The sequence below is a fragment of the Enterobacteriaceae bacterium Kacie_13 genome (genome assembly GCA_013457415.1).
Lineage (GTDB): Bacteria > Pseudomonadota > Gammaproteobacteria > Enterobacterales > Enterobacteriaceae > Rahnella.
This window is the reverse complement of record CP045665.1, coordinates 4,554,328-4,611,998: the sequence shown is the minus strand read 5'-3', so window position 1 is coordinate 4,611,998 and position 57,671 is coordinate 4,554,328. Positions and strand designations below refer to the sequence as shown.

Genomic DNA, 57,671 nt, shown 5'->3' with positions numbered 1-57,671 from the left:
TGGAAAGTCGCACAGTATAGGGTGATAGTCCCGTACACAAAAATGCACTTGTTGTGAGTTCGATGAGTAGGGCGGGACACGTGACATCCTGTCTGAATATGGGGGGACCATCCTCCAAGGCTAAATACTCCTGACTGACCGATAGTGAACCAGTACCGTGAGGGAAAGGCGAAAAGAACCCCGGCGAGGGGAGTGAAATAGAACCTGAAACCGTGTACGTACAAGCAGTGGGAGCCTACTTTGTTGGGTGACTGCGTACCTTTTGTATAATGGGTCAGCGACTTATATTTTGTAGCAAGGTTAACCGAATAGGGGAGCCGTAGGGAAACCGAGTCTTAACTGGGCGTCAAGTTGCAAGGTATAGACCCGAAACCCGGTGATCTAGCCATGGGCAGGTTGAAGGTTGGGTAACACTAACTGGAGGACCGAACCGACTAATGTTGAAAAATTAGCGGATGACTTGTGGCTGGGGGTGAAAGGCCAATCAAACCGGGAGATAGCTGGTTCTCCCCGAAAGCTATTTAGGTAGCGCCTCGTGAACTCATCTTCGGGGGTAGAGCACTGTTTCGACTAGGGGGCCATCCCGGCTTACCAACTCGATGCAAACTCCGAATACCGAAGAATGTTATCACGGGAGACACACGGCGGGTGCTAACGTCCGTCGTGAAGAGGGAAACAACCCAGACCGCCAGCTAAGGTCCCAAAGTCATGGTTAAGTGGGAAACGATGTGGGAAGGCATAGACAGCCAGGATGTTGGCTTAGAAGCAGCCATCATTTAAAGAAAGCGTAATAGCTCACTGGTCGAGTCGGCCTGCGCGGAAGATGTAACGGGGCTAAACCATGCACCGAAGCTGCGGCAGCGACGCTTAGGCGTTGTTGGGTAGGGGAGCGTTCTGTAAGCCGTCGAAGGTGACCTGTGAGGGTTGCTGGAGGTATCAGAAGTGCGAATGCTGACATAAGTAACGATAATGCGGGTGAAAAACCCGCACGCCGGAAGACCAAGGGTTCCTGTCCAACGTTAATCGGGGCAGGGTGAGTCGACCCCTAAGGCGAGGCTGAAAAGCGTAGTCGATGGGAAGCTGGTTAATATTCCAGCACTTGGTGTTACTGCGAAGGGGGGACGGAGAAGGCTAGGCTAGCCGGGCGACGGTTGTCCCGGTTCAAGCGTGTAGGGGGTGTGACTTGGTAAATCCGGTTGCATATTAACCCTGAGGCGTGATAACGAGCCACTACGGTGGTGAAGTAGTTGATGCCATGCTTCCAGGAAAAGCCTCTAAGCTCCAGGTAACACGAAATCGTACCCCAAACCGACACAGGTGGTCAGGTAGAGAATACTCAGGCGCTTGAGAGAACTCGGGTGAAGGAACTAGGCAAAATGGTGCCGTAACTTCGGGAGAAGGCACGCTGGCACGTAGGTGAAGAGACTTGCTCTCGGAGCCGAAGCCAGTCGCAGATACCAGCTGGCTGCAACTGTTTAATAAAAACACAGCACTGTGCAAACACGAAAGTGGACGTATACGGTGTGACGCCTGCCCGGTGCCGGAAGGTTAATTGATGGGGTTAGCAGCAATGCGAAGCTCTTGATCGAAGCCCCGGTAAACGGCGGCCGTAACTATAACGGTCCTAAGGTAGCGAAATTCCTTGTCGGGTAAGTTCCGACCTGCACGAATGGCGTAATGATGGCCAGGCTGTCTCCACCCGAGACTCAGTGAAATTGAACTCGCTGTGAAGATGCAGTGTACCCGCGGCAAGACGGAAAGACCCCGTGAACCTTTACTATAGCTTGACACTGAACATTGAGCCTTGATGTGTAGGATAGGTGGGAGGCTTTGAAGCGTGGACGCCAGTCTGCGTGGAGCCAACCTTGAAATACCACCCTTTAATGTTTGATGTTCTAACTCGGCCCCGTAATCCGGGGTGAGGACAGTGTCTGGTGGGTAGTTTGACTGGGGCGGTCTCCTCCTAAAGAGTAACGGAGGAGCACGAAGGTTAGCTAATCACGGTCGGACATCGTGAGGTTAGTGCAATGGCATAAGCTAGCTTGACTGCGAGAGTGACGGCTCGAGCAGGTACGAAAGTAGGTCATAGTGATCCGGTGGTTCTGAATGGAAGGGCCATCGCTCAACGGATAAAAGGTACTCCGGGGATAACAGGCTGATACCGCCCAAGAGTTCATATCGACGGCGGTGTTTGGCACCTCGATGTCGGCTCATCACATCCTGGGGCTGAAGTAGGTCCCAAGGGTACGGCTGTTCGCCGTTTAAAGTGGTACGCGAGCTGGGTTTAGAACGTCGTGAGACAGTTCGGTCCCTATCTGCCGTGGGCGTTGGAAGATTGAGAGGGGCTGCTCCTAGTACGAGAGGACCGGAGTGGACGCATCACTGGTGTTCGGGTTGTCATGCCAATGGCATTGCCCGGTAGCTAAATGCGGAAAAGATAAGCGCTGAAAGCATCTAAGCGCGAAACTTGCCTCGAGATGAGTCTTCCCTGTGGCTTTAAGCCACCTGAAGGGACGTTTAAGACTAAGACGTTGATAGGCTGGGTGTGTAAGTGCAGCGATGCATTGAGCTAACCAGTACTAATGACCCGAGAGGCTTAACCTTACAACACCAAAGGTGTTTTTAGAGAGACTCAGCTGCGCGCGAGCGTGGAGAAGTAGATTTTCAGCGAATGTTCCGAGATTGGTTCGTACGGCGGGGTGTGTATAGCACAATGCGGTATGGATGAAACAGAATTTGCCTGGCGGCAGTAGCGCGGTGGTCCCACCTGACCCCATGCCGAACTCAGAAGTGAAACGCCGTAGCGCCGATGGTAGTGTGGGGTCTCCCCATGCGAGAGTAGGGAACTGCCAGGCATCAAATAAAGACAAAAGCCCCGTACGAAAGTACGGGGCTTTTGTCTGTCTGGGATTCGTGGAGAGGTGAAGGGAAAAGTGCAGAAAACGCCTGCTATTTGCACTGGTTTTCGAGCCACGCGACAATAAATTCACCAACTTCATCGATCTTATTAAGATCAAGTATTGGAATTGATTTGCAATCGTGTGCCGATGAACGATTACTGGCCACGGCAATGACATGATAATCCATCAGCTGCTCTAGAGATCTGCCATTTTCCTCTCTGTGCAGCACAATTTTGTCTATTTTTTCGTGTTTAAACCCTTCAACCAAAATCATATCCAGATTATTACGATTAAAGCGTGATGCCAGGTACCCCAGATCGAGTGTTTCCTGGTGTGGTGTTTCTGTCATTAAAGCCCATCGATGACTGCTGGCGACCATCGTCTGGTCAGCTCCCGCCTTTCTCAGCTGATAACTGTCTTTACCGGGCGTATCAACGTCAACGTCATGATGAGTGTGCTTTATCAGTCCGGTGCGAATCCCGCGCCCACGTAAAAATGGTATCAGTTGTTTCAATAAAGTCGTTTTACCTGTTCCGCTGTAGGCGACTATTCCGAGCAGGGGTATATCTTGTTTCTTCATTGTGGAAGCCCTGTCCGACTGCTCTGCCATAGTAAAACATCCTCCGGCGTATTGAGGTTGGAGAAGTGCGAAGCATCCTGAAATAGAACGGTTTTAGCATCAATATCATGGAAGAAAATCATCAACCTCCGGTCACCATTCTCCAGATATGTGTTTAGTGCCGGGATAAGACTACGGTTTAGCAGACAAAGAGTAGGGTGCTCCCGCACAGGATCTCGCGCATAGACGGCTTGCCCGCCTGCAATTTCCGCCAAAAAAGAATCTGCTAAGTTATCTGGAAATCCAGGGACATCACAAGGCACGAACAACATCCATTCCGTTTTGCTCACTGTCAAAGCGGCCAACATGCCGGCGAGCGGGCCGGAGAAATTCTGGATAAGATCAGGGACAGTGCGGAAATCTTTGCCGTACCGATCAGTGTTCTGATTGCAGCTGATCAGGATCTCTCCTACTTGTGGACTAAGCCTTTCAGCGATGTGTTCAAAGAGAGGCTTATCGTTAACCTTAACCAGCCCCTTATCCTCTCCCATCCTGCTTGACCGGCCACCGGCTAAAATAACACCGGTAATACAGCTGCGCTCCATGATATGCCCCTGTTTAAGTCTCAGTATTCTGATCATTGTAACGTCTAACTTCCGGCATAAGCAGGTTTAACTTTGCCGCGATAAGCTTGTTCTTTCACTAAGTAAATAACCCTGTTATTTTTAAGGTCTGATTAATACGGAACGAGAACATCATGAAAGAACATCGCGTAAACGAGTTGATTGACTTACTGCACCCGGCATGGAAAGAAGACTGCGACCTTAACCTGATGGAGTTTATTCAGAAACTGGCGGGAGAGTGCGGATATCAGGGACCATTAACGGAATTGAGCGACGACACCTTAATTTATCACCTTAAAATGCGTGGCACTGACAGCTCAGCGGAAATCCCTGGTCTGAAGAAAGACTACGAGGATGATTTTAAAACGGCACTTCTGCGTGCCCGCGGTGTGATTAAAGATTGATGTAAACTTATGTGAACTTCATGCGAACCGCGAAAAATAGATGATACTATTTCCCATCGTCATTTTTCTGCGCGGCCAATCCGAATGAAGTTATGAATAATTCAGCTTTCAATTTTCAGGCATTGTCGCCGGATCTTATCCTTGATGCGCTAGAGAGTGTCGGTCTGCGTGCAGAGTCCGGCCTCACTGCATTAAACAGCTATGAGAATCGGGTATATCAGTTTCTCTGCGAAGACAGAAAACGCTATGTGGTGAAGTTCTATCGTCCAGAGCGCTGGACTGAAGAGCAGATTCATGAAGAGCACCGTTTTTCACACGATATGTCTGAGGCTGAAATACCTGCAGTAGCCCCGCTTACCATCAATGAAAATACATTACATCATCATCAGGGTTACATGTTTACCGTGTTTCCCAGCGTGGGTGGTCGCCAGTATGAAATCGATAACCTCGACCAGTTGGAGTGGGTTGGGCGTTTTTTGGGCCGTATTCATCAGGTAGGCAAAGAAAGTCTCTTTACTGCCCGCCCGACAATGGGTCTTGATGAATATTTTACGCAACCGCGTGAAGTACTCGCAAAATGTCCATTGATCCCCAAAAGCCTGCGTGAGCCTTTCTTACAGGCAACAGATAATCTGATCAACACGACAAAAGAGTATTGGCATTCTGACTGGCAGCCGCTGCGTCTGCATGGGGATTGTCATCCAGGGAATATTCTCTGGCGTGATGGCCCGCTTTTTGTCGATATGGATGATGCGCGCAATGGCCCGGCTATACAGGATCTCTGGATGTTGCTTCACGGTGATCAAAGCGAACAGCGCCTTCAGTTGGATGTTTTGCTGGAAGCATATGAAGAATTCGCTGATTTCGATGCCCGCGAACTGACATTAATTGAACCACTGCGTGCGATGCGCATGGTCTATTATCTGGCCTGGGTTGCTCGTCGCTGGGAAGATCCTGCATTTCCTAAAAGTTTTCCGTGGATGACGGATGAAGACTTTTGGCGAGGTCAGATCGCTGCTTTTAATGAGCAAATTAAGAAACTAAAGGCACCTCCTTTGCAGTTGATGCCAATGTATTGAGTATGATTAACGTCGAAGTTTAATTAATTGGAGATAGGCTTTATATGAAAAAGATATTCCTGGCACTGGTTGGTATGGTTATGGCCTTCAGTGTATCTGCGGCACAATTTTCAGATGGTGCACAGTACGTTACTTTAGATAAAACCGTTGCTAATGAGCCACAGGTACTCGAGTTCTTCTCATTTTATTGCCCACACTGTTATCAGTTTGAACAAGTCTGGCATGTATCTGACAACATCCGTAAGAACCTGCCTAAAGATGTTAAATACGCCAAATACCACGTTGAATTCCTGGGCCCGTTAGGTAAACAATTAACTCAGGCGTGGGCTGTGGCCATCGCGCTGGGTGTAGAAGATAAAGTCAGCCCGCTGATGTTTGATGCCGTGCAGAAGCAACAGTCTGTGCAGAATGCTGATGATATTCGTAAAGTCTTTATTCAGGCCGGAGTGAAAGGCGAAGATTACGATGCGGCACTAAACAGCTTCGTGGTGAAATCTCTTGTTGTACAACAAGAGAAAGCCGCCGCTGACCTGGGTCTGCAAGGCGTTCCCTCTGTATTTGTAAATGGCAAATATATGGTGAAAAACGACGGCCTTGATACTAGTTCTATGGATATGTATGTCAAACAATATTCAGATGTGATCAATTTCCTGGCGACCAAAAAATAAGAATTATCATCCCAATGCCAGCTAACAAGCTGGCATTATATCCTCTAAAAATGGATATTTTGTCTTAAGTAAAAACCTGAAATATAAATGATTTTAATTATGTTCCACTTCCGATGAATATTACTATCCACAATACCTATTAAGTTTCTATTACATCAATGTTTCACGTAAAAACTCGATAACCTGATGATAGCAGTACTTAAAATTAGAGATGATTTTTCCAATACCCTCAGCTAATCATTTCTAATAAAAACTATTCACAAACTTATCCACAGGATGATCCTTCGAGATCCCCCACAAGTTTGCAATGAATTTCCTTCGCAAGGTTCGTCTTTCCCACCGGCTATGGCATCCTTAGGGCATGTCTGATCACGAATAAAGAAGAGTTATGGCCCAGATAGCAGAAAACCCATTGATCCTGGTAGACGGTTCGTCCTACCTCTACCGCGCTTACCATGCGTTTCCCCCGTTGACGAACTCCTTGGGTGAACCGACGGGCGCGATGTATGGCGTGCTGAATATGTTGCGCAGTTTGTTGTTGCAATACACACCGAGCCATGTTGCTGTCGTGTTTGACGCGAAAGGCAAAACCTTCCGTGATGAACTGTTTGATCAGTACAAATCTCACCGCCCACCAATGCCTGATGATTTGCGTTCACAAATTGAACCTCTGCATCAGATGGTTAAAGCGATGGGATTACCGTTGCTGGTGGTGTCTGGTGTAGAAGCGGATGACGTGATTGGCACACTGGCACTCGAAGCGGAAAAGGCTGGTCATGCCGTACTGATCAGCACCGGCGACAAAGACATGGCGCAGCTGGTCACGCCGGGTGTAACGCTGATTAACACCATGAATAACGCCATCCTCGGGCCGGATGAAGTCGTTGAAAAATATGGCGTGCCTCCGGAACTGATTATCGATTTTCTGGCTCTGATGGGTGATTCCTCGGACAACATTCCAGGTGTACCGGGCGTTGGCGAGAAAACTGCACAGGCTTTATTGCAGGGGATCGGTGGGCTTGATGCGCTGTATGCCGATCTTGATAAGATTTCTACATTAAGCTTCCGTGGTTCTAAAACTATGGCAGCGAAACTGGCTGATAATAAAGACGTTGCTTACCTCTCTTACCAGCTGGCGACGATCAAAACTGACGTCAAACTGGATGTAACTTGCGACGAGCTGACAGTCTCCGAGCCGGACGCCGATAAACTTCATCAGCTGTTTGGCCGTTATGAGTTCAAGCGTTGGCTGGCCGATGTCGAATCCGGTGCCTGGCTGAGCGGTAAAAAATCGGCTGCAAAAGCGACATCTTCTGCTAAGAAAGGCGCACCCGCTGAAAATATACCTGCGGCTGAACCTGTCGAGCGTAATCAACTTACTCAGGACGGCTACGTTACGATTCTTGATCAGGACACGCTTGATCAGTGGATCGGCTACCTGAAAGCCTCAGAAGTTTTCGCATTCGATACTGAAACCGATGGTCTGGATACGCTGACGGCTAATCTGATTGGGTTATCCTTTGCGACCGAAGCGGGTAAAGCGGCTTATCTTCCCGTCGCGCATGATTATCTGGATGCGCCGTCGCAGCTGGATCGCACTGACGTACTGAAACAGCTCAAGCCTTTACTGGAAGATGAGAAGCAGTTGAAAGTCGGACAGAACCTGAAATTCGATCGCGGCATTTTGCTGCGTTATGACATCGAAATGAAAGGAATTGCGTTTGATACCATGCTCGAGTCTTACGTGCTCGACAGTGTCTCAGGTCGCCATGATATGGACAGCCTGGCGGATCGCTATCTGGGCCATAAAACGGTTGGTTTTGAAGAGATCGCTGGCAAAGGTAAAAACCAGCTGACCTTCAACCAGATTGCGCTTGAACAGGCTGCACCGTATGCGGCGGAAGATGCCGATGTCACGCTACAACTGCATCAGACTCTCTGGCCGCGTATTCAGGAAAGCGAATCGCTGAAGAAAGTATTCACCGATATCGAAATGCCTCTGGTACCGGTTCTGTCTCACATTGAGCGTACTGGTGTCCTGATAGACCAGCATATTTTAGCTGCCCATTCCAAAGAACTGGCCATCCGCCTGAATGAACTGGAAAATAAAGCGCACGAGCTGGCGGAAGAACCTTTTAACCTGTCGTCGACTAAGCAATTGCAGGCCATTTTGTATGAAAAGCAAAAGCTGCCAATATTGAAGAAAACGCCGGGTGGCGCACCTTCGACGAACGAAGAAGTGCTGGCTGAACTGGCTCTGGATTATCCACTGCCGAAAGTCATTCTGGAATATCGCGGACTGGCGAAGTTGAAATCGACTTACACCGACAAACTGCCATTAATGATCAACCCGCAATCTGGCCGTGTGCACACGTCTTATCATCAGGCTGTCACAGCGACCGGACGTCTGTCCTCCAGCGATCCGAACTTGCAAAACATTCCGGTACGTAATGATGAAGGCCGGCGTATTCGTCAGGCTTTTATTGCACCGAAAGATTACTGCATTCTGGCTGCTGACTACTCACAAATCGAATTGCGTATCATGGCGCACTTATCAAAAGATGAGGGCCTGCTAAAAGCTTTTGCGGAAGGTAAAGACATCCACCGGGCCACCGCAGCTGAAGTCTTTGGCACACCGCTGGAGAACGTCACCGGCGAGCAGCGCCGTAGTGCGAAGGCCATCAACTTCGGGCTGATTTACGGTATGAGTGCATTTGGTCTTTCGCGCCAGCTGAATATTCCGCGTAAAGAATCCCAGCGTTATATGGATCTCTATTTTGAACGTTATCCGGGCGTACTCGAATACATGGAGCGCACACGGACTCAGGCTTCGGAACAAGGCTACGTTGAAACGCTGGATGGCCGACGTCTGTATCTGCCGGATATTAAATCCAGCAATGCCATGCGTCGCAAGGGTGCTGAGCGCGCCGCAATCAATGCCCCGATGCAGGGAACGGCTGCTGACATCATCAAGCGTGCAATGATAAGCGTCGCGAACTGGCTGAAACAACCTGATGCGCCGCGTGCCAGGATTATTATGCAGGTACACGATGAACTTGTTTTTGAAGTTCACAATGACGACGTTGAGGCTGCAAGTGAGAAAATCCGCAATCTGATGGAAGCGAGTATGGAACTGGCCGTTCCGCTGAAAGTGGATGTCGGTACCGGCGAAAATTGGGATCAAGCTCACTAAGTGGATAGTTATTAAGCTTTTTTTGTAATTAAGCTACATAATTATAGGTTCAGATCATGAAGGTGATCGCATAATCCTCAATTATTGTGTAAGTAAACTACAAAAAGTTCTTTTTCCCCGTGATGAAATAGGGTAAAGTTTCTCTCGTAGGGTACAGAGGTAAGATGTTCTATCTTTCAGACCTTTTACTTCACGTAATCGGATTTGGCTGAATATTTTAGCCGCCCCAGGCATTTATGTCTGGGGCGTTTTTTATTGTGTTTTTCAGAGGAACACTGGCTAATTTTGACGTTGAACTCAGCCAGCAAGTGGAAAAGTGCAAAAAAAAACGGACGACCCAATGGCCGCCCGTGATGTTCTTAACTTACATTTTTTGCAGCGGTCTATTCACCTGAAATTTCGTCTTCCAACACTTCTGGTGGAATTTCATTGAACCAGGTGTTCAGTTTGTCATTGAGTTTATCCACACCCATCTTCTTCGGTGAAGAGAACGCTTCAACCTGGATGTCACCCATAAATTCTTTCACGGCTTCACGGACCATTTTGACCTGTGCCTGACGTGCGCCCGAGGCCAGCTTGTCGGCTTTGGTCAGCAGCAACATCACGGGTGTACCGACATCAACAGCCCACTGAATCATCTGCTGATCGAGATCTTTAAGTGGGTGACGGATGTCCATCAGCACCACCAGCCCTTTCAGCGAATTACGCATCTGCAGGTATTCGCCCAGCGAACGCTGCCATTTACGTTTCATCTCTTCCGGAACTTGCGCATAGCCATAACCTGGCAGATCGACCAGGCGGATACCCGGCTCTACTTCAAAGAGGTTGATTAATTGCGTACGGCCAGGTGTTTTACTGATACGCGCCAGGCTTTTCTGCTGGGTCAGCGTGTTTAGCGCACTGGATTTGCCGGCGTTTGAACGACCAGCAAATGCGACTTCAATGCCTGCGTCACTCGGCAGATGCCGGATATCCGGGGCGCTCAGGACGAAATGGGTCATATGATAGTTGTAAGTTTGGCTGGTCAAAACGTGCGTCTCCGTGAGGCTTGTGTATCTGGCTGACTGGCGATTATAACTGCAACTGCGCCCGGATACGTTCAGTGTTTTTACAATCCGAATGATGATGCGAAGGGACCACAGAGATGAAGGCGGGGGAAAATGGCCTTCATGATGTAAGACATTTGCTATTCATAATGCGGGTTATTTCGCTTATTGTGTCGCCGTATTTTCTAATTCACTTTAGATTCAATGCGATAAGAATAAAGCACAGTCTGTAAGCGTAAGACGGCAGCGCAGTATCTTGAGCCTTTGCGGCGATAGGGTAAAGTATTTCTTACGCAATGAAGGCAAGAATGGATACACGGACGATAAGAGCCTTCAAGGAATACAGGAAATGCAGGGCGCTTTAAGGATGAACGGGGCTGGAGGCCCTGAAAGGCAAAGGAAAAACCGGGAAGTTGACGCTATACAGGGAAAGTGTTTGATGGATATCCTTCGCATGAAGGAAAGAAAAAGGCAGCAAGGTCCACTTGCTGCCTTTTTTCTTTGGTCGCTTTCTGCTAGATTCCGCCGCAAATCTATACTAAATGTACACACCTAAGAGCAGAAGCCATGAAACAGCCAGCGAAAGCCCCGCGCGCCAATACCGCGACAGCTAAACCGAAGAGAAAAAAGAATCGCGTCGAGCTCGATATTGAAGCGCGCGAACGCAAGCGTGACAACCGCCGCCGCGGCCGTAAGGCGGGTTCCCGTGCGAACCCTGATGCAAACCAAAACCAGAGCGGCGCAGCAGCGAAAAAAACCGATCCGCGCATTGGCAGTAAAAAAGCCGTGCCATTGATCGTTGAAACCGTCATGAACAATGCACCTAAAGCGAAGAAAGCCGCGCAGCCAGTGCAAGATCCGAAACCAAAAATGACGCCGGAAGAAGAACTGACGTTGCTGGAAAATGATCAACGCCTGGATGGTTTGCTGGATCTTATCGATGACGGCAAAGCACTGAGCGCTGAAGATCAGGCGTATGTTGATCAGACTTTGGACCGTATCGACGTTCTGATGGAATTGCTGGGTATCGAACTTGGTGATGACGAAGATGATGAAGAAGAAAAGAACGAAGACATGATGCAGCTGCTCAAGCGCGGGAACCCGACAGACGGTTTCTAAGCCATGAGCTGGGTCATTCCGGCAATAGCCTTACTCTTTGCGTGTTATCTGCTTTGGTTATTCGGTAAACTATGGCGGTTATCGAAAACCAAAGCACGTTTGCGCAGAGCGACCTTTGCACGGCAGGCCAAAAGCCTGCCGGTAAGGCGAACCGGCAGCATCCGACGCCGGAAGGAGTGAGTTACCCATGTCAGAACAGACCACCGTCTGGGATTTAGCGCTGATCCAGAAGTACAACTACTCTGGCCCGCGATATACGTCCTACCCAACAGCACTTGAATTCAGCGAAAGCTACGATAATACAGCCTTTGAAAAAGCCGCTGCCCGTTTTCCCGATCGTTCACTCTCGCTGTATGTGCACATTCCTTTCTGCCATAAGCTCTGCTACTTCTGCGGTTGCAACAAGCTAGTCACCCGCCAGCAGCATAAAGCCGAAGAATACCTGAACGTACTTGAAAAAGAGATCCGCCACCGTGCGCCGCTCTTTAAGGACCGTCACGTCAGTCAACTCCATTGGGGTGGTGGTACTCCCACTTATCTGACTAAAGCCCAGATAAGCCGTCTGATGGCCCTTCTGCGGGAACATTTCACGCTCATGCCGGATGCGGAAATGTCGCTGGAGCTTGATCCGCGTGAAATCGAGCTGGATGTACTGGATCACCTGCGCAGTGAAGGGTTCAATCGTCTGAGCATGGGCGTGCAGGATTTCAATAAAGAAGTGCAGCTTCTGGTTAACCGTGAGCAGGACGAAGACTTCATTTTTGCTCTGATCAAACGCGCGCGCGCGCTGGGTTTTAACTCGACCAATATCGACCTCATTTACGGCCTGCCAAAACAAACCGCCGAAAGTTTTGCCTATACACTGCAACGCGTCGCCGCGCTGAGCCCCGATCGCCTTAGCGTATTCAACTATGCCCACATGCCAAAACTTTTCGCAGCCCAACGCAAAATCAAAGATGCCGATTTGCCTGGTGCGGAAGAGAAGCTGAAAATCCTGCAGGAAACCATCAGTTCACTGACAGAATCCGGCTACTGCTTTATCGGGATGGATCACTTTGCCCGCCCGGATGACGAACTGGCGATTGCGCAGCGCGAAGGCAAGTTACACCGCAATTTTCAGGGTTACACTACGCAGGGCGACAGCGATTTACTGGGTATGGGCGTTTCCGCCATTAGCATGCTGGGCGATACCTATGCGCAGAACGAGAAAGACCTGAAAACCTATTATGCACGTGTAGAAGAGCAGGGGGATGCGTTGTGGCGGGGGCTGGAAATGACTGATGATGACTGCCTGCGCCGTGATGTGATCAAAGCGTTGATCTGCCATTTCGAGCTGGATTTTGCAGGTATCGAGAAACGTTACAGCATTCAGTTCAATAAGTACTTTGCCGAAGACTTAGCCTTGCTGGCGCCGCTGGCGGCGGATGGGCTGATAGAAGTGGACGAGAAACATATTCAGGTCACGCCGCGCGGACGCTTACTGATCCGCAATATTTGTATGTGTTTTGATATCTATCTGCGCCGCCAGGTGCGCCAGCAGCAATTCTCCCGAGTTATCTGATCTTCAAACTCACCGTTCTCTGCAAATAAAAACAGCCGCTTTTGCGGCTGTTTTGCTTTAGGGCGCAAAAGTTATTCCATGCCCAGCTCTTTCAGTTTACGCGTCAGAGTATTGCGTCCCCAGCCCAGTAAACGGGCCGCTTCCTGCTTGTGCCCTTGCGTATGGCGTAGTGCAGTAGTCAGCAAAGTGCGTTCCATTTCAGGCTGTGCTTCTGACAACAGGTTTTGATGACCGGAACGTAAGGCGCGGTCCGCCCACTGAGCCAGCAGCGTTGCCCAGCTGTCTGGCAAACTCTGTCCGCCCGCTTCGGGCGCCGAGGTTTCAAACAGCTCGCTCGGCAAGTCCTGAATCAGCACTTCCTGACCGGCCGCCATTACGGTTAACCAGCGACAGGTATTCTCCAGCTGGCGCACGTTACCTTGCCATGGCAGACGCGTCAGCGCAGTTTCTGTTTCCGGATGCAGATTCTTCGCTTCTACGCCCAGCTCCTTCGCGGCAACTTGCAGGAAATAGCGTGCCAGACGCGGAATATCTTCACGACGTTCACGCAGCGGTGGCAAATGCACGCGGATCACATTCAGACGGTGGAACAAATCTTCACGGAATTTGCCTTCCTGAACCCGGAGTTCCAGATTCTGGTGTGTCGCTGCGATGATTCGCACATCGACTTTCACCGGTGCATAACCACCGACGCGGTAGAACTGACCGTCTGCCAGCACGCGCAGCAGGCGGGTTTGTACGTCGAGCGGCATATCGCCAATTTCATCGAGGAACAGCGTGCCGTTATCGGCCTGCTCAAAACGCCCCTGGCGAACAGTATTCGCGCCGGTAAATGCGCCTTTCTCGTGGCCGAACAGTTCTGACTCGATCAGGTCTTTCGGGATTGCGGCCATATTCAACGCGATAAAAGGGGCTTTAGCACGTGGGCTGTGGCGGTGAAGAGCATGGGCGACCAGTTCTTTACCTGTACCGGATTCGCCGTTGATCAGAACGCTTATCGACGAGCGGGACAAGCGGCCGATGATGCGGAAAACATCTTGCATGGCTGGCGCTTCGCCAATTATGTCAGCCGTCGGACCGCTGGCGGGCTGCGTACGGGCAGGTTGTTGTTGTTCCTGATAATGGCTGATGGCGCGTTCAACCAGCGCTACAGCTTCATCAATGTCGAACGGTTTTGGCAGATAATCAAACGCACCTTGCTGATAAGCGCTGACAGCGGCATCGAGATCGGAATGCGCTGTCATTATGATGACCGGAAGCATCGGGTGGCGCTGTTTAATCTGTTTCAGCAGCGCTAAACCGTCCATGCCAGGCATGCGGATATCTGATAACAAAACGTCAGGGGTTTGAGTCGCAATGGCTTCCAGCACTTCATTACCGCTGTCAAACGTCGTGCAGTGTAAACCTGCTCCAGTGAGCGCACGTTCAAGTACCCAGCGGATGGAGCTATCGTCATCGACGATCCAGACTATCCCTCGTTGCATAAGAACCTCACTGGCGAATAGGCAGGAAAACCGAGAATTCGGTGTGTCCTGGCCAACTGTTAAATTCAACTTTACCCGAATGCTGATCAATCAAACTGCGCGCGATGGACAGACCCAAACCGGTGCCTCCTTCGCGACCACTGACCATGGGGTAAAAAAGGGTGTCCTGCAAATGGGCCGGTACGCCGGGGCCGTCATCTTCAATATCGATACGGGCCGCCAGACGATAACGCACACCATGTAACGTGATCTGGAAAGCAGTGCGCGTACGCAATGTAATTGTCCCGCCTTCTTCCCCGAGTGCCTGCAGGGCATTGCGGGTGATGTTCAACAAAATCTGTTCAATCTGATCGGGGTCGTGTGCCAGTTCTGGCAGGCTTGGGTCGTAATCCCTGACCAGCTGAACATTGTCCGGCTTCTCCATCGACACCAGCTGGCAAACACGTTCTGCAACCTGATGAATACTTTGCGTCACGTGCTGGCTTGGCCGCTGTGGCCCCAGCAATCGGTCAACCAGATTACGCAGGCGGTCGGCCTGCTCAATAATGACTTTGGTGTATTCCAGTAGCGCCGGATCAGGGAGCGCTCTTGATAACAACTGAGCCGCGCCACGCAATCCACCGAGCGGATTTTTAATCTCATGCGCCAGACCGCGGATTAAATCACGCGCGGCAACTTGTTGAGCATGCTGCAATTGTTCCTGGCTCAGCCTGCGCTGATTATCCATTGGGGCCAGTTCCACCAATATGAAACCTTCCGGCAGCATCTGCGCGGTCAGTGACAGCACATGCGCGCGGCCATCCACCACCAGTGTCACTTCGCTGTCTGTAAAGCCCTGTCCGGCCATCAGACTTTCACGCATCAACTCGATATTCAGCGAAAAATATCCCACCAGCTCTGGCAAAGGTGTGCCAAAAAGTTTGCGGGAACTTTGCGCCAGCAGCTGCTGAGCCGCCGGGTTGGCGTAATGCACCGCCAAATCGTCGTCCAACAACAGAACGCTGTTGATTAAGGAATTGAGGATCTGCCCAGCATCGGGCAGTTTGCCAGTTGCCATACCGCAGTCTCCCGCACCTGAGGGTGCATTTTATCTCGTTACCCGGCGAATTCACGGGTCAGAGGGGTTAAGCAGGAAAGAGTGTGGAGAAAAAAGCCCATCCGGAGATGGGCTGAAAGTTTCCACGGCAACAAATTAAATCGTCTTACTTAATTTTGACGCTGAAGGTTTCTCACTACCTGACCTTCAGTCGGGTATTACGTTCAGCGCCAGCCAGAAGACGGACGCTGAGTTCAGCTCTAACCCAAAGGGTAGAGGCTGATTTATTAAACGCTGTAGTACAGTTCGAACTCAACCGGGTGCGGAGTCATACGAACGCGATCCATCTCTTCTTTACGCAAAGCAATGTAAGCATCGATTGCATCATCAGTGAACACGCCGCCACGGGTCAGGAACTCGCGGTCTTCGCTCAGGCAGTTCATTGCTTCTTCCAGTGAACCTGCAACTTTTGGAATTTCTGCTTCTTCTTCCGGTGGCAGGTCATACAGGTTTTTATCCATCGCATCACCAGGATGGATTTTGTTGATGATACCGTCGACGCCAGCCATCATCAGTGCAGCGAACGCCAGATATGGGTTAGCCGCTGGATCAGGGAAACGTGCTTCGATACGCATCGCTTTAGGGCTTGATACGTGAGGAATACGGATGGATGCAGAACGGTTACGCGCAGAATACGCCAGCATGACTGGTGCTTCGTAGCCCGGGACCAAACGCTTATAGGAGTTTGTGGTCGGGTTAGCGTAGGCGTTGATCGCTTTAGCATGCTTAATGATACCGCCGATGTAGAACAGTGCCATTTCAGACAGGCCACCGTATTTGTCGCCAGAGAACAGGTTGTTACCGTTCTTGAACAAAGACATATGGCAGTGCATACCGGAACCGTTATCGCCAAACATTGGTTTTGGCATAAAGGTCGCGGTTTTACCAAATGCGTGAGCCACGTTGTGAACCACGTATTTGTAGATTTGGATTTCGTCAGCTTTCTTGGTCATGGTGTTGAAGCGGGTTGCCACTTCGTTCTGACCAGCGGTTGCTACTTCGTGGTGGTGAGCTTCAACAACCAGGCCCATTTCTTCCATGGTCAGACACATGGTAGAACGCAGGTCCTGAGAGGAGTCGACCGGAGGAACCGGGAAGTAGCCGCCTTTTACTGCAGGACGGTGGCCTTTGTTGCCGCCTTCGTATTTGGTCGCAGAGTTCCATGCGCCTTCGATATCATCGATAGCCACGTGAGAACCGGAGATGCTGCTGCCGAAACGTACATCATCAAACAGGAAGAATTCTGGCTCTGGCCCGAACAGAACGGTGTCCGCGATGCCGGAAGCACGCAGGAAATCTTCAGCACGCTTGGACGTTGAACGTGGGTCACGGTCATAACCTTGCAGCGTTGTTGGCTCAAGGATATCGCAACGAATGATCAGTGTGGTTTCTTCAAAGAATGGGTCCAGAACAGCAGTGCTGGCATCTGGCATCAGAACCATGTCAGATTCGTTAATGCCTTTCCAGCCACCGATTGAAGAGCCATCGAACATTTTGCCTTCTTCGAAGAAGTCGGCGCTAACCTGGTGTGCAGGAATGGTGACGTGCTGTTCTTTGCCTTTGGTATCAGTGAAACGTAAATCTACGAATTTCACTTCATGCTCATTCAGCATCGTCAAAACGTGTTCAGCGGACATACTAGTTCTCCCGAATTTCTCATTATCGTCGTGGAACGAATAACCATTTTTGGTCTTTAGTTGGAAATAACAGCCTTACTGGAACTGGCGTGTGGCCTAAACAGCACTATTATTGTCTGATAAGACTCTTTTCACCCTGCAAAAGGTATAGCGAAAACTGTGCCAACTTTGAGAAAATGCAAACAACGCCATTTTACAGGGCTTTTGCTCTCAATAAGTATGCACCATAACGGAGTTTATGCACTACAATGGTGCTAATCGTGAGATGCAAAGCACCAAAGTGGTGCGTCATATTGGTTCAGTGTTCTTTTTGCACCGTGAAAGGGATCACAAAGTAACCATCCTTAAGTTGTTTCAACAAGATCCTTGTGATCTTGTTTAGAACCTCGCTTAATACGTGTACAATAGCGCGCTATTTCTAATGCCTGAGGCAAAGCTGTGATCGAAAATTTGCGTAACATCGCCATTATTGCCCACGTTGACCATGGTAAAACCACCCTGGTCGACAAACTGCTGCAACAATCCGGTACTTTCGGAGAACGTGTTGAAGCTACCGAGCGCGTAATGGACTCCAACGATTTGGAGAAAGAGCGTGGGATTACCATCCTCGCAAAAAACACCGCCATTAATTGGAAAGACTACCGCATCAACATCGTGGATACCCCAGGACACGCCGACTTCGGCGGTGAGGTTGAACGTGTGATGTCAATGGTCGACTCGGTGCTGCTGGTTGTGGATGCAATGGATGGCCCAATGCCGCAAACCCGCTTCGTGACTAAAAAAGCCTTCGCTAATGGTCTGAAGCCGATCGTGGTAATCAACAAGGTTGACCGCCCTGGCGCGCGTCCTGACTGGGTTGTTGATCAGGTCTTCGACCTGTTCGTAAACCTGGATGCAACCGACGAACAACTCGATTTCCCAATCATCTATGCATCTGCATTGTTGGGTATTGCGGGTACCGACCATAACGATATGGCCGAAGACATGACTCCGCTGTACCAGGCGATCGTTGACCACGTATCTCCGCCACAAGTTGAGATGGAAGCACCTTTCCAGATGCAAATCTCTCAGCTGGACTACAACAACTACGTTGGCGTTATCGGCATCGGCCGTATCAAGCGTGGTACGGTTAAGCCTAACCAACAGATCACTGTGATCGACAGCGAAGGCAAAACCCGTAACGGTAAAGTCGGTAAAGTTCTGACCCATATGGGCCTTGAGCGTATCGAAGCGACCGTTGCTGAAGCGGGCGATATCATCGCGATCACAGGCCTTGGCGAGCTGAACATTTCCGACACTATTTGTGACCCGGCAAATGTTGAAGCACTGCCAGCGCTGAGCGTTGATGAACCAACCGTAACCATGTACTTCTGCGTTAACACCTCTCCGTTCTGTGGTAAAGAAGGCAAGTATGTGACTTCCCGTCAGATCCTTGATCGTCTGAACAAAGAGCTGGTGCACAACGTGGCACTGCGTGTTGACGAAACTGAAGATGCTGATGCATTCCGCGTTTCAGGCCGTGGTGAACTTCACCTGTCGGTTCTGATCGAAAACATGCGTCGCGAAGGCTTCGAGCTGGCGGTTTCCCGTCCTAAAGTAATCAACCGTAAAATCGATGGCCGCATGCAAGAGCCATTCGAAAACGTGACACTGGATATCGAAGAGCAACATCAGGGTTCTGTTATGCAGGCCATGGGTGAGCGTAAAGGCGATGTCAAAGACATGATCCCAGACGGCAAAGGTCGTATCCGTCTTGATTACCTGATCCCGGCACGTGGTCTGATCGGCTTCCGTACTGAATTCATGACCATGACTTCAGGTACCGGTCTGCTGTACTCCACATTCAGCCACTACGATGATGTTCGTCAGGGCGAAATCGGTCAGCGTCAGAACGGCGTGCTGATTTCTAACGGTCAGGGTAAAGCAGTTGCGTTCGCACTGTACAGCCTGCAGGACCGCGGCAAATTGTTCCTGGGCCATGGCGCAGAAGTGTATGAAGGCCAGATCATCGGTATTCACTCACGTTCTAACGACCTGACAGTGAACTGTCTGACCGGTAAGAAACTGACCAACATGCGTGCGTCCGGTACTGACGAAGCAACGACTCTGGTTCCTGCTATCAAAATGTCTCTGGAGCAAGCTCTGGAATTCATCGATGATGACGAACTGGTCGAAGTGACTCCTCTGTCTGTACGTATTCGTAAACGTCACCTGACCGAGAATGATCGTAAACGTGCGATGCGTGGTCCTAAAGAAGCGTAATCTTCTTTCGCGTAAGCCGTTACACAGAAACAGGGTGCCTTTGGTATCCTGTTTTTTTTATGTTTTTTTTCAGCCCCTGCGCGGCCATCCCGCAATTCTGTTACTGTTCAGCTGTACGTTTTACCGCTAAAGTTAACAGTCATCTTTGAAATCAGGAGCGTGCAATGCTGTACATTTTTGATATGGGAAACGTCATTATTGATATTGATTTCAAACGTGTTCTTGGCGTGTGGAGCAATTTCAGCGGAACGCCGCTTGCGTCGCTAACTGAGCGGTTCTCAATGGGCGAAGTCTTCCAGAAGCACGAACGGGGTGAAATCAGCGACGAAGAGTTTGCCAATGAGCTTTGCCATGAGATGGGCATCGCGCTGAGCTTCGAACAGTTCAGCCTTGGCTGGCAATCGGTATTTGTTGGCTTACGCCCTGAGGTGATTGAGATCTTCAAAACCCTGCGTCAGCAAGGGCAACGCGTCGTGGTGCTATCAAACACAAATCGACTGCACCTGGATTTCTGGCCGCAAAACTACCCTGAAATTGAAGCCAATACCGACGCCATTTATCTCTCGCAGAACATCGGGATGCGAAAACCTGAGCCGGGTATTTTTCAGCATGTGCTGGCGCAAGAAGGTGTCACCGCGGGTGAAGCTGTGTTCTTTGATGATGTGATCGAAAATATCGAAGCGGCGCGTGCCGTGGGAATTGAATCCGTGTGGGTGGAAGATAATCAGACAGTACCGAAGTACTTTTCCTGAAGGATGTTGTGATGCAAAAACGGGCGCTGAGCCACTACCCGAAATCATGCTGGAAATTTACGCGCCTGCTTCTGCGGCGTTCAGATAAAGATGGCCTGACGCTTCTGGCGGGCCATTTAGCCTATGTATCCTTGCTTTCTCTTGTGCCGCTGATTGCGGTGGTCTTTTCGTTGTTCGCCTTATTCCCGGTCTTTTCGGATATCAGCGCGCAGCTCAAAACCTTTATTTTCTCTAACTTCATGCCTGCGACCGGCAATACCATCCAGCGTTATCTCGAACAGTTTGTGGCGAACTCCAGCAAAATGACCGCCGTGGGCACCTGCGGCTTAATTGTTACCGCGCTGCTTTTGATAGCCTCGGTAGACAGCGTACTGAACAAAATCTGGGACAGCAAAACCAAACGCCCAATCGTGTTCTCCTTCGCCGTGTATTGGATGGTTCTTACGCTCGGGCCTATCCTGCTGGTCGCCAGCGTGGCTATCAGCTCCTATTTGCTTTCGTTGAACTGGCTGAATATCAGCGGCGTACATTCGCTGATTGACCATGCTTTGCGCATTCTGCCACTGCTGATTTCGTGGATATCTTTCTGGCTGTTGTATCAGGTCGTACCGACGGTCAGAGTACCGGCGAAAGATGCGCTGATTGGTGCGCTCTTCTCTGGTGCATTATTTGAATTAAGTAAGAAAATCTTTGCTTTATATATCCAGCTCTTCCCGTCATATCAGCTGATTTATGGCGTTCTGGCGGTGATCCCAATATTATTTCTTTGGGTCTATGTCAGCTGGTGTATCGTGCTTTTGGGGGCAGAAATCACCGTGACGCTCGGCGAGTTTCGTTCCCTGAGAAAATTGCAGTCTGCTCAAGATGTGGTTGCAGAATAATCAGTCAGAAGGATTTTTATGATTGCGTTAATTCAGCGGGTGTTAAATGCCAGCGTCACCATTGATGGCGACGTCTGCGGTGAGATCGGGCCGGGATTATTGGTATTACTGGGTGTTGAGCAGGGCGATGATGAGCAAAAAGCCAAACGCCTGTGTGATCGGGTGATCGGGTACCGGATATTCGGTGACGAGAACGACAAAATGAACCTTAACGTCCAGCAGGCGGAAGGGAGCGTTCTGGTTGTGTCGCAGTTTACGCTGGCAGCAGATACGCAAAAAGGTATGCGTCCCGGTTTCTCACGCGGCGCGGAGCCGCAGGAAGCCGACCGTTTGTATCAGTATTTCTGCGGGCAGTGCCGTGAAAAAGGTATCGCTACCGAAACTGGCCGATTTGCTGCGGATATGAAAGTGGCGCTGGTGAACGACGGGCCGGTGACCTTCTGGCTACAAGTCTGATCGAAAAGGCATAAACGCCGGAGAGAATACAATTATGTATCACCTGAGAGTACCGACGACCGAAAAAGAACTGGCCGACTATTACCGATTTCGCTGGGAAATGCTGCGCAAGCCTTTGCGACAGCCCGAAGGTTCAGAGCGTGATGCGTACGATTCCATTGCGCATCATCAGATGGTGGTGGATGAGCAGGGTAATCCGGTCGCTGTAGGCCGGTTATACATTAATGCCGACAACGAGGCCTCAATCCGCTTCCTGGCTGTTGACCCCGACGTACAGGATAAAGGGCTGGGAACGCTGGTTGCGATGACCCTGGAGTCTGTGGCGCGTCAGGAAGGTGTTAAACGCGTGGTGTGTAGTGCCCGCGAAGACGCCGTAGAGTTTTTTGCCAAACTGGGCTTTATCAATCAGGGTGAAATCACCACGCCGCAAACCACCCCTGTGCGCCACTTCCTGATGATTAAACCTGTCGAAACTCTGGATGATATTCTCCACCGCCCCGACTGGTGCGGTCAGCTGCAACAAGCCTGGTATGATCATATCCCACTCAGCGAAAAAATGGGCGTGCGTATCAGCCAGTACACCGGCCAGCGGTTTGTTACCACGATGCCGGAGAACGGCAATCAGAATCCGCACCACACACTGTTTGCAGGCAGCTTATTCTCTCTTGCGACGCTGACCGGCTGGGGGCTGATTTGGTTGCTGCTTCGTGAACGTCATCTTGGCGGCACGATTGTGCTGGCAGATGCCCATATCCGCTACAGTTCGCCGGTGACCGGCAGACCTCGCGCGGTGGCCGACCTCGGTTCCGTCAGTGGCGATCTGGACAGGCTGGCGCGTGGTCGAAAAGCGCGCGTGCAGCTGGAAGTCAATTTGTACGGCGATGAAGCTGAGGGCGCAGTGTTTGAAGGCACCTATCTGGTCTTGCCTGCAGCGCCTGGCGCTCCGCTGGAACCCGAAATTAACTGAGTGATTTTGTGGCACTAAAAGCCCATAAAAAAGCACCGCGATGGCGGTGCTTTTTCGTTTCAGGCCGGATTATTGCGTTACATCGCCGGTAACCAACCCGTTCACCATTCTCTGATTGATGACCTGACCGTTACCGCCGTTAACCCCAAGGGTGCCGTTCAGCGTCGGTTTGAAATCCACATTGGCTGGCATCTGCCCTTGCAGATTGAGCTGCATGTTGGCGTTACCGTCCAGCGCCAGATGCGGCCATCCCCAGTTTTCCAGCTGATTAGCGGGTACGGCGCGTCCGGTCATTTTCACCGAGAACTGGCGCTGTGGTTGCTGATCCACCGTCCCCGTAGCTTCCACCAATCCTTCTTTAGTGAATGCGCTAAGCTCTGAAATATTCACCTGACGGTCATTGGCCTCCAGTGTAATGGAAGGGCGACGCACGTCGTTGCGGTTGAATGTCGCTTCGCTCGCGTTCAGATTCAGCTTACCATTCCAGATCCCCCACTGATGATTGCGCGCCAGCAGTAAATTGTTACCCAGCCCGTCCAGTGCCGTCAGCTGGAAGGGAAACTGTGGATCGATATCAATGATCAGGTTCCGGTTGGCAATAAACCGGCCAACCGAGATTTCAGCCAGTGAATCTGGCAGGGGTTGTAACCAGAGCTGTCTCCAGTTTTGTGGCAGCGTATATTCCAGACCTGCGACAGAAAGCTCATCAAGTTGCAGGCGTTTGTTGGCGCGGAGCCAGTTGCCGGTGGTACGCAACAGACTACGCTCCCAGCGAGCGGTGGCTTGTTTGATTGAAATACCCTGCGGCGTCAGGTCTAGATTGAGGATCGGATCCTGAATATGCAGATTGCCGTTGATCATGTCGGTGGCGCTAAGGGAGATTTCGCCGTCATCGCTCTGCCAGTTGCCTTTTTCCAGCGTCACATCCTTTACGGAAAGATCGACATCGCTGAAAGCCCAGTCAGTACCCTGCAAACGGGCGTCGATCAGATCAAACCGTTCGAGGGTGACTTTTGGCAACGTCTGGAAATCATCGAAAAACTCAGAAAGTGATTTGGACGTTTGCAGACGTACATTGCTAAGACGCAGATTTTCAATATTCCAGCTGCCATCATTCGCCTGAGTGGCTTTGCCGGTGAGCTGACCGCGCGCCAGATCGCCGCCGAAATTACTCAGTGTGAGGATTTTATTATTAAGGTTGCCCTGAATCAGGACGTTCTCTGCGGGAAGCCCGTTGACGGTTAAGTTCGCTGCGCTCAGCTGAAAATCAGCTTTATCGCCCAGCAACTGGTGGGGTTGTGGTTGCCACGGCGAAATTCCGGCATTGATTTGCTGACCCTGAATCTCCAGCCCTGCGGTGTTCCCAGTCAGTGCCATTTTGCTCAGTTGCAGCGTATTGGCCTGCAACGGCAGGTTCAAGGCGGAAGGGCTGATGTTCAGGCGTCCGTTGACCAGCACGACGCGGTCGAAGTAGTGCGGTTCAGTAATCTGACGCCAGCTTAAATCGAGATCGACTTCACCGGCGCTGAGAGTTTCAGGCTGATTTTTCTGTCCAAAAATGACGTTGGTCAGCGTAATTCGCCCCGGCGTTGACCAGTCATGGTCCACTTTTTCGACGGCGAGCCGGTAATCACTGTTATTCGTGACCCAGGCACTGAGCTTGCCTGCTGCCCAGCGGGTCTGTAATAGAACGTAAACCAGCACAATCGCCAGTACCAGAAGCAGGACGAACGTCAGCAAAACTTTACCGATAAATCTCATCGTCTGGGGCCTGTAGCGTTAATTAGGGATAAAGGTTCTCTGTTTATGCCGCAAACAGCGAATTTTCTCAACAGCTTAGCAGACTGGAGACAATAAAAAGCGGCAGGGGTTCCAGACCACCTGCCGCTGTTGCATGCCTATTACAGTCGGTTATGACTTTTCGTGAGGGAAAACCAGATTCAGAACAATCGCCGTAATCCCGCCTGCTGCAATCCCGGAGGACAACAGAGTTTTGATCCAATCTGGCGCGAATTGCAGGATCAATGGTTGCTGGGACACACCCATGCCGACTGCCAGGGATAACGCCATGATCATAATTGCGCGGCGGTTCAGACGTTCACGGGAAACTATACGTACACCAGAAGCGGCGATGGTACCGAACATCACGATGGTCGCACCGCCGAGAACAGGCTCAGGAATGTGCTGAACGAATCCGGCAACCGCAGGGAAAAGCCCCAGCACGATCAGCATCAGCGCCACCACAAACCCAACGTAACGGCTGGCGACGCCGGTCAGTTGGATCACACCGTTATTTTGGCCGAAGCATGAGTTCGGGAAGGTATTAAACACCGCAGAGAGCATTGAGTTCAGGCCGTTGGCGAGCACGCCGCCTTTGATACGCTTCATGTACAGCGGGCCGCTGACAGGTTGCTCGGAAACGTCGGAGGTCGCAGTGATATCACCGATAGTTTCCAGCGAAGTGACCATAAAGATCAGCATCAGCGGGATCAGAAGATTCCAGTCAATCCCCAGACCGTAGTAAAGAGGCGTCGGGAACGTGATCCAGCTGGTTTGCGTCGGGGCCGCCACGGTCGGCAACATCCCCATCATCCATGCGGCCAGATAGCCCACCGCCATCGCAATAACCAAAGAAGCCACGCGCAGGTAAGGGTTACGCTGACGGTTGAGCAGAATAATTACCACCAGAACGACGGCGGCCAGCATCAGGTTTTTCGGCGCGCCAAAGGTGTGGTCGCTCATCGCGGCATATCCGCCGCCAATAGATGTCAGACCTACCTGAATAAGCGACAGGCCAATAATCATCACTACAATCCCGGAGACCAGCGGGGTGATTACGCGGCGGGCAAGATGCAGGAAGCGGGAAAGAATGATTTCAGTACAGGACGCCAGCATCAATGTTCCGAATAGCGCGGCCATCATGGTCGGCACATCAGCGCCGCCATTTTTCAACGCCAGCCCGCCCATTATTAACGGCGATACAAAGTTAAAGCTGGTGCCTTGAATGGAAAGCAGCCCAGAGCCCACCGGACCCCAGGTTTTAATTTGCAAAATGGAAGCCAGACCAGAGGCAAACAGCGACATGCTGATGATGTGCTGGGTGTCCTGCGCGGGGAGTCCCAATGCCTGACAAATAAGTAATGCCGGGGTGATCACGGCAACGAACATCGCCAGCAAGTGCTGACAGGCGGCAAATAACGTCTGAGGAATTGGAGGACGGTCTTCTAGCCGGTAAATCAGTTCACTTTTAGTCTGGCGGGAAAGGTCGGATTGCTGTGTTTCTTGTTCTGCGGTTTGCGTACTCATGTTGTGGCATTCCAATAAGCGGCAAAGCGGGCATTTTTATTGAAATCGACAATAAAAGCAATCGTTTGCTAACACAGATTTGTCGCCATTAATTTGAGTTAATGGATTTGTTAAGGTCTGTTTTTCTTGCTTAATTCAGTGTTAATGACTTCTAATTCCCCCTCCTGGAAAAAATACTGAAGTGAAAAAGATATAACTCGATAATTTTATTGGATTTATTACAAAATGGAGTTCGTGAATGATTCAGCTCGATACCTACGGCACGCTGGTGGCTGCCACGCTGGTTCTCCTTTTAGGGCGTAAATGCGTCCAGTCGATTAATTTCTTAAAAAAATACACTATTCCAGAACCTGTCGCGGGCGGTTTGCTGGTTGCCGTTATGCTGCTGATCGCCAACCGGTTTTTGGGTTGGGAAATCGGCTTTGATATCTCGTTAAAAGAGCCGTTGATGCTGGCATTCTTCGCCACCATCGGTCTTAACGCGAATCTTGCCAGCCTGCGCTCTGGCGGAAAAAGCCTGATACTGATGGTGTTTGTCGTCGTCGGATTGTTGTTGCTGCAAAACGTTATTGGCATAGTCATGGCGAAAATGCTGGGGATGGATCCGCTGATGGGGCTGCTGGCTGGTTCCGTTACGCTGTCCGGCGGTCATGGTACTGGTGCGGCGTGGAGCAAGGTGTTCATCGAACGCTATGGCTTTGAGAATGCCACCGAAGTGGCGATGGCCTGTGCAACATTCGGGTTGGTGCTCGGCGGCATTATTGGCGGGCCGGTGGCGCGTTATCTGGTGAGCCACTCTTCTACGCCTAATGGCTCGCTTGATGATTCAGCTGATCCGAGCGCATTCGAAAAACCTGCGATTGGTCGCATGATCACGCCGCTGGTGCTGGTGGAGACGATTGCGCTGATCGCCATTTGTCTGAGTGCTGGCACTCGTATTTCCGAACTACTGCATGGCTCCGCTTTCGAAATTCCGACTTTTGTCTGCGTGCTGTTTGTCGGCGTGATCCTGAGTAATCTTCTGGCATGGCTGGGTTTTTACCGCGTATTTGATCGCGCGGTATCGGTGCTGGGTAACGTCAGCCTCTCACTGTTTCTGGCGATGGCATTGATGAGCCTGAAACTTTGGGAAATGGCGTCACTGGCATTGCCGATGATGGCCATCCTGCTCGTTCAGACCATCGCGATGGCGCTTTACGCGATTTTCGTCACCTATCGCGTGATGGGCAAAAACTACGATGCAGCAGTGCTGGCGGCTGGGCACTGCGGATTTGGTCTGGGCGCAACGCCAACGGCGATTGCCAATATGCAGGCGATCACTAACCAGTTCGGCCCTTCGCATCTGGCATTTTTAGTTGTTCCTATGGTCGGCGCATTCTTCCTTGATATCGCCAATGCGATCGTCATTAAACTGTTCCTGATGTTGCCGGTCTTCCCGGCGATTTCATAAACGTTTTTGCCAAAGCGGGCACAAAAACCAATGTTTTTGTGCCCGCTTGATCATTTCAAATCTGCTTAATTCACTGCGTCAGCTTGCTCGGTAAAGACTTTTTCAGCTTCCGCTGCTTTCTCCTGTGCCAGTAACTGCTTCTCGTAGACTTTGAAGAACGGGTAGTAAATCACCATAGACAGTGCCATCAGCATGATGACCAAAATCGACACTTTGAAATCCCAACCCATCGCCCAGGCTGCGCCAATTGGCGCCGGGGACGTCCACGGAACCAGTGAGATCATGTGCGGCAGAAGATCCGTTGAAACGGCAAGATAAGCAATCACTGCATTAACCATCGGAGCTAACAGGAACGGGATGAAAAATACCGGATTCATTACGATTGGAGTGCCGAAGATCACCGGCTCGTTAATGTTGAAGCAGCTCGGCACCAGACTGAGTTTCCCCATGGTACGCAGATGCGCCGACTTACTTCGGCAAAACAGCAGGACCAGCCCGATTGTCGCGCCAGAACCGCCAATGACGATCAGGAAATTCCAGAATGCCTCGGTCATGATGTGCGTCATTGGCAATCCGGCCGCTAGCGCGGTCTGATTCAGCCCGAGATTAGTCAGCCAGAATGCCTGCAACATTCCCGAGACAATCGCCGAACCGTGGATCCCGGCGAACCACAACAAATGACAAATCAGCACCGCCACCAGAACGGCCGGAAGCGAGTCAGCGGCGGAAATCAGCGGCTCAAACAGTGCCATAATGGCCTGCGGCAGCAGCATATCGAAGCCCGCCTGCACCAGCAAACTGATCGGGAACAGCGTTATTATCACGGCAATAATCGGGATCAGCAGATCAAACGAATGTTTTATGTTTGAAGGCACCTGCTCGGGAAGGCGTATGCCGATATTGTATTTCTTCAGCAACCGCGTCAGTTCGGTGACATATATTGCGACCAATATGGCAGTGAAAATTCCTACGCCGCCGAGCGCTTCCGTTGACATTTTTTTATCGACCTGTGGCGCCGCCACCAGCAGGAATGACATGAGCGACAACATGGCCGTCATAAACGGATCCAGTTTGTAGCTTCTCGCCAGATTGTAAGCAATGGAGGCGGCGATGTAGATCGACATGATGCCCATGGTCATATTGAACGGCGTGAGTATCTGGACTTCATATTTCGCTGACAACGCCAGCCAGCTGCGGGCGAACCCCCATGATGATTCCGGCGAAAAAGGAGGATGCACGAAAACGAGTAAAAACGATCCGACAATCATAAACGGCATTGCTGAAATAAAGCCGTCACGCACGGCCATAACGTGCCGCTGAGAAGATAACCGGGCCGCGAACGGGCTGATTTTTTGTTCTATAAACTGAAAGAGTGACTGACTGATGCTCATAATGATAATGGCCTTATGATGAAGAAATCACACAGGGTTGCCTTAATTATCATCAGTGTAGATGCGGGGTATGAAACCGGTTACCGACTTTGTGCCAGTCTGTGAAGGTCATCAAATAACCAGTGAAGAAAGAGAGTGCGGGCCGTTTTGAACAAAACCTGGAGGAATGTATTCTTCGAAAACATCATTTTTAATTATGTTTTCTGAGGGGAAAGTCAGGCGTTGGTGTAACGAACGCGCTCCGGCAGCCAGCGTTCAATCAGTGCTTTAGCATGGTCGGGGAATTGCTGCTGGAGATAGCGTGCGATGCGCTGCACATCCGGGATCATCGCCTGATCGCGCAGCAGATCGGCCACTTTGAACTCTGCGCTGCCCGTCTGGCGCGTGCCCAGTAATTCTCCCGGACCGCGGATTTCTAAATCCTGCTGGGCAATTACGAAGCCATCGTTGCTGTCGCGCAAAACCTGCAAACGTTTCTGCGCGGTCTTACTGAGCGGCGTTTTATATAACAGTACACAGTGGGAAGCCACCGCACCACGGCCGACGCGGCCACGCAACTGATGCAACTGGGCTAAACCCAGACGCTCGGGGTTTTCGATGATCATCAGGCTGGCATTCGGCACGTCGACGCCCACTTCAATCACGGTTGTCGCGACCAGCAGCTGCATTTCGCCTTGTTTGAATGCCTGCATCACGGCCAGCTTTTCCTGCGCTTTCAAGCGGCCATGAACCAGCCCGATATTCAGCGCTGGCAGCGCTTCTTTCAGGCCTTCCCACGTCGCTTCTGCCGCCTGAGCTTCCAGCATTTCTGATTCTTCAATCAGCGTACAAACCCAATAAGCCTGACGGTTTTCCTGTTCACAGGCACTTTTTACACGGCTGATAATGTCACTGCGGCGCGTGTCCGGAATGGCCACCGTTGTCACCGGCGTACGCCCCGGCGGAAGCTCGTCAATCACCGACGTATCCAGATCGGCATAAGCCGTCATCGCCAGTGTTCGCGGAATGGGTGTGGCGGTCATGATTAACTGATGCGGATGGAAGCCTTGCTGTAATCCTTTTTCCCACAGCGCCAGCCGCTGATGCACACCAAAACGGTGCTGTTCATCAATGATCACCAGAGATAGCGAAGAGAACAGTACCTGTTCCTGGAAGATGGCGTGAGTGCCGACCACCATGGATACCTGACCGCTGGCAATCGCATCCTGCTGCGCCAGCCGGGCTTTTCCTTTTTGCTTACCTGCCAGCCAGCCAACCTGAATCCCCAGCGGTTCGAACCACTGACGGAAGTTATTGGCGTGCTGTTCAGCGAGTAATTCTGTTGGTGCCATCAACCCGACCTGCTGACCCTGCGCAATGGCGCAAAGTGCTGCGAGGGCGGCGACCAGCGTTTTACCCGAGCCGACATCGCCCTGTACCAGACGCATCATTGGGTAACTTTTTGCCAGATCCTGCTCGATTTCGGCCACAACGCGGTCTTGCGCGCCGGTTGGGCTGAACGGCAGAGAGGCGAGAAACTGTTTTTTCAGGCGATCGTCATGATGCAGCGGCAGGGCTTTATAACTTTGCGTCCCGGCGCGTACGGCCAACATGCTGAGATTATGCGCCAGCAGTTCTTCCATAATCAGACGGCGCTGCGCCGGATGATGACCCTTCTCCAGATCGGCAAGCTGAATATCAGGCGGCGGACGATGCAAAAGATGCAACGCCTCGGGCAGTGATATCAGCGAACGACTTAGCTCTTCGGGCAACAATTCGGCAATAGGAACGGTATCCAGCAATTCCAGCGCCTGATCCGTCAGCTTGCGCAGCGTTGCCTGACGAATGCCTTCTGTCGTCGGATAAACCGGCGTCAGCGATTCCTGCAAAACGACTTCGCTGTTTTCGCCCTGAATTCGATATTCCGGATGAATAATTTCCGCGCCTATCGTGCCGCGTTTGATTTCGCCATATGCGGTTACACGGCGGCCGGCGGCCAGACTGTTTTTCATTGCGGCATTGAAGTTGAAGAAGCGCAGCGTGACCATCCCGGTGCCGTCACTGATCTGACAGGTCAGCATTCTGCGACGACCAAAGCTGATATCACTGCGCAGCACTTCGCCTTCAATGGTGGCAAACAGGCCGGGAAGTAAATCATTTATGGCATACAGGCGTGTGCGATCTTCGTAACGCAGGGGGAGGTGAAGCAGTAAATCCTGAATAGTTTCAAGGCCGAGCTTAGCGAGTTTATCTGCTTGACTGGCTCCGACGCCAGAAAGTGACGTGAGCGGGATGGCGTCGAGCAGGCGGCCTTTCATCTTTTTTTTACCGTCATTTGCATTGCTGACCACCATTCGTCATCAGCAATAATCTGACCGGTTTCATCGACAAACGGGCGCGGTAACTTCTTTCTTTTAGCCACGTTAGACAGAACCGGATAGCCACCTTCAAACAGCAGACGCTGTTGTTCTTTTTCGCTCAATACGGTGCTTTCGCGACGATACATGCCAGCATTTTCGCGCTGGCGTTGGGCTTCGTACAAAATCAGTGCCGAGGCCACGGAAACATTTAACGACTGCACCATGCCAATCATCGGAATGATGATATCGCTGTCTGCCAGTGCGAGTGCTTCAGGCGTAATGCCAGTTTTTTCCTGACCCAGTAAAATACAGGTCGGACGGGTGTAATCAATTGCGCGAAAGTCGACGGCTTTCTCAGAGAGGTTTGTGGCTAAGATTTGCATGCCCTGCGCCTTCATTTTGGCGACGGCATCCTGAATAGTTTTATGCGTTTTGACCTGAACCCAGCTGTTGCTGCCTGCGGCGGATGAGACCAAGGTTTTCATTCTGGTCGTCGGCCATACAGCATGGATTTCATGCACGCCAACGGCGTCAGCGGTGCGAATGACAGCAGAAACATTATGCGGTTTATGCACCTGTTCCATACAGACTGTGAGGTCTGGCTGGCGTGCTGTCAGCATTTCACGAATACGTGCATAACGTTCTGGAGTCATAACAATCAGTTTCGGTTACGGGTAACTTTGATAACGTCCGGCATGATACGAATTTTACGCATGATATTCGCCAGATGAACACGATCGCGGGTTGTCAGGCGGATAAAGGCGCTGTAGACGCGGCCGTCTTTTTCTTCCGTGCTCAGGCTCTGGATATTCGATTGCGCTGCGTTGATCGCTGCGGTCAGGTTGGCCAGAGCACCCTGATGATTGAACATATCGACTTTAATTTCAGCGATAAATTCCTGATCGGTTTCCTGATGGTTATCCCAGTCAACGGCCATGAATTTCTCAGGTTCTTTCTGATAGCCGCGGATATTACGGCAGGATTCATGGTGGATAACCAGACCTTTGCCGGGACTAATGTGGGCAATGATCGGATCACCTGGAATTGGACGACAACATTTGGCGAAGGTAATCAGTACACCGTCTGCGCCTTTAATCGGCAAATTGCGTGTGCCTGAGGTTGCCATGGAAGACTGGTCGCCCATCAGATTTTTAGCAACAACAACGCTCATCGCGTTACCGAGGCCGATTTCAGCCAGTAAATCATCCATCGCCGTGAGCTTCATACGATCCAGCTCATTTTTGATGTTTTCTGGCGGAATGTCTGACAGTTTTTTACCGGCACCCAGTGCATGATTCAGCAGACGACGGCCTAAAGAAACGGAGTCATCACGCTTAAGGTTCTTGAGCATCTGGCGAATTTTGGCGCGTGCGCGCGAGCTAACGACAAAGTTCAGCCATGCGGCGTTCGGGCGTGCGCCCGGTGCGGTAATGATTTCGATAGTCTGACCACTGGTCAGTGGCTGTGAGAGCGGATATGGCTGGCGGTCAACGCGCGCACCTACGCAGGCATGCCCGATATCGGTATGCACGGCATAAGCAAAGTCAACCGGCGTTGCGCCCGCAGGCAGTTCGACGATGCGGCCTTCCGGCGTAAACACGTAGATCTCGTCAGGGAACAGATCCGATTTCACGCTCTCGATAAATTCAAACGAGTTACCCGCACTCTGTTGCAGTTCCAGCAAACTCTGTAACCAGCGCTGGGCGCGTATTTGCGCCGTGGTGCTGGTTTCACTGTTCTCTTTATAAGCCCAGTGTGCCGCAACCCCCATCTCTGCCATCTGATCCATATCTTCAGTACGGATCTGCACTTCCACCGGCACGCCGTGCGGGCCGATCAGGGAAGTATGCAAAGATTGATAGCCGTTGGCTTTAGGGATAGCGATGTAATCTTTAACCCGACCTGGACGCGGTTTGTACAAGCTGTGCGCTTGTCCTAATACGCGATAACAAGTATCGAGTTCTTTTACGATCACCCGGAACGCGTAGATATCCATAATCGAATGGAAACGCTGTTCTTTCAGATGCATCTTGCAATAGATCGAGTACAGGTGCTTTTCGCGACCACTGACACGACATTGAATACCGGCTTCGGTTAAACGGCCTTCTATTTCGGAGAGGATTTTCTGAATCATCTCTTTACGGTTACCGCGCGCGGCTTTCACCACTTCTTTAATGACGCGATAACGGTTCGGATAAAGGGCTTCGAAGCCAAGCTCTTCGAGCTCGGTTTTCAGATGATGGATACCCAAACGGTGAGCCAGCGGGCTGTAAATTTCCAGCGTTTCGCGGGCAATGCGGCGACGTTTATCCGGACGCAAAGAGCCCAGTGTGCGCATGTTGTGGGTACGGTCAGCGAGTTTGATCAAAATGACGCGGATGTCTTGCACCATCGCCATGACCATTTTGCGAAAGTTTTCCGCCTGTGCTTCTTTCTTATCACGGAATTTCAGCTTGTCTAACTTTGAAACGCCTTCAACCAGTTCAGCAACGCTTTTGCCAAACAGTTGTTCCATATCCTGGTAGGTTGCAGGCGTGTCTTCGATAACGTCGTGTAATAACGCCGCCATCAGAGTCTCATGATCGAGCCTCATTTCAGCCAAAATACATGCCACGGCGACCGGGTGAGTAATATAAGGCTCACCGCTGGAACGTGTCTGCCCCTCATGCGCGTCCCGCGCAACAAGGTAAGCCTGCACGAGGCGCTTAATTTGCTCCTCAGGCAGGTATTTTTGAATCAGTTGATTCAGGCTTTCAAAGATATACAAGTGAGATCCGTTTCGTTAATTAACGACGACCTTCAGCGATGGCAGTGACTGCCTGAATCTCTGCGGCTTCCTGCTCTTGCTGTTCCTGACGATCGCGAACATCAAGGATTTTGTTCGTGATCAGGCCTTCTTCGATTTCGCGCAGAGCGATAACGGTGACCTTGTCATTTTCTTCAGCGACCAGTGGATCTTTACCACCAGATTGCAGCTGGCGTGCGCGACGAGCAGCCACCAACACCAGGTCAAAACGGTTACCAATTTTTTCTACAGCGTCTTGAACAGTTACGCGTGCCATATATGTGCTACTCCACAGGGTGACGAAAGACTGGGCATAATACTGAAAGTGACTTCAGTCTGCCAATAGTTTGGTGATTAATCCGTCATGACGGAGTTTTTGACGGCTCAGACGAAGACGTTCGGCGCGAATAATGGTTTTTAAATCCGACAGAGCCAGATCAAAATCATCATTCACGATTAAATAATCGTACTCGGCATAGTGCGTCATTTCTGCCACAGCTTGTGCCATACGTTTTGCGATCACTTCTTCGCTGTCCTGACCACGGCCACGGAGGCGGCGGTCAAGTTCATCTTTCGACGGCGGCAGCACGAAAATACTGCGCGCCTGCGGCATTTTTTTGCGGATTTGCTGAGCACCCTGCCAGTCAATATCCAGAAAAACATCCACGCCAGACGCTAAGATCTGCTCAATGGTGACACGTGAAGTTCCGTAATAATTACCGAAAACTTCGGCATGCTCTAAGAAATCATCTTTTTCGATCATCTCAAGAAATTCTTCTTTTGAGATAAAGAAATAGTGCTCGCCATGTTTCTCGCCCGGACGTTCTGAACGGGTAGTGTGTGAAATAGAAACCTGTGTGTCGTAGAGCGGTTGCGTTTTAAGTAAAGCCTGAATCAGACTTGATTTACCTGCTCCACTAGGAGCGGAGATGATATACAGCGTGCCTTGAACCATGATGATGACGTTTCAACTGAATGGGTTGATAGGAAGTATGCGAAGAGTGATCTCTCGCACAGTATACACGCTCGCCGCATCTGGTGCAGCGTCCAGTCGTATTTCATCGCAACTTCGCAACAGAAAATAGCCCTTCTTTATGGATTTCCGCGCTGTATTCCAAAATTTCTTGCCGTTGCTGTAACAAATGAAATAACCGGGAAGGCATCGCGCAATCATGAAAAGTGGTACTGGCAGGAAAAAAGTCACCGGCGTTTACTTGCATCCACAAGGAGGTGCCTATGCGCCGTTTCATTATCAGTCTGATGTTTTTATCATTTTATTCTGTCGCCGGTGATTTTTCGCCAAAGGCATGTCCCGCATGGTCATCAGCGCGCCTGACTCAGGAAACCCGCCAGCTCACAACACAGTTGGCGAAGTGGGATAAGGATTATCATCAGTCGGGTAGCAGCCCGATTGAGGATGCGGTTTACGATAATTTACGCCAGAAACAACTATTTTGGCTGCAATGTGCTGGTCAATCCGTCCCGCTCATGGCTGTTCCAGGCGGTGATGACGCGGTTTATGCTCATCCTGTTGCCCATACCGGACTGAGTAAGTTGCGTGACAAACAAGACGTTTCGAACTGGATGCGCGGGCGCAAAAATCTCTGGGTCCAACCCAAAATCGACGGCGTTGCCGTCTCGCTGGTATATCGGTATGGGCAACTTGCCGCTTTACTCAGCCGCGGCGATGGTCTGAAAGGTCAAAACTGGACGACCAAAGCGGCTTTTATATCTTCAATACCTCTTAAGATAGCAGACATCAGCCCTGAACTGGTGTTGCAGGGCGAGCTGTATCTGAAGATGACGGGTCATCATCAAAGTGCTGAGGGCGGCGTAAATGCGAGATCCAAAGTGGCTGGCGCAATGATGCGTAGTTCCGCCACGGAGTTGCTGAATCAAATGGGCGTGTTTATCTGGTCATGGCCAGACGGCCCCGCAGTGATGCCCGATCATCTTCAGCGACTGAGTCAGTTCGGGTTCCCTGTTGTTTCAGAATTTACTCTTCCGGTGAGTTCGGTGGATGACGTCGCGAAATGGCGCGATATCTGGTTTGCACAGTCATTGCCTTTTGCGACCGATGGAGTTGTTATCCGTCAGGAGGAGGAGCCCGCAGGAAAATACTGGCAGAACAAGCCTGCTACCTGGGCGGTGGCATGGAAATATCCACCAGCCCGACAACTCACGGAAGTTTCAGGAATTACCACGACGACCGGGCGCAGCGGAAAGGTAACGGTCATTCTGAATCTCAAAGCGCTAAAACTGGATGATAAGTGGGTAAGCAAAGTGAATGTGGGTTCCATCTCCCGTTTCAAACAATGGGATGTGCTTGTCGGGGATCAGGTAGCTATTACGCTGGCCGGTCAGGGGATTCCAAGGCTGGATGAAGTGGTATGGCGGGTAAGCGAGCGGCCCGACGTAGTTTTACCAGATCCTCAGTCGTTTAACTCGCTGACCTGTTTTATCCCCGAGCAAGGCTGTAAGGCGCAGTTTCTCTCACGATTAATCTGGCTGAGTGGCCCTGAAGGGCTTGATATGGCGGGCTTTGGGGGAGCGACATGGCAAAAGCTATTGGATGGCATTCCGCTTAACTCATTAACTGGCTGGCTCACATTGAATGAAAAAGAAATATCGGCAGTTCCGGGCATCGGTATCAAACAGGCGCAAAAACTGATGGCGCAGATTGAACTGGTGCGGGAGAAAAGCTTCCGGGGCTGGCTATCTGCGCTAGGTTTCCCGTCGTTTGCCCTGACATTTGCGCAGCAACAGCAAACGTGGAGTCAGCTTAAACATCTTACAGCTCAAGACTGGGAGATGACTGCGGGTATCGGGAAAAAACGCACCTCACAGGTATTGGCATTTATCCACCATCCGCAAATTTCCGCACTGGCAGACGGGTTGAAACGTGCACAACTCCCCGCCTTTCAGTGACGGACAACGTACGACAGCCATTACTAATGGTCGGAATGCGGATAGTTAAAGACGGGCAACCCAAGGCGGAATCGCAGGGCTATAAGGCGGGCAACGAAGCCAACCAGTAGCGTAATGATGATCACCAGGTTATGTGGCAGGGAGAAATATTGCAGGCCGATGTATACCCAGGCCGAAGCGAATGAAATACCCGCGTAAATTTCCTTCTGGAATACCAGCGGGATCTGGTTACACATCATATCCCGCAGTACGCCACCAAATACGCCGGTTATCACTGCACTGACGGAAGCGATAATGGCGCCATGGCCCATATCGAGCGCGACCTGTGTCCCGATAATTGAGAACACCACCAGACCTAGTGCATCAAGCACCAAAAAGAGTCGGCGTAAATGCTGCATCAGGGGCGCAAGCCAGGTGGTCATAATCGCGGCTACGGCAACAATGACAATGTATTCCGGGTGTTTGACCCATCCGAGCGGGTAGTGACCTAGCAACATATCGCGCACAGAGCCTCCGCCAATCGCCGTGGCAGAGGCGATAATGATGACGCCAAAGGAGTCCATTTTGCGCCGTCCGGCAGCCAGAGCACCGGTCATGGCCTCTGCTGTGATCCCAATAATATAAAGAACAGTGAGTAACATGTGTATGCGCCAGACGTGTCAGGAAAAAGGAGAAAACAGTAGCCGCGTAGAGTAATGAGATTTTCAATTCCTCTCGACTGATTTTTTCTTCTGCATTGGATTTGAAGTTAGTAAAACTAATGTGAAATGATGTCCAATCATGCATTGCAAAAGGAATTTGTACACCACTGACTTATTTTAGATTAGAAAAATCGTAAACACTTAGCTGTTTACTGTTCTTAATTGGTGTTTGAAGCAAATGTTCGATACCCCGCCTTGGTCAAAATCTACAGCTTATTGGTGACGAATATGTATAATCGTTACTAACTCACACACCGATGAATTGATTTACCTATCCGGAGGAGTTTATGAAATCCGATATTCCGGTTGCGTTAACTCAGCGTGGACCTCCCGAACATGAACGGCGTGAGCAAATCATTAATGCAGCATTCGAGCATTTTCGACTTTACGGTTATGCCAAAACTTCCGTGGCCGATCTGGCAAAGTCCATCGGCGTTTCGAGTGCCTATATTTATAAATTTTTTGAATCAAAACAGGCGATTGGTGAGGCGATTTGTTCTCAGCGCGTAGGTCAGATAGATCAGGCCTTATTGCTAATCGCGGAAAGCAATCAAAGTGCCACTCTGCGCCTGCGATCCATTTTTAAAACACTGCTTACGCGTAGTCTTGATCTCTTCTTTCAGGACAGAAAGTTGCACGATCTGGCTGCAACAGCCTCTGCACAGCAGTGGAAATCAACGCTAAATCATCGGGCTATGATGTATAACATCGTCGAGAAAGTCGTTACAGACGGTCGTGAGTCCGGGGAGTTTGAGCGTAAAACCCCGCTTGACGAGGTGTGTATGGCGATCACTACTGTGACGACGCCGTTCTCACATCCGCTGCTGCTGGAGCAAAAAACGCCTGAGCAACTGGAAGAGCGTGTAACCGCAATCACCAGTCTGGTCTTACGCAGTCTGGCAAAATAGTGGCAACAAATTTTTTGGTTACGGGTTTACAAAACCGTAATTCGTCACATACTGTCAGCCTTTATAGAAACCTGTTTCTGCCGGACTTCTGAAAGTCCCTGCAAAAACGTATGCATTAACGGACAGAGAGGAACATTTTATGACTCATCGTCGAGTGGTTATTACCGGGATGGGGGCTGTGAGTCCTCTGGGCTGTGATATCGAAACTATCTGGAAGCGCCTGCTGGCCGGTCAGTCTGGTATCCGTGTATTGCCGGAAGAGATTGTTGAAACACTGACCGTCAAAATTGGTGGTCAGGTGCAAACTAAAGAACAGGACCCCGAGTCTGGTTTCGATCCGGATCTGTTTGTCGTACCGAAAGACCAGAAAAAAATGGACCGTTTCATTCTGTTCGCGATGGCAGCAGCAGATATGGCCATTACTAATGCGGGTTGGAAAGCGGAAACTGCTGAACAGCAGGAACGTACGGCGACCGTAATCGGTTCTGGTATCGGTGGTTTCCCGGCCATTGCACACGCGGTGCGTACGAATGACAGCCGTGGTGCCAAACGCTTATCGCCCTTCACCATTCCTTCATTCCTGGTGAATCTGGCTGCGGGTCAGGTCTCTATTAAGCATCAGTTCAAAGGCCCGATCGGCGCACCGGTTACCGCTTGTGCTGCTGGTGTTCAGGCTATCGGCGATGCCGTGCGTTTGATTCGTAACGATGAAGCCGATGTTGCCCTCTGTGGCGGCGCTGAAGCGGCGATTGATACTGTCAGCCTTGGTGGTTTTGCTGCGGCTAAGGCGATGTCTGCCGGTCACACCGATCATCCTGAGAAAGCATCCCGTCCATTCGACAGCGGCCGTGATGGTTTCATCATGGGTGAAGGCGCCGGTATGCTGGTCATCGAAGAACTGGAACATGCGAAAGCGCGTGGTGCCACAATCCTGGCTGAGATCGTAGGTTACGGTACAAGCGGCGATGCTTATCACATGACGTCTGGGGCGGAAGACGGTAACGGCGCGGGCCGTGCGATGAAAATCGCTTTGCGTCAGGCCGGTATTCAGCCCTCAGACGTGCAGCATTTGAATGCACACGCGACCTCTACTCCGGTAGGTGATCTCGGTGAAATCAATGCGATCAAAACCCTGTTCGGTACTGATGGCAAACTGGCAGTGACTTCTACCAAATCCGCGACTGGCCATCTGCTGGGTGCGGCGGGGGGGCTGGAAACCATCTTCACCATTCTGGCTATCCGTGATCAAATTGTTCCGCCAACGCTGAATCTGGAAAACAAAGATGAAGCCGCTGCCGGCCTGAACATCATCGGTAATACTGCCCAAAAGCACGGCATTACCTATGCTTTGTCGAACGGTTTCGGTTTCGGCGGCGTGAATGCCTGCGTATTGCTCAAGCGCTGGGAAGCTTAATTCCTTCCTCTGGCAGAGTATAAAAAAACGCCTCTGGTCATGCCGACGGGAGGCGTTTTTTATTGCACCAGAAAAGCGATTTATTCGATGTTCTGAATCTGTTCGCGCATTTGTTCGATCAGGACTTTCAGCTCGATTGCAGATGTAGTGACATCGGCATTGATTGATTTAGATGCCAGCGTGTTCGACTCGCGGTTAAATTCCTGCATCATGAAATCAAGACGTCGGCCAACCGCTTCTTCTTTCTTCATTATTTTGTGCGTTTCTTTGACGTGCGCTTCCAGCCGGTCCAGCTCTTCGGCGACATCAACACGCTGAGCCATCAGCACTAATTCTTGTTCCAGACGGGTGTTTTCCAGTTGAACCTGTGCGTCTTCCAGTTTGCTGACCAGGCGTTCACGCTGCCATTGCAGAATATTTGGCATATGGGCGCGAACTTTCAGTACTTCGGCACTGACGCCGTCAAGACGTTGCTCGATCATGACTTTTAGTGCAGCACCTTCGCTTTCGCGGGCAGCGATGAAATCATCCAGTGCGGATTCCAGTGCCAACAGCAATTCGGTGCTGATAGCGTCCAGATCCTGTTCTTCGGCCAGCATCACGCCCGGCCAGCGCAGAACTTCCAGCGGATTGATTTCGCCTTCGTCGCTCTGCATTTTCACCCACTGCGCCGCTTCAACCAATTGCTTAGCCAGTTTTTCATTGAGCTGCAATGAGCTTTGTGCGCCAGGATCGAGATCAAAACGCAGGTTACATTCGACTTTACCACGGGTCAGACGGGCACGAATGCGCTCGCGCACGACCGGCTCCAGGCTGCGGAATTGTTCCGGAAGACGGATATAAGTTTCAAGATAACGTTGGTTTACAGAGCGGAGTTCCCACGCTGCGCTGCCCCAGTCACCCTTAATTTCGCGTCGGGCATAAGCGGTCATACTACGAATCATGTATGCGTACCTGTTAATGTAAAGATGGAGCGATTATAGCTTCGGTGGGCGGGGCATGATAGGCATTACCTCATGAAGTCCGTATATCCCCGTGATCTTTAAAGCTGCCTCTGCATTTGCCGCCTTGATGCAACTCGAATGATTTTGGGTATAATGCGCAGCCAAACACGATTTCGCGACCCGGAGTATTATCCATGCGTCCAGCAGGCCGAACTGCACAACAAGTGCGCCCCGTAACACTGACCCGCCATTACACTAAACACGCTGAAGGTTCCGTGCTGGTGGAGTTTGGTGAGACCAAAGTGCTGTGTACCGCGACGGTGGAAGAAGGTGTTCCGCGTTTTCTTAAAGGCCAGGGGCAGGGTTGGATCACTGCCGAGTACGGCATGTTGCCGCGTTCTACACACACCCGTAATCCGCGTGAAGCCGCCAAAGGTAAGCAGGGTGGCCGTACTCTGGAAATCCAGCGTTTGATTGCCCGTTCGCTTCGCGCGGCGGTAGATCTGAAAAAACTGGGTGAATTCACCATTACGCTTGACTGCGATGTGTTACAAGCTGACGGTGGTACGCGCACCGCGTCTATTTCCGGCGCCTGTGTCGCACTGGCGGATGCGCTGAATGCTTTGGTTGCTGCGGGCAAACTGAAAGCCAACCCGATGAAAGGTATGGTAGCTGCGGTATCTGTGGGTATCGTAAAAGGTGAAGCGTTATGCGATCTTGAGTATGTCGAAGACTCCGCCGCTGAAACCGACATGAATGTGGTGATGATGGAAGATGGCCGCATGATTGAAGTGCAGGGCACCGCCGAAGGCGAACCGTTCAGTCATGAAGAGTTGCTCAATTTACTGGCCCTCGCACGAGAGGGAATCAACACTATCTTCCAGGCGCAGAAAGCGGCGCTGGCGGAATAATTTTTTAAGGCGACTGAGAAGTCGCCTTTTTTATGGCCTGCGGGCTGACGATGTCAGAAACACGATCTTATCAAGGAGTCCATCAATGAAAGCCTATCAGCGCCAATTTATTGAGTTCGCACTGAACAAGCAGGTTTTGAAATTCGGCGAATTCACCCTGAAGTCCGGGCGCATCAGTCCTTACTTCTTCAATGCCGGTCTGTTTAATACCGGCCGCGATCTGGCGTTGCTGGGACGTTTTTATGCCGAAGCATTGATGGATTCTAAAATTGATTTCGATTTAGTGTTTGGCCCGGCCTACAAAGGTATTCCGATCGCGACGACCACGGTGGTTGCGCTGGCCGAGCATCATGAACGCGATGTGCCGTATTGTTTCAACCGTAAAGAAGCCAAAGATCATGGCGAAGGTGGCTTGCTGGTCGGCAGTCCGTTGCAGGGGCGCGTCATGCTGGTTGATGATGTCATCACCGCCGGGACAGCCATCCGTGAGTCCATGGAAATCATCAATGCGAATAACGCCACGCTGGCGGGCGTACTGATTTCTCTCGATCGTCAGGAACGCGGACGTGCGGATATCTCTGCTATTCAGGAAGTGGAACGTGATTATCACTGCAAAGTGATTTCCATTATTACGCTGGCAGATCTGATCGACTATCTGGAAGAAAAAACGGAAATGGCTGATCATCTGGCCGCTGTGCGCGCGTATCAGCAAACCTACGGCATATAAGATTTTGCAGAAAGGAAAAGGGCCTTCCGGCCCTTTTTCAATCTCTGATGACTAACCCTATTGCAGCTGCGATGAGATAAGCGGCCAGCGGGCATCAAAGTCCTGCGTGGGACGATACTTGAACTCTGAACGCACAAACCGCGACAACATACCTTCGCAGTAAGCCAGTAACTGGCTGGCAAGCAGCGTTTCATCGTTCGTAAATCCGCTGCCTTCGCGCATTTTCTTCTCCCGTAAAACCTGACGCAGCTGTGCTTCAATCCGCTCAAAAAGCTGATTAATACGGCCCTGCAGGCGGTCCTGTTCGAACATCAATGCGTGACCGGTCATAATACGTGTCAGGCCAGGATTGCGTTCTGCAAACCCCAATACCAACAGCAAAATCAGACGGATCCGGTTTAACGTATCCTTTTCATCTTGCAGGATGAGATTGATACGGCTGATCAGGCTGTCTTCGATAAACTCAATTAAGCTGTCGAACATCCGCGTTTTACTTGGAAAATGACGATAAAGAGCTGCTTCCGAAACACCCACGCTGGCGGCCAGTTTCGCGGTGGTGATCCGCTGGCTGCCATCGCTGGACTGAAGCATTTGCGCTAACGCCTGCAAAATCTCTTCGCGCCGGTTCCTTTTTGTCGTTTCTTTCTCTGCCATGTCTGAATAGACCCTTGCTAAAAAACGGCTAAAATCATGGAGAAACCGCACAACTGCCGCATGAATCGCTGTGATCCTGCGGCTTATTTCGTTCCCTTGGGTTGTTACGGTCTGATAGTGATAAGGATCTGTTCAATATCGCGTCAAAATCTGCGGTGCTGAACAGGTTCTTATTGACGGCCGGAGTGGCCAAAACCACCTTCACCGCGTTCACTGGCGTCAAAATCTTCCACCAGATTGAATTCAGCCTGAACGACAGGCACAAAGACCATTTGAGCAATACGCTCACCCGGCTCGATCACAAACATTGTCTGCCCGCGATTCCATACAGAAACCATCAGCTGGCCCTGATAATCGGAGTCGATAAGCCCCACCAGATTGCCAAGAACTACGCCGTGTTTATGACCCAGGCCCGAACGTGGCAGGATCACCGCCGCCAGATTTGCATCACCAATGTGGATAGCCAGACCGGTTGGCAAAAGCGTGGTTTCGCCGGGTTTCAGTTCAACAGAAGCATCCAGACAGGCGCGTAAATCCAGACCTGCGGAACCTGGCGTGGCGTAGGCAGGTAAAGGGAAAGTCGAACCGATGTGCGGGTCGAGAATTTTAATGTCGATTTTTTTCATCATAACGGCTGACAATCTCTTCTAATAAACGTTGACCAAGCAGGGACTTATCACTAAGCGGTAAGATTTTATCCCCGTCCTGCCAAAAAAGATGCAGGGCATTGGTATCAGTATTGAAACCTTGCCCGGCAAGTGAAACGTCGTTGGCGCAGATCAGATCCAGATTTTTGCGGATCCTTTTTTGCCGCGCGTATTCTTCCACATTCTGGGTTTCGGCGGCAAACCCAACGACGTAGGGCCGTTGCTTAGTCATCGCGGCAACGCCGGCCACGATGTCCGGGTTCTTGATCATTTTCACAGTGATTTCATCACCTTGTTTTTTGATCTTCTCATCCGCAATGAGTTCTGCGCGGTAGTCCGCAACCGCGGCGCAGGAGATGAAAATATGCTGCGAGCCCGCTGAATTCTGGACGGCTTTTTGCATTTCCAGCGCACTTTCCACATCAATACGGTGAACATTAGCAGGCGTGGGTTGCGTTACTGGTCCAGCGATGAGCGTGACTTGCGCACCGCGATCGGCAGCGGCTTTGGCAATGGCAAAACCCATCTTTCCTGAACTGTGATTACTGATGAAGCGTACCGGATCCAACGCTTCGCGCGTCGGGCCCGCGGTCACCATGATGTTCAGATGCGTTAAATCTTTACGGGAGGAGAAATGGCTGTTGGCCATATCGACAATTACCAGCGGATCAAGCATTCGTCCCGGACCAACATCGCCACAGGCCTGACTGCCGCTGTCCGGACCCCATAATAAGGTGCCTCTGGCAGCAAGTCTTTGCAGATTTTCCTGCGTGACAGCGGCGCGGTACATTTGCTGGTTCATTGCCGGTAGCGCTGCAATGGGTGCTGCGGTTGCCAGACACACTGTCGTCAGCAGGTCATTGGCCATACCGGCCGCCATGCGTGCCAGTAAATCTGCCGTGGCCGGGGCGATCAGCACTAAGTCCGCCCATTTGCCTAACTCAATATGCCCCATCGCCGCTTCGGCCGCGGGATCAAGCAGGTCATCAGACACCGGATAACCGGAAACGGCCTGCAGGCTCAGCGGCGTCACAAAAGATTTCGCCGCATCCGTCATGACTACGCGCACTTCTGCGCCCCGCTCACGTAAGCGACGTACCAGTTCTGGTGCTTTATAGGCAGCGATACCACCGCTGATACCGAGCACAATATGTTTGCCGGAAAGTCCCGTCATCATCATTGTCCGATTAATTGAAAGCCTGAAGAAGCGACATTTTAGCATAACGCGCAATGATGACAGCTATTGGCGATGCTCCGGATCCGGAGGAATAAAATTTCTGCGTGATGTCTCGCAGGCTGATGATGCCGAAAAGCAGGAGTGCTGGCGCTGTGGCACAATCGCCGCGAAAAAGGAGTCAGGATGACGAAATCACATACCGGTTGGCAAGATACGTTGAAACCCCGCGAAAAATTATTAGAGCAGGGGGCGAAGGGATTGACCGATCAGGAACTGCTGGCGATTTATTTGCGTATTGGTTCGCGTGGGCAACATGTGATGCAACTGGCGAAGAATCTTCTCGACGAGTTTGGCTCGCTGCATAAGTTGCTGATGGCAGATTTCGATGCCATGTCTCGCATCAAAGGTATGGGCGTGGCGAAATTTGCGCAGCTGGTTGCGGTCTCTGAGTTGTCGCGTCGCGCCTATCTGCGACACCTTAGCGCTGAAAATGCCATGCTTAGCCCAGAGATTATCAGGGAATATCTGCAGAATTTGCTGGTTTTTCGTGAAAGGGAGGTTTTTCTGGTACTTTTTCTCGACAACCAGCATCGGGTTATTCGCCATGAGGAGATGTTTGCTGGTACTATTGGGCACGTAGAAGTGTATCCCCGCGAAATTGTTCGTGGAGCGATGAAGGTTAATGCGGCAGCGTTAATTCTGGCGCATAATCATCCGTCCGGTCGGGCTGAACCCAGCCTGATGGACAGAAAAGTGACTGAACAAATTATTCGAGCGTGCCAACTGCTGGAAATTCGTGTTCTCGACCATTTGGTTGTAGGTCACGGAGAAACGGTGTCTTTTGCCGAACGTGGTTGGATTTAGCGTCGTTTTTTGAAGATCCTTTGGGATCTTTAGCTGTTCGGGACTTGAGCACTTACGCTACAGAGCGTATACTACGCCACCTTTGAGAATCTTGGGTTTGGCGTTAAGAGCCTATCTCAGCAGGTTTCATACCTGATGAAATGGTTTTTACCCGACGACAGTGAGTCGGTTCTCAGTGGAGTTTGCTGAGATGGGCTCTAAAAGCCTGACGAGGCGGCCATACCCTATACGAAGCTCGAGCTGATTTGATTTTTGGAGATATAGACATGTCCCGAGTCTGCCAAGTTACTGGCAAGCGCCCGGTGAGCGGTAACAACCGTTCCCACGCAATGAACGCGACCAAACGCCGTTTTCTGCCAAACCTGCACTCACACCGTTTTTGGGTTGAGGCTGAGAAGCGCTTTGTAACTCTGCGCGTATCTGCTAAAGGTATGCGTGTTATTGATAAGAAGGGTATTGAGACGGTCTTGGCCGATCTGCGTACCCGCGGTGAGAAGTATTAAGGAACTGAATCATGGCTAAAGGTGTTCGCGAGAAGATCAAGCTGGTTTCTTCTGCTGGTACTGGTCACTTCTATACCACTACGAAGAACAAGCGTACTAAGCCGGAAAAATTGGAACTGAAGAAATTCGATCCAGTTGTCCGTCAACACGTGATCTACAAAGAAGCTAAAATTAAGTAATTTTAGTGGATTAATAAAACCCGGCTCCGGCCGGGTTTTTTATTGCCTGAAATCCGGGATACCGCCCAGGGAAGACTTTTGTTTGCCTGATACGGACGTCTGCGACACACTCTGATTACGATTCTGTTATGGGAGAGGATATGCCTGAATTACCTGAAGTTGAAACCAGCCGCAGAGGGATTGAGCCCTATCTTAAAGGCCATACGATTATGCATGCCGTCGTGCGTAATGCGCGTTTACGCTGGCCGGTCTCTGCGGAAATTCTGGCGTTAAGCGATCAGCCCGTTCTCAGCGTTCAGCGACGCGCCAAATACCTGCTGGTCGAGCTCAATACTGGCTGGATTATCATTCATCTGGGGATGTCGGGCAGCTTGCGAGTGTTGCCGGAGGAGACCGAACCGGGTAAGCACGATCACGTCGATTTGGTGATGGATACCGGCCATGTGCTGCGCTATACCGATCCACGTCGTTTCGGCGCATGGCTTTGGTCAACCGATCTGGCAGGCAGTAATGTTCTGTCCCACCTCGGCCCTGAGCCTTTAAGTGAGGATTTCACTGCGGATTATCTGTTTGAGAAATCACGTAGCAAGAAATCGCCGATTAAGCCGTGGTTAATGGATAACAAACTGGTGGTCGGCGTCGGGAATATCTACGCCAGCGAATCCCTGTTTGTCGCCGGAATTTCCCCTGACAGGCCAGCGCATTCCCTAAAACGTGATGAAACCGCGTTACTGGTTAGCACCATCAAAGCCGTGTTGTTACGTTCGATTGAGCAGGGCGGAACTACGTTGAAAGACTTCTTACAGTCAGATGGGAAACCAGGATACTTCGCGCAGGAATTGCAGGTGTATGGCCGCGCAGGAGAACCCTGCAGGGTCTGTGGCACGCTGATAGAGAGCAAAAAACATGCTCAGCGTACCACGTTTTTCTGCCCTCGCTGCCAGCGCTAGGTTAGAGCTCAGGCGCTGATTTTTTCCATCAGTGCCTGCGTGACGACCTGCGGCAGGAACGGGGTGATATCTCCGCCGTGACGGGCGACTTCTTTCACCAGCGAAGAGGAGATAAATGACCATTCCTTTGAAGGCATCATGAACACGCTTTCCAGCGTCGGCAGCAAATGCCGGTTCATGTTCGCCAGCTGCATTTCATATTCAAAATCAGACACCGCACGTAAGCCACGCACCAGGACATTCGCCCCTTGTGCTTTAGCGAAGTTCGCCATCAAATCGCTGAAACCAATCACTTCGACATTCTTCAGATGCGCAGTGACCTTTGTCGCCAGCGCAACGCGTTCATCTAGCGTAAACATGGGTTTTTTGCTCGGGCTGGCGGCAATCGCCAGAATAACGTGATCGAACATCAATGCTGCACGGCTGACGATATCGAGATGCCCATTCGTCATCGGATCAAAAGTGCCGGGATAAATCGCTTTAGTGCTCATACTGGCTCACTTTTGCAGTTGGTGGCTGAGTGCCCACAGGGCAGCATATTTATTGAAAGTATACTGCGCATTGACGCATGCCAGGATCAGACCCTGTTTGCCGTCCAGAAAACCGGCGCGCAGGATCCAGGTTTTCACGAACGCGCCCAGAGTATGGGAAATCACCGAGAAGAAACTGCAACGACGCCCCTGTTGATGACGCTGTGTGGCCCAGGCTTCGGCATAGCTGAGCTGTTTACGCTGGAAGGCGAAGAAATCACGACACGTCAGGTGCAGCAAATCGCCCTGCAACGGAACGACTTTCGCGTCTTTCGTCTCAAGGGATTCATGAACAAGATCATCATTATAACGAAAATGGGCAGGATAAAGGCGGTTAACGCGATCCGGATACCAGCCGCTGTGACGCATAAACTTACCGAGGAATAAATTGCTGCGGCCAAGACTGTACACGGTATTTTGCGGCGGGTTATTCAGGATTTTTTCAATCGACTGGCGAAGTTCGGGTGATACACGTTCATCAGCATCGATCATCAAAATATAGTCGCCGGTAGCATGGCTTTGCGCCAGCTGGCGCTGTTTACCAAAGCCTGGCCAGTCCGTGTTCGTGAAGACTTTTACGCCAAACCCGCGCGCCACGTCCAGCGTCTCATCTTCACTGCCGGAATCAAGCAGGATGATTTCATCTGCCCAGGAGACTGATCCCAGACATTCGGCTAATAAACCGGCTTCGTTGCGTGCAATCAGTACGACCGATAAGCGTTTTTTTTCAGCCATCAATGACCCCGTACAGGCAGGTAAGGCTCCAGCAAATGCAGCAGTCGTTGCAGCGCTCCCTGATTCTGATGCAGCACCTCAACGGCGTGACGCCCGTAGTAGAGACGATAGTCTTCATCTGTCAGCAACGTGGAAATCTCTTTCACCAACGATGTGGTATCCGTGACGGTGATCAGGCCATCGTCCTGAGCCAGTTTGGCGCAAATATCTTTGAAGTTGATGGTGTGCGGCCCCATCAGAACCGGGATGGCATGTGCCGCTGCTTCCAGCGGGTTATGACCACCGCGTTCAACCAGGCTGCCACCGACGAAGGCTAAATCGGCGATTCCGTACAGCAACATTAATTCGCCCATGGTGTCGCCGATCACGACCTGTGTCCCTGAAGAGGGGACTTCACCGGTGCTGCGCTGTGTGAATGTCAGACCGGCTTTGCGGGTCAGCTCACAAGCAACCGGGAAACGCTCCGGGTGTCGCGGCACCAGTATAAGCAGCAACGCCGGATGGGTTTTTAGTAACTCTTTATGCGCTTCCAGCAACAGGGTTTCTTCACCCTCGTGCGTACTGGTCGCAATCCACACCTGACGGCGCGATGCCCACTGACTGCGCAGCGCAATGGCTTTAGCCGCCAGCTCCGGGGTCACGGAAATATCAAATTTCAGGCTGCCGGTAACGGCGAGCTGATTGCGCTTCAGGCCTAAAGAAAGGAAACGCTCGCCGTCTTCCTGATTTTGCGCGGCAATAAGAGTGATCCGTTGCAAAATAGTGCGAATGAATTTGCCGAGTTTTTGATAGCCCTTTGCTGAACGCGCGGAAAGACGTGCATTGGCAATGACCAGAGGGATTTTACGACGATGCAGGGCGCTGATGAGGTTTGGCCACAGCTCAGTTTCCATGATGATAACCAGCTTGGGGTTCACTTCATCAAGGAAGCGATTGACCGAGCCTGCCAGATCATAGGGTAGATAAACGTGATGTACGCCTTTGCCAAACGCAGACTGAACGCGTTCTGAGCCAGTCGGCGTCATGGTCGTGACGGTAATCGGCAACGACGGATAGCGATGGCGCAAGGCTCGCACCAAAGGAATTGCCGCCAGCGTTTCGCCAACGGAGACAGAATGCAGCATGATGCCGCCAGGAACGACTTTACCTTTGCAAAAGCCATAACGTTCAGCCCAACGTTTACGGTAGGCCGGTGATTTACGGCTGCGTAACAGTAAACGGATCCAAATTAATGGCTGAATTAAATATATGATTATATTGTAAAAAATATTCATTTTTTATGAGGCATTGCGTTAGGGAAAGTCAATTTCATAGAGTGAAAATAATCCCGGCGGTTAGATAGGCACATGGTATCAGATAAGTGCTATCGACTCATCATGCCTGCGTAAACGTCATCAGATAAGCAGCGAGTGATATAGCGCCACCAGCTGTTGTGAAAGGTTTTTAGGTGAATAAGGCAATATGCGTTCCCTGGCGGCGTGGCCCATTGCGGCATTTTCCACACGGGAAGGGATTTTCTTCACATATTCGGTGAGTCTGGCTATGTCCAGGGCATCACAAACATAGCCCTCACGCCCTTCAGTAATGAACTCTGCTCCGCCACAGGTCTGGCTGGTGATCACCGGCAAACCACAGGCCATCGCTTCGAGGATTACATTGGGGAACGGGTCATACAGCGTTGGCAGGATCATGCCGTCAGCGGCGTGATAATAAGGCAGCACGTTATTTTGCACGCCCATAAAGTGGATGCGATCAAAGCATCCAAGCTGGCGCGCCAGAGATTCATATTTCTTCTGTGATTTATCCTGGCCGACGACGATGAGATAGCGGTCACTGGACGCTATGGCCTGAATGGCAGGTTTTAGCCCTTTACGCTCAAAACCTGACCCGACATAAATCAGTGTGACAGCCTGTTCCGGGATCGACATTTCTGCCCGCGCTGAGCGGCGTTGCTCTTGCGTTGCAGGCGTAAATTTCTCAGCGTCGATGGCGTTATAGATAACCTCGAAGCGGGAAGCATCCACACCATAGCACCGCATGATGTCGCGCTTTACCATCTGCGAGTTACAGATGATCTTTTTCAATTGTGCCGAATGAAACATCTCTTCTTCGGCCCGTAACACGTAGCGATGATACGGGCTGAGCCGCGTGATCAAGCGCTGAGCTGGGGAGATAACGCGTGAGCGCTGTTCCAGCCAGACGCGGTGTGCGCCATCACCTGCACGAAAAATATCGCAACCCGGTATGCGCTCATGGCTTTGTACGATATCGAACTGTGCGGCTTGCCAGCAGTTTTGTGCCGCTACCGCGAAGCCTTTCTCCCGTGAGACCCGTCCGTGTTTTGCAGGATTACACAGGTGAATTTTCCACTTTGGATTAGGTTTGCCTTCCCACTGACGGGTAATGATATTCAACTCGATATTCTCATCGTCCAGCGCCTCAAGTGCGCGGGAGATGAAGCGCTCCGCTCCGCCATCCGGGCGATATTTTTGCCTGACGATCGCCAGCCGGATAGTCTTCATCGCATCAGCCATGCAAATAACTCCTGGCTGCATCCAGCACATCGCTGACCGGAATGGCATGCAGGTAACGTTGCTGTGTTTTCGTATCGATGGAATCAGGCGTTGGCAGTGGTGCGTAATCACCGGCCCAAATTGTGGTGTTGTTGTTGCCCCACGGACGCCAGTGCTGCATTTTCGTTGGTCCGAATAACGCAACGCAAGGTGTGTTCAACGCCGCAGCCATGTGCATCGGTGCGGAATCTACCCCGATAAACAGCTTTGCGCCATCAATCATGGCAGCCAGTTGCGTCAGCGATAACTGGCCAGCGACAGAAATTATCTGAGGGTTATGTGTGAGATCCTGAATCTTACGCACCATCTCCAGCTCTTTTTTATCAGGGCCAGCGGTCATGACGATAGTCATTCCAGTATCACCTAATCCGTCGATGACACTGGCAAATTTGTCGTCGTCCCAGCATTTAAAAATCCAGCGCGACGTAGGCTGAATCACAATATATCCGCCATCGACCTTATTTTTCTTCAGCAACTGCTGACAGAATGCCTTATCACTTTCTGAATAATGCATCGACGTTTGGGCATCTTCAACAGACAGGCCGAGTGCAGACAGAATTGACATGTTCTGCTCGACAGTATGCAATTTACCGTGGTTTTCGGTGGTCACCAGATGGGTATGGCCTGCGCGCCAGAGAAAAGAGCGACGTTTTTTGTAGTCAAAGCCCAGCCTGACCTTCGCGCCGGTAAGCATCGAAAGCAGAGAGCTACGCCACTGATCGGCGAGGTTGATGACCAGATCATAATGTCGCGCACGCACGGCTTTAAGTAACAGCAACTCCTGCTGCAGTTGATAGCGAATACCTTGTTTTTTCCATGTTCTGTCAATGACATGAATAATGGAGAGGGCAGGATGTTCGCTCAGAATTGGTCGTGTTTCTTTATATAAAAGCACGTCAATTTCAGCATCAGGATAATGTTGGTGGAGCCTGTTTATCACCGGCGTCGTCAGCACCATATCTCCGTGATGACGGAGTTTGACCAGCAGAATTCTTCTGGGGGTGAACGCTGCATATTTGGCTTCGGAGTTAGGCATTCTATTATCTGATTTAGAAGATAGTGAGTTGATTCTAGGTGAAGAATCGAATGCTGTGAAGCTATTTATCTGGCTGATATAGAAAGATAAATAACTTCGTTTATGAATGAGTTATAACGGAGTTACAGACGTAAAAGAATCATCCCTTTCTGAAACATTTCAGGCGAGACGTTTACGCAGCGTGTGGAGGCGTTTTAGCCACAACAACAATTGCCACCACTGCTTAAGGCCGCGTGCATTACGCATCATTATCTGGCGAGTGCCGCTGGAGTAGATATCGTCAATCATGGCCTTTTGCGCGGCAGGATCGGGCTCCCTGCGGACGGAGTGACACACGGTTAATGCTTCGCGCGTCACCTGTCTTGGAAACTCAGCATAGATTTTGATTTTGCTTTTATAACGCTGATTCAGTTCATCCAGCATTTTAGCTATCTTCAGATAGTGCCTCTGATACTCAACATTTTTCATCCCGGTACGTTTCTGATTACTGATTGACTGCCCATGGATGTAATATCGATAAAGTATTTTCTGGGTATATCTCACTCGCTGAGCGTTGAACATGACTTCGGTCGTCCAGGGAATATCCTGATGATGTAAACCGGGTTCAAAATAGAGTTGATGTTTCTTAATCAGTGCCAGGCGATAAACACCGAGCCAGACAACATGCAGATAGCGGTTGGTTGCCAGAGCCGTCTTAAGCCAGGTTGCGCCATCCATGACAGCCGTTGAAGTTAATCGATCGGCAGGAATAATCGGTTTTACTTTTTCTGACCCGACGAAGTAACGCTCACCGTTGCACTGTGCGACATCTAAGTCATCCTGTTCACACATATCAATTAACGTCTGGTACATCTGCGGATTGAGTATGTCATCGGCATCGGGGAAGGTAACATAACGGCCTTTGGCGATGTTCAAACCGGCATTGCGCGCGCGTGAAACGCCGCCGTTAGGCTGGCTGATCACCGTAATATGTGGATATTTTTCGGCATATTCTCGTGCAACCTGATCGGAACCATCGGTTGAACCATCATTCACAATGATGATTTCAAGGCTGCTCAGCGTCTGGGCGATCAGCGAATCCATGAAGTTTCTGAACATCTCCCCGGCGTTGTATAAGGGGATGATCGCGCTAAGCCTGATGTCTTCAGGCATCGTTGTCGGGGTCATATCCACAATTTCCACTGATAAGGATGACAAGCAAACGGGGAGTCAGCTTGGCGTACTCCCCGTCAAAATCACTTTTTCTCTAACGAAATGCGGTGACACATTCTCAGCATGAGCAAGTAACCAAACACCAGCACAACAAAATATGGTGATTCGCGATTATAGAACTGAGTATCACCCTGACTGAAATAAATTACCGGCACCGAGAGCAGTAAGAACTCGTATCCTTTGGGTACCAGTTTGAAGGGATACAGCAATAAAACCGCGAAGAACAACAACATAAGGATGCCACCAAAAATCCCCTGCAAGGAGAGCGTATCGATAATGTCATTGTGCAGATGGAATTGCAGGTTGCGGATTGCTTCCGGATTACCGCCTTCATGCTGATTGATGAAGGTGGTTGCCAGAGCGTTACGGCTATCCGCTGACTGACCCATCGGGTGTTGTTTAAATACGTCTATTCCCGCACGCCACATTGAAAAACGAGCTCCAACTGAGGTATTGCGGTCGCCCTGATTATAGGATGTCACTTCGGTTTGGAGATTATCAATACGGTCTAAAACTCTGTTGTAATAAGGATGTCCAGAGAGAGCCCCGGCCAAAATTAAACCGCCGATAGCGAAACCGTAAATTACTTTCGAGGTATGAGAGCTTTTGGCAAAGTCGATAATAATGCTGCCAACACTAAATAATACAAACAGCATAATAGCTGAGCGGGTTTCTGTTGCCGCCAGTACAGCAAAAGTCATTGTCATGATAATAAGACAGGGTAGCCTGTAATGCTTCAGGACATGGTACTTCAGACTATACATAAGCAGAAGTGAGAAAATAGTGAAGGTATACGCCCCGGATGTGGGAGCATCCGAGTTGATTTTTATTCTTTCGCCGGTTTTTAAATAAAAAATAATATGCGAAACGGAAATAACGATAAAAAGCAACGTCATGATGGTGACACCAATACGCAGCGTTGAAATGGACACTTTCCATTTGTGTAAGTTATGTTCTATCGCGTAAAGGACAAAGGCGGCCAATATCAGCCGTTTACCGCTGATCTGATAATGGTAAGCAATTAACGGGTATTGTTCATTTGTAGTTAACATTACCCAAAGTAATTTACTGAGGCCCAAAGTAAAAACAATCCATGAGAAAACATAAAAATGGATTTTCTTTTCTTTTTTTAAGGTAATGAAGATGAAATAGATAATGGCGATATAGGTGATGATATAGAAGAAGTTACGTGTAACCTCACCTGAGTACATAAAAAATGAAATGGATACCGATATAAATAGGAAGAAAATTGCAGCCAATTTATCGTCCATGGATATTTTATTAACTGCTGATAGCCAGTTCTTGATCATAAAGATTGATTCCTAAAAACCTTACTGTTCATATACTTAACCATCCAACGCAAGCTGTTCACATATTGACGTTCGTGCCAGAGCGCCTGCGCATAACGTTTCATCTCTTTGTAAGAAACCGGCATATCATGAGGAACATTACGCCATGGTGATTTCTCATAGTACTGATCATAAAGACTGGCTAATTCACCCATTCCCCAACGATGCCACGGCTTACATTTACCTGTGTAATGAATCAGGATTGTGTCCTCCGGAACGGGTGTTTTTTTACCCACTTTATTCAGGATGATGTCACACACAAGATTATATTTTTTAGGCAGTAATAAAATCTCATGCTCAAGCGCAATGTTAAGTGCGTCCTGATCCGGGAAATTTAATTCTGTTCCATGGATTGCCAGCGTTTTAATAATTCGCTCTGTTGTTTTTTTCTCAATCCAGAGCGGAATATTGATATACAAAAATCCAGAGTTAAAGTAATTACCGCTGGTAAGCCCCAGATGTGGGCACAGTTTGTTGCGAGCTCGCTCGGTATCATTTACGGCAGCCAGCGTGTAGCGACTGATATCTTTTTCATGTAATTCTTTATAATTACCTAAACACAAGGTGTCAGCGTCAAGATAAATGAGTTTCGATGTTACATCCGCAAGAATATAGGGAGTAAACAGGCGGTAATAAATTGCCTGCGGGTAGCGGCCTATTAGCGGCAAATCGGCAAAAGCAGTGTCTTTGAAAACATAACAGGTGATGGCTATAGAACGATTTACGGCCAGTTCGAGAAGCCGGGCTTTTGATTTCTCATCCAGCGGACTTCCAAACACGTGAATATGAAAAGCTAAGTCTGGATTATTTTCCAAAATCGAAAAAACAGTGATGCCCATACCGCGCGCATACGCGTTATTGATGCCGAAGGCGATATGGACAACCGGCAATTCTGAAACCCCTAAATTGTTAACGAGCTCTTCTTTATGCTCAAGATAACTCAGGTATTCCTGATTAGGCATGGTTCTGTTCCTGACCTGTTTTGCTGATGACAAAAGAACGTATCTGATTCAACTGTGCATCACTGAGCGAAAAGAGTTCTTCCGCACTGTGCCTGAACGTATAGGGCGCTGAGAAAACAAAAGATTCCGGCGCAAGCTTTGGATCTTCCGGCTTTAAAATTAATGGCGCAAAAGTCGGATGCTGTTCAGCCAAATCACAAGGGCCTGCAAGGCAAATCATCGGCGTTTCCACCGCATCGGCGATATAAACATTACCCGAGTCAGAAGCAATATACACATCCATCTGTGAGATGGCATGGGGGACTTCATGCAATTTTAACTTACCGATCAGGCTGATAATGTATTCATTGTCGGTTAATTTTGCCAGCAGCGGATCGAGATAAGATTGTTCATTTTCAGGACCAAATACATAGAACTGGCAAGGTAATCCATCCAGACAATTCAGTATCTTTATCCATACGTCAGTCGGAATCGTTTTTGCCTTGTTCCCTGCAGAAATACTGATACCAATTTTTATCTGGTCGTTTTTTGCCAACTCCGGAAGCGGATTTGCCGGGATCCACAATGGCCAGGTAGCATGCTTTTTGTAGCTAGCTGCGGTAAAAGTGGGATTGGCCAGTTTCAGGTAACTTTCCAGCGTGAAATCCGTTTTTCTGTGCATGCGAACAACATCGGCTGTCCAATAAAAAATATTGTGATACCACTTGCGCGCATACGCGATTAAAAAAGCTTTTTTTGGCGCATTACAGAATGCGGCATAGAAAGCATTCACGCTATTTGGCTGAAGCAGATATACGTTGTCGTAGCGATTGAGTAAATGGAACGCGAGACGAATCTTACTGAATAAGGATTTTTTATAATCTTCAATAAGATAAATGGAACCAATCGTTGCATCGTGTTCTGCCAGCGGCAAAACCGTTTTACTGATGAGTACATCAGAGATGTTTAAATACCTCAGGAGCGGGGTGATATTAACGAAATCCCCAATTTTAGCGGTTTGAATCACCAAATTGCGCCCGGTGCGTCGATGAAAAGGTTTCATCAGCATTTTGAACGGCCACAGCAAGATAAAAATTATCACGTAGCTCATGGCCGGTTCGTTTCCTTTTCGACGGACATCACGTCATTCAGCTGCTCAAATACGCGCTCTGCCGGCAGATTCTCCAGCGAATTTTTCTCAGCTTTCAGGATGAACTGATTTTGTCCGTAGCCACCAATTAATCCCGGATCCGTTGGCCCGTAGAGCGTGATGTTAGGGCGATCCAGTGCTGCAGTCAGATGGCTTAAGCCGGTATCGACGGAGATGACGGCTTTCGCGCCAGCCAGCACTTCGGCGACTTTTTCCAGACTTAATTTTGGCAGAACTTCCACGTGCGGAAAGCCTTCCGCCAGACGCAGTGCCCGCTGATATTCGTGCTCGGCGCCCCAGGGGAGTTTAATGCGAATTTGTTGCGCACTCAGCATGCCGATTAACTCCCGCCAGTGTGATTCCGGCCAGTGTTTGTCAGCGCGCGTGGTAGCATGAAGAAATACCAGATACTGGCCTGCATTGGCGGGAAGGCGCGAGAGGAAGCGGGCCGCAATGGCGTAATCACCCTGAGCTGAAGGTTTCTCATAGCCCAGACTTTTGGCAAACAGTACTCTGGTGCGTTCAACCGCATGCTGTTTTTTATCGATTTCATGGCGATGATTGTAAAACCAGCTGGCAAAGGGCTCACGAGCACTTTTGCAGTCCTGCCCGTGTTTTTCACCTTTAGCGACGCGGGTGATCAGTGCTGCACTTTTGATCAAACCTTGTGCATCAATCAC

Annotated in this window: 51 protein-coding genes, 2 rRNA genes and 1 pseudogene (2 of these 54 only partly in view); 24 read left to right on the top strand and 30 right to left on the bottom strand. The window is 50.5% G+C overall.

What is annotated here, in order from left to right:
* Both GE278_21150 and rrf read left to right on the top strand, forming a co-directional pair.
* Positions 1-2,622 (top strand): 23S ribosomal RNA (locus tag GE278_21150) (it extends 314 nt beyond the left edge of the window).
* Between the two features lie 117 nt (positions 2,623-2,739).
* Positions 2,740-2,855 (top strand): 5S ribosomal RNA (gene rrf, locus GE278_21145).
* Between the two features lie 94 nt (positions 2,856-2,949).
* Here rrf and mobB read toward each other — a convergent pair.
* The gene (gene mobB / locus GE278_21140) at positions 2,950-3,480 is read right to left on the bottom strand and encodes a molybdopterin-guanine dinucleotide biosynthesis protein B (GenBank protein QLK63104.1); all 531 of its coding nucleotides are present in this window, start codon (positions 3,478-3,480) and stop codon (positions 2,950-2,952) included.
* A complete protein-coding gene (gene mobA / locus GE278_21135; GenBank protein ID QLK63103.1) occupies positions 3,477-4,064 on the bottom strand; it encodes a molybdenum cofactor guanylyltransferase MobA in 588 nt (195 codons plus the stop codon). Before mobA ends, mobB begins: the two co-directional genes overlap by 4 nt.
* A gap of 152 nt (positions 4,065-4,216) precedes the next feature.
* Between mobA and GE278_21130 the strand changes: the two genes are divergently transcribed.
* The 4 genes from GE278_21130 to polA all read left to right on the top strand — a co-directional run bounded on the left by GE278_21130 (position 4,217) and on the right by polA (position 9,426).
* Positions 4,217-4,486: a DUF1040 family protein gene (locus GE278_21130; GenBank protein ID QLK63102.1), complete on the top strand. Its 270-nt coding sequence runs from the start codon at positions 4,217-4,219 to the stop codon at positions 4,484-4,486.
* A 92-nt stretch (positions 4,487-4,578) separates the two neighbouring features.
* A complete protein-coding gene (locus GE278_21125) occupies positions 4,579-5,565 on the top strand; it encodes a serine/threonine protein kinase (protein QLK63101.1) in 987 nt (328 codons plus the stop codon).
* Between the two features lie 44 nt (positions 5,566-5,609).
* Positions 5,610-6,233: a thiol:disulfide interchange protein DsbA gene (gene dsbA / locus GE278_21120; GenBank protein QLK63100.1), complete on the top strand. Its 624-nt coding sequence runs from the start codon at positions 5,610-5,612 to the stop codon at positions 6,231-6,233.
* Positions 6,234-6,621: 388 nt separating this feature from the next.
* Positions 6,622-9,426 carry a DNA polymerase I gene (gene polA / locus GE278_21115; protein QLK63099.1) on the top strand — a complete coding sequence of 935 codons (2,805 nt, stop codon included), beginning with the start codon at positions 6,622-6,624 and terminating at the stop codon, positions 9,424-9,426.
* An 81-nt stretch (positions 9,427-9,507) separates the two neighbouring features.
* Here the strand turns inward: polA and GE278_21110 are convergent.
* Both GE278_21110 and GE278_21105 read right to left on the bottom strand, forming a co-directional pair.
* Positions 9,508-9,710 (bottom strand): annotated as a pseudogene (locus GE278_21110) (hypothetical protein).
* Positions 9,711-9,809: 99 nt separating this feature from the next.
* On the bottom strand, positions 9,810-10,454 hold the full coding sequence (locus GE278_21105) for a YihA family ribosome biogenesis GTP-binding protein (GenBank protein ID QLK63098.1): 645 nt from the start codon (positions 10,452-10,454) through the stop codon (positions 9,810-9,812).
* A gap of 585 nt (positions 10,455-11,039) precedes the next feature.
* Between GE278_21105 and yihI the strand changes: the two genes are divergently transcribed.
* From yihI to hemN, 3 genes are read left to right on the top strand one after another with little or no spacing between them, the layout of a single operon-like run.
* Complete coding sequence (gene yihI / locus GE278_21100) at positions 11,040-11,591, top strand: Der GTPase-activating protein YihI (GenBank protein QLK63097.1); 552 nt, start codon at positions 11,040-11,042, stop codon at positions 11,589-11,591.
* Positions 11,592-11,594: 3 nt separating this feature from the next.
* Positions 11,595-11,771, top strand: a complete 177-nt coding sequence (locus GE278_21095) for a high mobility group protein Z (GenBank protein ID QLK63096.1) — start codon at positions 11,595-11,597, stop codon at positions 11,769-11,771.
* Between the two features lie 7 nt (positions 11,772-11,778).
* Positions 11,779-13,152: an oxygen-independent coproporphyrinogen III oxidase gene (gene hemN / locus GE278_21090; protein QLK63095.1), complete on the top strand. Its 1,374-nt coding sequence runs from the start codon at positions 11,779-11,781 to the stop codon at positions 13,150-13,152.
* Positions 13,153-13,223: 71 nt separating this feature from the next.
* Here hemN and GE278_21085 read toward each other — a convergent pair whose 3' ends face one another.
* From GE278_21085 to GE278_21075, 3 genes are all read right to left on the bottom strand, one after another.
* Positions 13,224-14,636, bottom strand: a complete 1,413-nt coding sequence (locus tag GE278_21085; protein ID QLK63094.1) for a nitrogen regulation protein NR(I) — start codon at positions 14,634-14,636, stop codon at positions 13,224-13,226.
* 7 nt (positions 14,637-14,643) lie between these two features.
* Positions 14,644-15,693 carry a nitrogen regulation protein NR(II) gene (locus GE278_21080; GenBank protein QLK63093.1) on the bottom strand — a complete coding sequence of 350 codons (1,050 nt, stop codon included), beginning with the start codon at positions 15,691-15,693 and terminating at the stop codon, positions 14,644-14,646.
* A gap of 266 nt (positions 15,694-15,959) precedes the next feature.
* Entirely contained in the window at positions 15,960-17,369 is a 1,410-nt protein-coding gene (locus tag GE278_21075; protein QLK63092.1) for a glutamate--ammonia ligase, read from the bottom strand.
* Positions 17,370-17,807: 438 nt separating this feature from the next.
* Between GE278_21075 and typA the strand changes: the two genes are divergently transcribed.
* The 5 genes from typA to fabY all read left to right on the top strand — a co-directional run bounded on the left by typA (position 17,808) and on the right by fabY (position 22,687).
* Positions 17,808-19,631 (top strand): ribosome-dependent GTPase TypA, encoded by a 1,824-nt coding sequence (gene typA / locus GE278_21070; GenBank protein ID QLK63091.1) that lies wholly within the window; start codon positions 17,808-17,810, stop codon positions 19,629-19,631.
* A gap of 164 nt (positions 19,632-19,795) precedes the next feature.
* Positions 19,796-20,383: a glucose-1-phosphatase gene (yihX, locus tag GE278_21065; GenBank protein ID QLK63090.1), complete on the top strand. Its 588-nt coding sequence runs from the start codon at positions 19,796-19,798 to the stop codon at positions 20,381-20,383.
* An 11-nt stretch (positions 20,384-20,394) separates the two neighbouring features.
* On the top strand, positions 20,395-21,264 hold the full coding sequence (locus tag GE278_21060) for a virulence factor BrkB family protein (protein ID QLK63089.1): 870 nt from the start codon (positions 20,395-20,397) through the stop codon (positions 21,262-21,264).
* Positions 21,265-21,282: 18 nt separating this feature from the next.
* Positions 21,283-21,720 carry a D-tyrosyl-tRNA(Tyr) deacylase gene (gene dtd / locus GE278_21055; protein ID QLK63088.1) on the top strand — a complete coding sequence of 146 codons (438 nt, stop codon included), beginning with the start codon at positions 21,283-21,285 and terminating at the stop codon, positions 21,718-21,720.
* A 34-nt stretch (positions 21,721-21,754) separates the two neighbouring features.
* Positions 21,755-22,687, top strand: coding sequence for a fatty acid biosynthesis protein FabY (gene fabY, locus GE278_21050; GenBank protein QLK63087.1), 933 nt, complete (start codon positions 21,755-21,757; stop codon positions 22,685-22,687).
* 69 nt (positions 22,688-22,756) lie between these two features.
* On the opposite strand, the gene GE278_21045 is transcribed toward fabY, so the two are convergent.
* Positions 22,757-24,448 (bottom strand): AsmA family protein, encoded by a 1,692-nt coding sequence (locus GE278_21045; protein QLK63086.1) that lies wholly within the window; start codon positions 24,446-24,448, stop codon positions 22,757-22,759.
* A 150-nt stretch (positions 24,449-24,598) separates the two neighbouring features.
* Positions 24,599-25,993 (bottom strand): xanthine permease XanP, encoded by a 1,395-nt coding sequence (locus GE278_21040; GenBank protein ID QLK63085.1) that lies wholly within the window; start codon positions 25,991-25,993, stop codon positions 24,599-24,601.
* Positions 25,994-26,231: 238 nt separating this feature from the next.
* Between GE278_21040 and gltS the strand changes: the two genes are divergently transcribed.
* Positions 26,232-27,443, top strand: a complete 1,212-nt coding sequence (gene gltS / locus GE278_21035) for a sodium/glutamate symporter (GenBank protein ID QLK63084.1) — start codon at positions 26,232-26,234, stop codon at positions 27,441-27,443.
* 65 nt (positions 27,444-27,508) lie between these two features.
* On the opposite strand, the gene GE278_21030 is transcribed toward gltS, so the two are convergent.
* The 6 genes from GE278_21030 to GE278_21005 all read right to left on the bottom strand — a co-directional run bounded on the left by GE278_21030 (position 27,509) and on the right by GE278_21005 (position 34,913).
* Entirely contained in the window at positions 27,509-28,834 is a 1,326-nt protein-coding gene (locus tag GE278_21030; GenBank protein ID QLK63083.1) for a PTS sugar transporter subunit IIC, read from the bottom strand.
* 215 nt (positions 28,835-29,049) lie between these two features.
* Positions 29,050-31,131 carry an ATP-dependent DNA helicase RecG gene (recG, locus tag GE278_21025; GenBank protein QLK63082.1) on the bottom strand — a complete coding sequence of 694 codons (2,082 nt, stop codon included), beginning with the start codon at positions 31,129-31,131 and terminating at the stop codon, positions 29,050-29,052.
* On the bottom strand, positions 31,128-31,826 hold the full coding sequence (gene trmH, locus GE278_21020; protein QLK63081.1) for a tRNA (guanosine(18)-2'-O)-methyltransferase TrmH: 699 nt from the start codon (positions 31,824-31,826) through the stop codon (positions 31,128-31,130). The genes recG and trmH overlap by 4 nt, the downstream gene beginning before the upstream one ends.
* A gap of 5 nt (positions 31,827-31,831) precedes the next feature.
* A complete protein-coding gene (gene spoT / locus GE278_21015) occupies positions 31,832-33,940 on the bottom strand; it encodes a bifunctional GTP diphosphokinase/guanosine-3',5'-bis pyrophosphate 3'-pyrophosphohydrolase (protein ID QLK63080.1) in 2,109 nt (702 codons plus the stop codon).
* Positions 33,941-33,959: 19 nt separating this feature from the next.
* Positions 33,960-34,235 carry a DNA-directed RNA polymerase subunit omega gene (gene rpoZ / locus GE278_21010; protein ID QLK63079.1) on the bottom strand — a complete coding sequence of 92 codons (276 nt, stop codon included), beginning with the start codon at positions 34,233-34,235 and terminating at the stop codon, positions 33,960-33,962.
* Positions 34,236-34,289: 54 nt separating this feature from the next.
* Entirely contained in the window at positions 34,290-34,913 is a 624-nt protein-coding gene (locus GE278_21005; protein ID QLK63078.1) for a guanylate kinase, read from the bottom strand.
* A gap of 281 nt (positions 34,914-35,194) precedes the next feature.
* Between GE278_21005 and ligB the strand changes: the two genes are divergently transcribed.
* Complete coding sequence (ligB, locus tag GE278_21000; GenBank protein ID QLK63077.1) at positions 35,195-36,886, top strand: NAD-dependent DNA ligase LigB; 1,692 nt, start codon at positions 35,195-35,197, stop codon at positions 36,884-36,886.
* A gap of 23 nt (positions 36,887-36,909) precedes the next feature.
* Here the strand turns inward: ligB and GE278_20995 are convergent, their stop codons facing one another.
* Complete coding sequence (locus GE278_20995) at positions 36,910-37,527, bottom strand: trimeric intracellular cation channel family protein (protein QLK63076.1); 618 nt, start codon at positions 37,525-37,527, stop codon at positions 36,910-36,912.
* A gap of 347 nt (positions 37,528-37,874) precedes the next feature.
* On the opposite strand from GE278_20995, the gene GE278_20990 reads away from it, so the two are divergent.
* Together GE278_20990 and fabF are read left to right on the top strand one after the other, a co-directional pair.
* A complete protein-coding gene (locus GE278_20990) occupies positions 37,875-38,495 on the top strand; it encodes a TetR family transcriptional regulator (protein ID QLK63075.1) in 621 nt (206 codons plus the stop codon).
* A 139-nt stretch (positions 38,496-38,634) separates the two neighbouring features.
* Positions 38,635-39,909 (top strand): beta-ketoacyl-ACP synthase II, encoded by a 1,275-nt coding sequence (gene fabF, locus GE278_20985; GenBank protein ID QLK63074.1) that lies wholly within the window; start codon positions 38,635-38,637, stop codon positions 39,907-39,909.
* 80 nt (positions 39,910-39,989) lie between these two features.
* On the opposite strand, the gene GE278_20980 is transcribed toward fabF, so the two are convergent.
* The gene (locus GE278_20980) at positions 39,990-40,853 is read right to left on the bottom strand and encodes a YicC family protein (GenBank protein QLK63073.1); all 864 of its coding nucleotides are present in this window, start codon (positions 40,851-40,853) and stop codon (positions 39,990-39,992) included.
* A 194-nt stretch (positions 40,854-41,047) separates the two neighbouring features.
* Between GE278_20980 and GE278_20975 the strand changes: the two genes are divergently transcribed.
* Positions 41,048-41,764 carry a ribonuclease PH gene (locus GE278_20975; protein QLK63072.1) on the top strand — a complete coding sequence of 239 codons (717 nt, stop codon included), beginning with the start codon at positions 41,048-41,050 and terminating at the stop codon, positions 41,762-41,764.
* Between the two features lie 85 nt (positions 41,765-41,849).
* Entirely contained in the window at positions 41,850-42,491 is a 642-nt protein-coding gene (pyrE, locus tag GE278_20970) for an orotate phosphoribosyltransferase (GenBank protein ID QLK63071.1), read from the top strand.
* A 57-nt stretch (positions 42,492-42,548) separates the two neighbouring features.
* Here pyrE and slmA read toward each other — a convergent pair whose 3' ends face one another.
* The 3 genes from slmA to coaBC all read right to left on the bottom strand — a co-directional run bounded on the left by slmA (position 42,549) and on the right by coaBC (position 44,966).
* Complete coding sequence (slmA, locus tag GE278_20965; protein ID QLK63070.1) at positions 42,549-43,145, bottom strand: nucleoid occlusion factor SlmA; 597 nt, start codon at positions 43,143-43,145, stop codon at positions 42,549-42,551.
* 170 nt (positions 43,146-43,315) lie between these two features.
* The gene (locus tag GE278_20960) at positions 43,316-43,771 is read right to left on the bottom strand and encodes a dUTP diphosphatase (GenBank protein QLK63368.1); all 456 of its coding nucleotides are present in this window, start codon (positions 43,769-43,771) and stop codon (positions 43,316-43,318) included.
* Positions 43,752-44,966 carry a bifunctional phosphopantothenoylcysteine decarboxylase/phosphopantothenate--cysteine ligase CoaBC gene (coaBC, locus tag GE278_20955; GenBank protein ID QLK63369.1) on the bottom strand — a complete coding sequence of 405 codons (1,215 nt, stop codon included), beginning with the start codon at positions 44,964-44,966 and terminating at the stop codon, positions 43,752-43,754. Before coaBC ends, GE278_20960 begins: the two co-directional genes overlap by 20 nt.
* Positions 44,967-45,152: 186 nt before the next feature.
* On the opposite strand from coaBC, the gene radC reads away from it, so the two are divergent.
* The 4 genes from radC to mutM all read left to right on the top strand — a co-directional run bounded on the left by radC (position 45,153) and on the right by mutM (position 47,465).
* A complete protein-coding gene (gene radC / locus GE278_20950; GenBank protein ID QLK63069.1) occupies positions 45,153-45,833 on the top strand; it encodes a DNA repair protein RadC in 681 nt (226 codons plus the stop codon).
* 266 nt (positions 45,834-46,099) lie between these two features.
* Entirely contained in the window at positions 46,100-46,336 is a 237-nt protein-coding gene (rpmB, locus tag GE278_20945) for a 50S ribosomal protein L28 (protein ID QLK63068.1), read from the top strand.
* 11 nt (positions 46,337-46,347) lie between these two features.
* On the top strand, positions 46,348-46,515 hold the full coding sequence (gene rpmG, locus GE278_20940; GenBank protein ID QLK63067.1) for a 50S ribosomal protein L33: 168 nt from the start codon (positions 46,348-46,350) through the stop codon (positions 46,513-46,515).
* A gap of 140 nt (positions 46,516-46,655) precedes the next feature.
* Positions 46,656-47,465, top strand: a complete 810-nt coding sequence (gene mutM, locus GE278_20935; GenBank protein ID QLK63066.1) for a bifunctional DNA-formamidopyrimidine glycosylase/DNA-(apurinic or apyrimidinic site) lyase — start codon at positions 46,656-46,658, stop codon at positions 47,463-47,465.
* A gap of 8 nt (positions 47,466-47,473) precedes the next feature.
* Here mutM and coaD read toward each other — a convergent pair whose 3' ends face one another.
* The 10 genes from coaD to rfaC form a co-directional block, all read right to left on the bottom strand.
* Complete coding sequence (gene coaD, locus GE278_20930; GenBank protein ID QLK63065.1) at positions 47,474-47,956, bottom strand: pantetheine-phosphate adenylyltransferase; 483 nt, start codon at positions 47,954-47,956, stop codon at positions 47,474-47,476.
* Between the two features lie 6 nt (positions 47,957-47,962).
* Complete coding sequence (locus GE278_20925) at positions 47,963-48,730, bottom strand: glycosyltransferase (GenBank protein ID QLK63064.1); 768 nt, start codon at positions 48,728-48,730, stop codon at positions 47,963-47,965.
* Entirely contained in the window at positions 48,730-50,004 is a 1,275-nt protein-coding gene (locus GE278_20920) for a 3-deoxy-D-manno-octulosonic acid transferase (GenBank protein ID QLK63063.1), read from the bottom strand. The genes GE278_20925 and GE278_20920 overlap by 1 nt, the downstream gene beginning before the upstream one ends.
* A 120-nt stretch (positions 50,005-50,124) precedes the next feature.
* The gene (locus GE278_20915) at positions 50,125-51,252 is read right to left on the bottom strand and encodes a glycosyltransferase (GenBank protein ID QLK63367.1); all 1,128 of its coding nucleotides are present in this window, start codon (positions 51,250-51,252) and stop codon (positions 50,125-50,127) included.
* Positions 51,253-51,256: 4 nt separating this feature from the next.
* Entirely contained in the window at positions 51,257-52,339 is a 1,083-nt protein-coding gene (gene rfaQ / locus GE278_20910) for a putative lipopolysaccharide heptosyltransferase III (GenBank protein ID QLK63062.1), read from the bottom strand.
* Positions 52,340-52,498: 159 nt separating this feature from the next.
* A complete protein-coding gene (locus GE278_20905; GenBank protein QLK63061.1) occupies positions 52,499-53,506 on the bottom strand; it encodes a glycosyltransferase in 1,008 nt (335 codons plus the stop codon).
* A 68-nt stretch (positions 53,507-53,574) separates the two neighbouring features.
* Entirely contained in the window at positions 53,575-54,861 is a 1,287-nt protein-coding gene (locus GE278_20900) for an O-antigen ligase family protein (protein QLK63060.1), read from the bottom strand.
* Positions 54,858-55,862 carry a sugar glycosyltransferase gene (locus GE278_20895; protein ID QLK63059.1) on the bottom strand — a complete coding sequence of 335 codons (1,005 nt, stop codon included), beginning with the start codon at positions 55,860-55,862 and terminating at the stop codon, positions 54,858-54,860. The genes GE278_20900 and GE278_20895 overlap by 4 nt, the downstream gene beginning before the upstream one ends.
* Entirely contained in the window at positions 55,855-56,952 is a 1,098-nt protein-coding gene (locus GE278_20890; GenBank protein ID QLK63058.1) for a lipopolysaccharide heptosyltransferase family protein, read from the bottom strand. Before GE278_20890 ends, GE278_20895 begins: the two co-directional genes overlap by 8 nt.
* A protein-coding gene (rfaC, locus tag GE278_20885; GenBank protein QLK63057.1) for a lipopolysaccharide heptosyltransferase RfaC crosses the window boundary here: on the bottom strand, positions 56,949-57,671 show its 3' portion. 267 nt of this gene lie beyond the right edge of the window; 723 of the gene's 990 nt are visible here — the last part of the coding sequence; the start codon falls outside the window, past its right edge; it ends in the stop codon at positions 56,949-56,951. The genes GE278_20890 and rfaC overlap by 4 nt, the downstream gene beginning before the upstream one ends.

Excerpts from the sequence above, each read along its gene's own strand:
- mobB (QLK63104.1), bottom strand. The coding sequence starts at position 3,480 with ATGAAGAAACAAGATATACCCCTGCTCGGAATAGTCGCCTACAGCGGA.
- mobA (QLK63103.1), bottom strand. The coding sequence starts at position 4,064 with ATGGAGCGCAGCTGTATTACCGGTGTTATTTTAGCCGGTGGCCGGTCA.
- GE278_21130 (QLK63102.1), top strand. The coding sequence starts at position 4,217 with ATGAAAGAACATCGCGTAAACGAGTTGATTGACTTACTGCACCCGGCA.
- GE278_21125 (QLK63101.1), top strand. The coding sequence starts at position 4,579 with ATGAATAATTCAGCTTTCAATTTTCAGGCATTGTCGCCGGATCTTATC.
- dsbA (QLK63100.1), top strand. The coding sequence starts at position 5,610 with ATGAAAAAGATATTCCTGGCACTGGTTGGTATGGTTATGGCCTTCAGT.
- polA (QLK63099.1), top strand. The coding sequence starts at position 6,622 with ATGGCCCAGATAGCAGAAAACCCATTGATCCTGGTAGACGGTTCGTCC.
- yihI (QLK63097.1), top strand. The coding sequence starts at position 11,040 with ATGAAACAGCCAGCGAAAGCCCCGCGCGCCAATACCGCGACAGCTAAA.
- GE278_21095 (QLK63096.1), top strand. The coding sequence starts at position 11,595 with ATGAGCTGGGTCATTCCGGCAATAGCCTTACTCTTTGCGTGTTATCTG.
- hemN (QLK63095.1), top strand. The coding sequence starts at position 11,779 with ATGTCAGAACAGACCACCGTCTGGGATTTAGCGCTGATCCAGAAGTAC.
- GE278_21085 (QLK63094.1), bottom strand. The coding sequence starts at position 14,636 with ATGCAACGAGGGATAGTCTGGATCGTCGATGACGATAGCTCCATCCGC.
- GE278_21080 (QLK63093.1), bottom strand. The coding sequence starts at position 15,693 with ATGGCAACTGGCAAACTGCCCGATGCTGGGCAGATCCTCAATTCCTTA.
- GE278_21075 (QLK63092.1), bottom strand. The coding sequence starts at position 17,369 with ATGTCCGCTGAACACGTTTTGACGATGCTGAATGAGCATGAAGTGAAA.
- yihX (QLK63090.1), top strand. The coding sequence starts at position 19,796 with ATGCTGTACATTTTTGATATGGGAAACGTCATTATTGATATTGATTTC.
- GE278_21060 (QLK63089.1), top strand. The coding sequence starts at position 20,395 with ATGCAAAAACGGGCGCTGAGCCACTACCCGAAATCATGCTGGAAATTT.
- dtd (QLK63088.1), top strand. The coding sequence starts at position 21,283 with ATGATTGCGTTAATTCAGCGGGTGTTAAATGCCAGCGTCACCATTGAT.
- fabY (QLK63087.1), top strand. The coding sequence starts at position 21,755 with ATGTATCACCTGAGAGTACCGACGACCGAAAAAGAACTGGCCGACTAT.
- GE278_21045 (QLK63086.1), bottom strand. The coding sequence starts at position 24,448 with ATGAGATTTATCGGTAAAGTTTTGCTGACGTTCGTCCTGCTTCTGGTA.
- GE278_21040 (QLK63085.1), bottom strand. The coding sequence starts at position 25,993 with ATGAGTACGCAAACCGCAGAACAAGAAACACAGCAATCCGACCTTTCC.
- gltS (QLK63084.1), top strand. The coding sequence starts at position 26,232 with ATGATTCAGCTCGATACCTACGGCACGCTGGTGGCTGCCACGCTGGTT.
- GE278_21030 (QLK63083.1), bottom strand. The coding sequence starts at position 28,834 with ATGAGCATCAGTCAGTCACTCTTTCAGTTTATAGAACAAAAAATCAGC.
- recG (QLK63082.1), bottom strand. The coding sequence starts at position 31,131 with ATGAAAGGCCGCCTGCTCGACGCCATCCCGCTCACGTCACTTTCTGGC.
- trmH (QLK63081.1), bottom strand. The coding sequence starts at position 31,826 with ATGACTCCAGAACGTTATGCACGTATTCGTGAAATGCTGACAGCACGC.
- rpoZ (QLK63079.1), bottom strand. The coding sequence starts at position 34,235 with ATGGCACGCGTAACTGTTCAAGACGCTGTAGAAAAAATTGGTAACCGT.
- GE278_21005 (QLK63078.1), bottom strand. The coding sequence starts at position 34,913 with ATGGTTCAAGGCACGCTGTATATCATCTCCGCTCCTAGTGGAGCAGGT.
- ligB (QLK63077.1), top strand. The coding sequence starts at position 35,195 with ATGCGCCGTTTCATTATCAGTCTGATGTTTTTATCATTTTATTCTGTC.
- GE278_20995 (QLK63076.1), bottom strand. The coding sequence starts at position 37,527 with ATGTTACTCACTGTTCTTTATATTATTGGGATCACAGCAGAGGCCATG.
- GE278_20990 (QLK63075.1), top strand. The coding sequence starts at position 37,875 with ATGAAATCCGATATTCCGGTTGCGTTAACTCAGCGTGGACCTCCCGAA.
- fabF (QLK63074.1), top strand. The coding sequence starts at position 38,635 with ATGACTCATCGTCGAGTGGTTATTACCGGGATGGGGGCTGTGAGTCCT.
- GE278_20980 (QLK63073.1), bottom strand. The coding sequence starts at position 40,853 with ATGATTCGTAGTATGACCGCTTATGCCCGACGCGAAATTAAGGGTGAC.
- GE278_20975 (QLK63072.1), top strand. The coding sequence starts at position 41,048 with ATGCGTCCAGCAGGCCGAACTGCACAACAAGTGCGCCCCGTAACACTG.
- pyrE (QLK63071.1), top strand. The coding sequence starts at position 41,850 with ATGAAAGCCTATCAGCGCCAATTTATTGAGTTCGCACTGAACAAGCAG.
- slmA (QLK63070.1), bottom strand. The coding sequence starts at position 43,145 with ATGGCAGAGAAAGAAACGACAAAAAGGAACCGGCGCGAAGAGATTTTG.
- GE278_20960 (QLK63368.1), bottom strand. The coding sequence starts at position 43,771 with ATGAAAAAAATCGACATTAAAATTCTCGACCCGCACATCGGTTCGACT.
- coaBC (QLK63369.1), bottom strand. The coding sequence starts at position 44,966 with ATGACGGGACTTTCCGGCAAACATATTGTGCTCGGTATCAGCGGTGGT.
- radC (QLK63069.1), top strand. The coding sequence starts at position 45,153 with ATGACGAAATCACATACCGGTTGGCAAGATACGTTGAAACCCCGCGAA.
- rpmB (QLK63068.1), top strand. The coding sequence starts at position 46,100 with ATGTCCCGAGTCTGCCAAGTTACTGGCAAGCGCCCGGTGAGCGGTAAC.
- rpmG (QLK63067.1), top strand. The coding sequence starts at position 46,348 with ATGGCTAAAGGTGTTCGCGAGAAGATCAAGCTGGTTTCTTCTGCTGGT.
- mutM (QLK63066.1), top strand. The coding sequence starts at position 46,656 with ATGCCTGAATTACCTGAAGTTGAAACCAGCCGCAGAGGGATTGAGCCC.
- coaD (QLK63065.1), bottom strand. The coding sequence starts at position 47,956 with ATGAGCACTAAAGCGATTTATCCCGGCACTTTTGATCCGATGACGAAT.
- GE278_20925 (QLK63064.1), bottom strand. The coding sequence starts at position 48,730 with ATGGCTGAAAAAAAACGCTTATCGGTCGTACTGATTGCACGCAACGAA.
- GE278_20920 (QLK63063.1), bottom strand. The coding sequence starts at position 50,004 with ATGAATATTTTTTACAATATAATCATATATTTAATTCAGCCATTAATT.
- GE278_20915 (QLK63367.1), bottom strand. The coding sequence starts at position 51,252 with ATGAAGACTATCCGGCTGGCGATCGTCAGGCAAAAATATCGCCCGGAT.
- rfaQ (QLK63062.1), bottom strand. The coding sequence starts at position 52,339 with ATGCCTAACTCCGAAGCCAAATATGCAGCGTTCACCCCCAGAAGAATT.
- GE278_20905 (QLK63061.1), bottom strand. The coding sequence starts at position 53,506 with ATGACCCCGACAACGATGCCTGAAGACATCAGGCTTAGCGCGATCATC.
- GE278_20900 (QLK63060.1), bottom strand. The coding sequence starts at position 54,861 with ATGATCAAGAACTGGCTATCAGCAGTTAATAAAATATCCATGGACGAT.
- GE278_20895 (QLK63059.1), bottom strand. The coding sequence starts at position 55,862 with ATGCCTAATCAGGAATACCTGAGTTATCTTGAGCATAAAGAAGAGCTC.
- GE278_20890 (QLK63058.1), bottom strand. The coding sequence starts at position 56,952 with ATGAGCTACGTGATAATTTTTATCTTGCTGTGGCCGTTCAAAATGCTG.